At 67.4% G+C, this 56700-nt stretch carries 53 protein-coding genes and 1 tRNA gene (2 of these 54 cut by a window edge); 26 read left to right on the top strand and 28 right to left on the bottom strand.

The features are described 5' to 3' along the window. On the bottom strand, window positions 1–193 hold the start of the coding sequence (locus VMT65_RS02325; RefSeq protein WP_326306233.1) for an alpha/beta fold hydrolase. Its footprint begins 962 nt before the window's first position; 193 of the gene's 1155 nt are visible here — the first part of the coding sequence; its start codon is at window positions 191–193; its stop codon lies off the left edge, out of view. 166 nt (window positions 194–359) lie between these two features. Between VMT65_RS02325 and VMT65_RS02320 the strand changes: the two genes are divergently transcribed. Next, window positions 360–1127: an SDR family NAD(P)-dependent oxidoreductase gene (locus VMT65_RS02320; protein WP_326306232.1), complete on the top strand. Its 768-nt coding sequence runs from the start codon at window positions 360–362 to the stop codon at window positions 1125–1127. A gap of 25 nt (window positions 1128–1152) precedes the next feature. Here the strand turns inward: VMT65_RS02320 and VMT65_RS02315 are convergent, their stop codons facing one another. Both VMT65_RS02315 and VMT65_RS02310 read right to left on the bottom strand, forming a co-directional pair. After that, a complete protein-coding gene (locus VMT65_RS02315; RefSeq protein WP_326306231.1) occupies window positions 1153–2280 on the bottom strand; it encodes a transglycosylase family protein in 1128 nt (375 codons plus the stop codon). A gap of 253 nt (window positions 2281–2533) precedes the next feature. Beyond that, on the bottom strand, window positions 2534–3361 hold the full coding sequence (locus VMT65_RS02310) for a TatD family hydrolase (RefSeq protein WP_326306230.1): 828 nt from the start codon (window positions 3359–3361) through the stop codon (window positions 2534–2536). 66 nt (window positions 3362–3427) lie between these two features. On the opposite strand from VMT65_RS02310, the gene metG reads away from it, so the two are divergent. Beyond that, window positions 3428–4987 carry a methionine--tRNA ligase gene (gene metG / locus VMT65_RS02305; protein WP_326306229.1) on the top strand — a complete coding sequence of 520 codons (1560 nt, stop codon included), beginning with the start codon at window positions 3428–3430 and terminating at the stop codon, window positions 4985–4987. A gap of 322 nt (window positions 4988–5309) precedes the next feature. Here the strand turns inward: metG and VMT65_RS02300 are convergent, their stop codons facing one another. Beyond that, window positions 5310–6116, bottom strand: a complete 807-nt coding sequence (locus VMT65_RS02300) for an MmyB family transcriptional regulator (RefSeq protein ID WP_326306228.1) — start codon at window positions 6114–6116, stop codon at window positions 5310–5312. A 218-nt stretch (window positions 6117–6334) separates the two neighbouring features. On the opposite strand from VMT65_RS02300, the gene VMT65_RS02295 reads away from it, so the two are divergent. The 8 genes from VMT65_RS02295 to VMT65_RS02260 all read left to right on the top strand — a co-directional run bounded on the left by VMT65_RS02295 (window position 6335) and on the right by VMT65_RS02260 (window position 15954). Then, the gene (locus tag VMT65_RS02295; protein WP_326306227.1) at window positions 6335–7042 is read left to right on the top strand and encodes a TetR/AcrR family transcriptional regulator; all 708 of its coding nucleotides are present in this window, start codon (window positions 6335–6337) and stop codon (window positions 7040–7042) included. A gap of 394 nt (window positions 7043–7436) precedes the next feature. Next, entirely contained in the window at window positions 7437–8489 is a 1053-nt protein-coding gene (locus VMT65_RS02290) for a 3-oxoacyl-ACP synthase III family protein (RefSeq protein WP_326306226.1), read from the top strand. Window positions 8490–8499: 10 nt separating this feature from the next. After that, window positions 8500–9411, top strand: coding sequence for a hypothetical protein (locus VMT65_RS02285; RefSeq protein WP_326306225.1), 912 nt, complete (start codon window positions 8500–8502; stop codon window positions 9409–9411). Continuing rightward, window positions 9408–11228, top strand: a complete 1821-nt coding sequence (locus VMT65_RS02280) for a fatty acid CoA ligase family protein (RefSeq protein WP_326306224.1) — start codon at window positions 9408–9410, stop codon at window positions 11226–11228. Before VMT65_RS02285 ends, VMT65_RS02280 begins: the two co-directional genes overlap by 4 nt. After that, entirely contained in the window at window positions 11225–11494 is a 270-nt protein-coding gene (locus VMT65_RS02275) for a hypothetical protein (RefSeq protein ID WP_326306223.1), read from the top strand. The genes VMT65_RS02280 and VMT65_RS02275 overlap by 4 nt, the downstream gene beginning before the upstream one ends. Further along, window positions 11491–12531 (top strand): SDR family NAD(P)-dependent oxidoreductase, encoded by a 1041-nt coding sequence (locus VMT65_RS02270; protein ID WP_326306222.1) that lies wholly within the window; start codon window positions 11491–11493, stop codon window positions 12529–12531. The genes VMT65_RS02275 and VMT65_RS02270 overlap by 4 nt, the downstream gene beginning before the upstream one ends. Before the next feature lie 2 nt (window positions 12532–12533). After that, window positions 12534–13718 (top strand): peptide synthetase, encoded by a 1185-nt coding sequence (locus tag VMT65_RS02265; protein ID WP_326306221.1) that lies wholly within the window; start codon window positions 12534–12536, stop codon window positions 13716–13718. 97 nt (window positions 13719–13815) lie between these two features. Next, entirely contained in the window at window positions 13816–15954 is a 2139-nt protein-coding gene (locus VMT65_RS02260) for an MMPL family transporter (protein WP_326307414.1), read from the top strand. Here the strand turns inward: VMT65_RS02260 and VMT65_RS02255 are convergent. The 3 genes from VMT65_RS02255 to VMT65_RS02245 are packed head-to-tail and all read right to left on the bottom strand — an operon-like array spanning window position 15900 to window position 17464. After that, window positions 15900–16709: an alpha/beta fold hydrolase gene (locus tag VMT65_RS02255; RefSeq protein WP_326306220.1), complete on the bottom strand. Its 810-nt coding sequence runs from the start codon at window positions 16707–16709 to the stop codon at window positions 15900–15902. The two genes, VMT65_RS02260 and VMT65_RS02255, sit on opposite strands and share 55 nt — an antisense overlap. 36 nt (window positions 16710–16745) lie before the next feature. Continuing rightward, entirely contained in the window at window positions 16746–16883 is a 138-nt protein-coding gene (locus VMT65_RS02250) for a hypothetical protein (protein WP_326306219.1), read from the bottom strand. Continuing rightward, the gene (locus VMT65_RS02245; RefSeq protein ID WP_326306218.1) at window positions 16880–17464 is read right to left on the bottom strand and encodes a dihydrofolate reductase family protein; all 585 of its coding nucleotides are present in this window, start codon (window positions 17462–17464) and stop codon (window positions 16880–16882) included. The genes VMT65_RS02250 and VMT65_RS02245 overlap by 4 nt, the downstream gene beginning before the upstream one ends. Window positions 17465–17562: 98 nt before the next feature. Here VMT65_RS02245 and VMT65_RS02240 point away from each other — a divergent pair, with 98 nt between their 5' ends. Beyond that, window positions 17563–18717 (top strand): alpha/beta hydrolase fold domain-containing protein, encoded by a 1155-nt coding sequence (locus tag VMT65_RS02240; RefSeq protein ID WP_326306217.1) that lies wholly within the window; start codon window positions 17563–17565, stop codon window positions 18715–18717. A 1-nt stretch (window position 18718) separates the two neighbouring features. Here the strand turns inward: VMT65_RS02240 and VMT65_RS02235 are convergent, their stop codons facing one another. Continuing rightward, window positions 18719–19963: a cytochrome P450 family protein gene (locus VMT65_RS02235; RefSeq protein WP_326306216.1), complete on the bottom strand. Its 1245-nt coding sequence runs from the start codon at window positions 19961–19963 to the stop codon at window positions 18719–18721. A gap of 47 nt (window positions 19964–20010) precedes the next feature. Beyond that, window positions 20011–20868 (bottom strand): 16S rRNA (cytidine(1402)-2'-O)-methyltransferase, encoded by an 858-nt coding sequence (gene rsmI / locus VMT65_RS02230; RefSeq protein ID WP_326306215.1) that lies wholly within the window; start codon window positions 20866–20868, stop codon window positions 20011–20013. Between the two features lie 107 nt (window positions 20869–20975). On the opposite strand from rsmI, the gene VMT65_RS02225 reads away from it, so the two are divergent. Continuing rightward, on the top strand, window positions 20976–22583 hold the full coding sequence (locus VMT65_RS02225) for a dolichyl-phosphate-mannose--protein mannosyltransferase (protein WP_326306214.1): 1608 nt from the start codon (window positions 20976–20978) through the stop codon (window positions 22581–22583). Here VMT65_RS02225 and VMT65_RS02220 read toward each other — a convergent pair. Continuing rightward, window positions 22580–22948, bottom strand: a complete 369-nt coding sequence (locus VMT65_RS02220) for a GntR family transcriptional regulator (protein WP_326306213.1) — start codon at window positions 22946–22948, stop codon at window positions 22580–22582. The two genes, VMT65_RS02225 and VMT65_RS02220, sit on opposite strands and share 4 nt — an antisense overlap. A 7-nt stretch (window positions 22949–22955) precedes the next feature. Continuing rightward, complete coding sequence (gene arcA / locus VMT65_RS02215; RefSeq protein ID WP_326306212.1) at window positions 22956–24182, bottom strand: arginine deiminase; 1227 nt, start codon at window positions 24180–24182, stop codon at window positions 22956–22958. 75 nt (window positions 24183–24257) lie between these two features. On the opposite strand from arcA, the gene soxR reads away from it, so the two are divergent. After that, the gene (gene soxR / locus VMT65_RS02210; RefSeq protein WP_326306211.1) at window positions 24258–24770 is read left to right on the top strand and encodes a redox-sensitive transcriptional activator SoxR; all 513 of its coding nucleotides are present in this window, start codon (window positions 24258–24260) and stop codon (window positions 24768–24770) included. A gap of 41 nt (window positions 24771–24811) precedes the next feature. Here soxR and VMT65_RS02205 read toward each other — a convergent pair whose 3' ends face one another. The 7 genes from VMT65_RS02205 to VMT65_RS02175 form a co-directional block, all read right to left on the bottom strand. Continuing rightward, complete coding sequence (locus VMT65_RS02205) at window positions 24812–25690, bottom strand: SDR family oxidoreductase (protein WP_326306210.1); 879 nt, start codon at window positions 25688–25690, stop codon at window positions 24812–24814. 185 nt (window positions 25691–25875) lie between these two features. Then, on the bottom strand, window positions 25876–27699 hold the full coding sequence (locus tag VMT65_RS02200; RefSeq protein WP_326307413.1) for a putative bifunctional diguanylate cyclase/phosphodiesterase: 1824 nt from the start codon (window positions 27697–27699) through the stop codon (window positions 25876–25878). Window positions 27700–27763: 64 nt separating this feature from the next. Continuing rightward, the gene (locus tag VMT65_RS02195; RefSeq protein ID WP_326306209.1) at window positions 27764–29914 is read right to left on the bottom strand and encodes an Rv1355c family protein; all 2151 of its coding nucleotides are present in this window, start codon (window positions 29912–29914) and stop codon (window positions 27764–27766) included. Continuing rightward, on the bottom strand, window positions 29911–30657 hold the full coding sequence (locus VMT65_RS02190; RefSeq protein WP_326306208.1) for a hypothetical protein: 747 nt from the start codon (window positions 30655–30657) through the stop codon (window positions 29911–29913). Before VMT65_RS02190 ends, VMT65_RS02195 begins: the two co-directional genes overlap by 4 nt. A 252-nt stretch (window positions 30658–30909) precedes the next feature. Then, complete coding sequence (locus VMT65_RS02185) at window positions 30910–31344, bottom strand: effector binding domain-containing protein (RefSeq protein ID WP_326306207.1); 435 nt, start codon at window positions 31342–31344, stop codon at window positions 30910–30912. After that, window positions 31341–31784 (bottom strand): GyrI-like domain-containing protein, encoded by a 444-nt coding sequence (locus VMT65_RS02180; protein ID WP_326306206.1) that lies wholly within the window; start codon window positions 31782–31784, stop codon window positions 31341–31343. Before VMT65_RS02180 ends, VMT65_RS02185 begins: the two co-directional genes overlap by 4 nt. A 152-nt stretch (window positions 31785–31936) precedes the next feature. Further along, window positions 31937–32611: a trimeric intracellular cation channel family protein gene (locus VMT65_RS02175; RefSeq protein ID WP_326306205.1), complete on the bottom strand. Its 675-nt coding sequence runs from the start codon at window positions 32609–32611 to the stop codon at window positions 31937–31939. 120 nt (window positions 32612–32731) lie between these two features. On the opposite strand from VMT65_RS02175, the gene VMT65_RS02170 reads away from it, so the two are divergent. From VMT65_RS02170 to VMT65_RS02160, 3 genes are all read left to right on the top strand, one after another. Continuing rightward, window positions 32732–33469, top strand: a complete 738-nt coding sequence (locus VMT65_RS02170) for a uracil-DNA glycosylase (protein ID WP_326307412.1) — start codon at window positions 32732–32734, stop codon at window positions 33467–33469. Between the two features lie 61 nt (window positions 33470–33530). Beyond that, window positions 33531–34190, top strand: coding sequence for a TetR/AcrR family transcriptional regulator (locus VMT65_RS02165; RefSeq protein ID WP_442790158.1), 660 nt, complete (start codon window positions 33531–33533; stop codon window positions 34188–34190). An 84-nt stretch (window positions 34191–34274) separates the two neighbouring features. Beyond that, window positions 34275–34347: transfer RNA gene (locus VMT65_RS02160), tRNA-Ala, on the top strand. Window positions 34348–34409: 62 nt separating this feature from the next. Here VMT65_RS02160 and VMT65_RS02155 read toward each other — a convergent pair. After that, the gene (locus VMT65_RS02155; RefSeq protein WP_326306204.1) at window positions 34410–35051 is read right to left on the bottom strand and encodes a hypothetical protein; all 642 of its coding nucleotides are present in this window, start codon (window positions 35049–35051) and stop codon (window positions 34410–34412) included. 124 nt (window positions 35052–35175) lie between these two features. Here VMT65_RS02155 and VMT65_RS02150 point away from each other — a divergent pair, with 124 nt between their 5' ends. Further along, a complete protein-coding gene (locus tag VMT65_RS02150; RefSeq protein WP_326306203.1) occupies window positions 35176–36021 on the top strand; it encodes a 3-hydroxybutyryl-CoA dehydrogenase in 846 nt (281 codons plus the stop codon). A 117-nt stretch (window positions 36022–36138) separates the two neighbouring features. Here the strand turns inward: VMT65_RS02150 and VMT65_RS02145 are convergent, their stop codons facing one another. From VMT65_RS02145 to VMT65_RS02135, 3 genes are all read right to left on the bottom strand, one after another. Then, window positions 36139–36639 (bottom strand): nucleoside deaminase, encoded by a 501-nt coding sequence (locus VMT65_RS02145; RefSeq protein WP_326306202.1) that lies wholly within the window; start codon window positions 36637–36639, stop codon window positions 36139–36141. 250 nt (window positions 36640–36889) lie between these two features. Then, window positions 36890–38251: an aldehyde dehydrogenase family protein gene (locus VMT65_RS02140; RefSeq protein ID WP_326306201.1), complete on the bottom strand. Its 1362-nt coding sequence runs from the start codon at window positions 38249–38251 to the stop codon at window positions 36890–36892. Then, complete coding sequence (locus tag VMT65_RS02135; protein ID WP_326306200.1) at window positions 38251–39309, bottom strand: AMP-binding protein; 1059 nt, start codon at window positions 39307–39309, stop codon at window positions 38251–38253. Before VMT65_RS02135 ends, VMT65_RS02140 begins: the two co-directional genes overlap by 1 nt. Window positions 39310–39517: 208 nt before the next feature. Here VMT65_RS02135 and VMT65_RS02130 point away from each other — a divergent pair, with 208 nt between their 5' ends. Genes VMT65_RS02130 through VMT65_RS02110 form a run of 5 tightly spaced genes read left to right on the top strand, consistent with a single transcriptional unit; the run spans window position 39518 to window position 44475 of the window. Beyond that, window positions 39518–39982 (top strand): SRPBCC family protein, encoded by a 465-nt coding sequence (locus VMT65_RS02130; protein WP_326306199.1) that lies wholly within the window; start codon window positions 39518–39520, stop codon window positions 39980–39982. Between the two features lie 33 nt (window positions 39983–40015). Beyond that, window positions 40016–40984 carry a hypothetical protein gene (locus VMT65_RS02125; RefSeq protein ID WP_326306198.1) on the top strand — a complete coding sequence of 323 codons (969 nt, stop codon included), beginning with the start codon at window positions 40016–40018 and terminating at the stop codon, window positions 40982–40984. After that, window positions 40981–42081: an NAD(P)/FAD-dependent oxidoreductase gene (locus VMT65_RS02120; protein WP_326306197.1), complete on the top strand. Its 1101-nt coding sequence runs from the start codon at window positions 40981–40983 to the stop codon at window positions 42079–42081. Before VMT65_RS02125 ends, VMT65_RS02120 begins: the two co-directional genes overlap by 4 nt. Then, complete coding sequence (locus tag VMT65_RS02115) at window positions 42026–43825, top strand: carbamoyltransferase family protein (protein ID WP_326306196.1); 1800 nt, start codon at window positions 42026–42028, stop codon at window positions 43823–43825. The genes VMT65_RS02120 and VMT65_RS02115 overlap by 56 nt, the downstream gene beginning before the upstream one ends. After that, complete coding sequence (locus tag VMT65_RS02110; protein ID WP_326306195.1) at window positions 43822–44475, top strand: histidine phosphatase family protein; 654 nt, start codon at window positions 43822–43824, stop codon at window positions 44473–44475. The genes VMT65_RS02115 and VMT65_RS02110 overlap by 4 nt, the downstream gene beginning before the upstream one ends. A gap of 68 nt (window positions 44476–44543) precedes the next feature. On the opposite strand, the gene xdhC is transcribed toward VMT65_RS02110, so the two are convergent. Genes xdhC through VMT65_RS02095 form a run of 3 tightly spaced genes read right to left on the bottom strand, consistent with a single transcriptional unit; the run spans window position 44544 to window position 49379 of the window. Beyond that, window positions 44544–45398 (bottom strand): xanthine dehydrogenase accessory protein XdhC, encoded by an 855-nt coding sequence (gene xdhC / locus VMT65_RS02105; protein WP_326306194.1) that lies wholly within the window; start codon window positions 45396–45398, stop codon window positions 44544–44546. Window position 45399: 1 nt separating this feature from the next. After that, on the bottom strand, window positions 45400–47880 hold the full coding sequence (gene xdhB / locus VMT65_RS02100; protein WP_326306193.1) for a xanthine dehydrogenase molybdopterin binding subunit: 2481 nt from the start codon (window positions 47878–47880) through the stop codon (window positions 45400–45402). Beyond that, window positions 47877–49379, bottom strand: coding sequence for a xanthine dehydrogenase small subunit (locus tag VMT65_RS02095; RefSeq protein ID WP_326306192.1), 1503 nt, complete (start codon window positions 49377–49379; stop codon window positions 47877–47879). The genes xdhB and VMT65_RS02095 overlap by 4 nt, the downstream gene beginning before the upstream one ends. A 530-nt stretch (window positions 49380–49909) precedes the next feature. Here VMT65_RS02095 and VMT65_RS02090 point away from each other — a divergent pair. Beyond that, window positions 49910–50110, top strand: coding sequence for a hypothetical protein (locus tag VMT65_RS02090; RefSeq protein WP_326306191.1), 201 nt, complete (start codon window positions 49910–49912; stop codon window positions 50108–50110). 78 nt (window positions 50111–50188) lie between these two features. On the opposite strand, the gene VMT65_RS02085 is transcribed toward VMT65_RS02090, so the two are convergent. Then, window positions 50189–51007, bottom strand: a complete 819-nt coding sequence (locus VMT65_RS02085) for an SDR family oxidoreductase (RefSeq protein WP_326306190.1) — start codon at window positions 51005–51007, stop codon at window positions 50189–50191. 176 nt (window positions 51008–51183) lie between these two features. Here VMT65_RS02085 and VMT65_RS02080 point away from each other — a divergent pair, with 176 nt between their 5' ends. Both VMT65_RS02080 and VMT65_RS02075 read left to right on the top strand, forming a co-directional pair. Beyond that, complete coding sequence (locus tag VMT65_RS02080) at window positions 51184–52587, top strand: lipase family protein (RefSeq protein ID WP_326306189.1); 1404 nt, start codon at window positions 51184–51186, stop codon at window positions 52585–52587. 204 nt (window positions 52588–52791) lie between these two features. After that, on the top strand, window positions 52792–54447 hold the full coding sequence (locus tag VMT65_RS02075) for a cutinase family protein (RefSeq protein ID WP_326306188.1): 1656 nt from the start codon (window positions 52792–52794) through the stop codon (window positions 54445–54447). 72 nt (window positions 54448–54519) lie between these two features. Here the strand turns inward: VMT65_RS02075 and VMT65_RS02070 are convergent, their stop codons facing one another. Beyond that, complete coding sequence (locus tag VMT65_RS02070) at window positions 54520–55476, bottom strand: undecaprenyl-diphosphate phosphatase (protein ID WP_326307410.1); 957 nt, start codon at window positions 55474–55476, stop codon at window positions 54520–54522. A 275-nt stretch (window positions 55477–55751) separates the two neighbouring features. Here VMT65_RS02070 and VMT65_RS02065 point away from each other — a divergent pair, with 275 nt between their 5' ends. Then, entirely contained in the window at window positions 55752–56015 is a 264-nt protein-coding gene (locus VMT65_RS02065; protein WP_326306187.1) for a hypothetical protein, read from the top strand. 22 nt (window positions 56016–56037) lie between these two features. Here the strand turns inward: VMT65_RS02065 and VMT65_RS02060 are convergent, their stop codons facing one another. Beyond that, window positions 56038–56700, bottom strand: the 3' portion of a protein-coding gene (locus VMT65_RS02060) for a GbsR/MarR family transcriptional regulator (RefSeq protein WP_326306186.1). Its footprint extends 48 nt past the window's final position; the window shows 663 of its 711 coding nt (coding positions 49–711); the start codon falls outside the window, past its right edge — the gene reads right to left on this strand; its stop codon occupies window positions 56038–56040.

Below are 56700 nucleotides of genomic sequence, written 5' to 3'. Positions count from 1 at the left end.
CATTGGATCGCGTGGTCCAGTAGTCGATGATCGTGCCATTGTTCAGACCGCGGAACCCGTCGGGCAATGCGGTGGTCGCGATCGTGGTGCCCGCCGGATCGGCCTGTGCCGGGGTCCCCGGCAGAACCAGCAACGCACCCGTCGAAGCCACGGCCGCGGTGAAAATCCGCGTCCGCCAACCAACCAGCCGCATGAATCCTCCATCAGGTTCTTCCCGACCCGAAATCCGAGTCGCGCACGGTTTTGAAGCTTATCCATTCTGCCGACGGACAGGTATGAGAACACTCTGGCAATTAGCTGTCGCGAGCGAGGGCAATCGACCCGTTGACGTTCCCTGCAACTTGTTCTAATTTCTCGCCATGTCGAGCAGATTCGAAGGCCGCCGCGTCATTGTCACCGGAGCGGGATCGGGTATCGGGCAGGCGGTAGCCGTGCGCCTGCTGGAAGAGGGAGCGCGGCTGGTCGCCGCGGATGTCAGTGAAGCCGGGCTCGCCGCGACCGTGGACGCGGTGCCCGCCGAGCAGCGGGATCGACTGCGCACGCTGACCGTCGACATCTCCGATCAGGACACGGTGCGCGCGGCCACCGCCGCGGCCCATGAATTCCTCGGCGGCCTGGACGTTCTCGTGAACGCCGCGGGCATTCTGCGCGCCGCGCACACCCACGACATGCCGCTGGCGGACTGGAACCGGGTCATCGCGGTCAATCTGACCGGCACCTTCCTCATGATCCAGGCGAACCTGCCCGCGCTCGTCGAATCGGGTCACGGCGTGATCGTGAACTTCTCCTCCACCGCGGCCTTCGGCTCCAACCCGTACATGGCCGCGTACTCGGCGTCCAAGGCGGGCGTCAACGCGCTCACCCACTCGATCGCCCTCGAGTACGTGAAAAAGGGTCTGCGCGCGGTGAATATCGTGCCCGGCGGCATCAGCACCGGCATCACCTCGGGCCTGGCGCTGCCCGCCGATGCCGACTGGTCGCTCATGGCCCGGCTGCCCGGTTGGATCGAGGGCGGCGCGCTCGGCAAGCCCGAGGACATCGCGGGCGTGGTGGCCATGGTCGCTTCCGACGACGGCCGCTACATGACCGGCACCGAACTGCGCGTCGACGGCGGCGCGCTGATGTAGTTGCGCGACAGTCGGTTCCGCCGCGTCAGCTGATACCCAGGCGCGCGGTGCAGGCGGGCCACGCGCCCCAGCCCTGGCGGGCGCGGGTCACCTCGGCGATGGCGATCTGCTCCTCGCGGGTCGCCAGGTCCGCGCGCGGCGCGTACCGGGTGCCGCCCTGGCGTTCCCAGGTGCCCTGGTCGAATTGGATGCCGCCATAGAAGCCGTTGCCGGTGTTGATGGCCCAGTTGCCGCCGGACTCGCACTTGGCCAACGCATCCCAGGTCGCGCCGTTCTGCACCTCGGGGACCTCGGTGCCCGGCTTCGCGCCCTTGCGAATGGTCTTGGGCTGGGCGGGCACGATGACCGTCGACTTCAGCGGATCCTTGCCCGCCTCTTTGCCGTTCACGATGGAGACCGCGAAAGTCACGTCCTGCGTGCCGGGTACGCCCGGATTCTCGACGATCGTGCGGCTCATATTGAGCGTCTGATCCTCGATGATGTTCTCCGGCGGATCCAACGGCACCCGCTCGGTGCGGTTCTGGACGACCTTGCGGGTGACGGTGATCTTCATGCCGTCGCGCAGCGGGGTGTTCGCCGCCGGTTCCACGAAGTCCTGATTCACCAGCGGGCGTCCCTGCACCTCGAGCAGTTCGCCAATGGTCGGGGCGGCCAGGCGGACCAACGAGGCGGGCGCGCCGTTGTCGGAGAGTTCGACGGTGCGCGGGTTGGTGATCAACAGCTGCGCGCCCTCGAGGGGCAGCGGGGTGGGGCGCGCGGGCGAGGTGAAGACGTCGTTCGGCAGATTCAGCTTGGTGATCGCCTCGGCCACATTGAGCGCGGTGGTCCACGCCTTGGACGGGGTGCCGTCGATGATGAGCGAGACCTCGCGGGCCCGGTTCAGCGTGATGGTGCTGCCGTCGCTGATCTGCGCTCCGGCCGAAGGGGATACGTCGTCGCGACCGGTGATGGCGTAGCCCGCGTCCTTGAGCGCGCCGCGCACATCGCCGCGCATGGTGCTCTCGATGATCTTGCTGCCATCGATGACCAGGGTGACCTGCTTCTTGCTCATGATCGCCACGCCCGCGCCGACGATGAGCGTGACGAGCATCGCCGCGATGGCCCCGTACAGCATCGGGGAACGCGACGAGTTGATCTTCGCCAAAGCGTGCATCGGAAATCCCGGCATGGTCACAGTACGATAACGAGGGGGTCAGGGATTGACAACCACTACCGGCGGAACTGCGGGAACGAGATTACGACCCGATATCGAACCGCTGGTAAATCACGATCGCGCCACATCATAGTGAGCCAGGACACGCGAGGCCAGCCCGGCCGAGCCCACACAATTTTGCGAGAAACGTTCGGGATGCCAGGTTTTGGGGTTTCAGGGCGGAGCCCTGAGAGTCCCCGAGAGTTGGGGATTCTCAGATTCCGTAGACGCGCCTCGCGTTGGCGGTGGTGATCTTGGCCAGCTGCACCGGATCCTGTTCGCGCAGTTCGGCCAGCGCACGGACGGTGAACGGCAGCATGTACGACTCGTTGGGCGCGCCGCGGAACGGATGCGGCGTCAAGAAAGGCGCATCCGTTTCGACCAGAATCAGTTCGTCCGGAACGAGTTTCGCGGCCTCGCGCAATTCATGCGCATTCTTGAAACTGACCGTTCCGGAGAAACTCAGCACATAGCCCTCCTCGACGCAGGCCATCGCCATGTTCGCGTCGGAGGAGAAGCAGTGGAAGATCACGGTTTCCGGCGCGCCCTCGTCGAGCAGCACGGTGAGCAGGTCGTGATCGGCCTCACGATTGTGGATCATGAGCGGCTTGCCCAGGCGCTTGGCCAGATCGATGTGCCAGCGGAAGCCCTCGACCTGATCCTCGATCTCGGCGCAGCCGTCGAGCTTGCCGGGCCAGTAGTAATCCAGACCGGTCTCCCCCACCGCGACCACGCGCGGGTCGGCGGCCAGCTGTTCCAGTTCGGCCTTGGCGGCATCGTCGAGTGCGTTGGCCCGCGTCGGGTGCAGCGCGACGGCCGCGTACACCCGGTCGTCCCAGTTCGCCGCCTTCACCGCGAACCGCGCGGCCTCCAGATCGTCGGCGACGGTCACCAACTCCCGCACGCCCACGGCGCGGGCCCGCTCCACCAGCGCCGCAACCGATTCCGGGTCGGTCGCGCCGCAGGCGTCGATGTGGGTGTGCGCGTCGATGAGCGGCGAGAGCGGCTGCGGCGGCTCGGGCGCAGGTCGACGGCTACTCATGGGCGCTACCCGCCACGGGGATATTCACGCGAGCGACGAAGGACACGCAGATAGAGTAGACACACCATGAGCGCATCCGAACGCCCCGCCTTTTACCTCACCACGGCCATCGCGTACCCGAATGGCGCACCCCACATCGGGCACGCGTACGAGTACATCTCCTCCGATGCCCTGGCCCGCTTCAAACGGCTGGACGGCTTCGACGTGTTCTATATGACGGGCACCGACGAGCACGGTCAGAAGGTGCAGCAGGCCGCCAAGGCCGCCGGTCTGCCGGAGCAGGAGTACGCCTCGCGCAACTCCGATGTCTTCGAGGCCATGGACAAGGCGCTCGACATCTCCTTCGACCGCTTCATACGCACCACCGACGAGGATCATCTGGCCGCGTCGGTCGCCATCTGGAATCGGATGGTCGAGGCGGGCGACATCTACCTCGACACCTACGCGGGTTGGTACTCGGTGCGCGACGAGGCCTTCTACACCGAGGAGGAGACCACCGTCCTCTCCGACGGCACCCGCATCTCCACCGACACCAAGACACCCGTCGAGTGGACCGAGGAGTCGAACTACTTCTTCCGGCTGTCCAAGTACCAGGACAAGCTGCTGGAACTGTATGAAACGCATCCGGAATTCATCGCGCCCGCGACCCGGCGCAACGAGATCGTCTCGTACGTGAAGGCCGGGCTGAAGGATCTGTCCATCTCCCGCACCACCTTCGACTGGGGTGTGCCGGTGCCGGGGCATCCCGAGCACGTCATGTACGTGTGGGTGGACGCGCTCACCAACTACCTCACCGGCGCGGGCTTCCCGAACACGGATTCCGCGGCGTTCCAGAAGTATTGGCCCGCCGATCTGCACATCATCGGCAAAGACATCTCGCGGTTCCACACCGTGTACTGGCCCGCGTTCCTCATGAGCGCCGGAATCGAGCTGCCCAAGCGGGTTTTCGTGCACGGCTTCGTGAACTACAAGGGCGAGAAGATGTCCAAGTCGGTCGGCAATGTGGTCGATCCGATGGACCTCGTCGAGACCTTCGGCCTCGACGCCGTGCGCTTCTTCCTGCTGCGCGAGATCTCCTACGGCCAGGACGGCTCCTACAGCGAAGAGGCCATCATCGGCCGGATCAACTCCGATCTGGCCAACGAGTACGGCAACCTGGCGCAGCGCTGCCTGAAGATGGTCGGCCGCGACTTCGGCGGCGTGGTCCCGACGCCCGGTGAGTTCACCGCGGAGGACACCGCGCTGCTCGAGCGCGCGAACGGTCTGCTGACGGCGGTGCGCGCCGAATTCGACCAGCAGCAAATCCATCTCGGCCTGGAACAGCTCTGGCTCACCCTCGGCGAGACCAACCGCTACTTCTCCGCCCAGGCCCCCTGGACCCTGGCGAAGTCGGGCACCCCGGAGGACACCGCCCGCGAGGGCACCATCCTCTACGTCACCATGGAGGTCCTGCGCATCGTCTCGATCCTGGTCCAGCCGGTCATCCCCGCCTCGGCCGCCAAGATCCTCGACCTGCTCGGCGTCCCCGCCCGCACCTTCGCCGACCTGGCCACCCCCCTCGCCCCGGGCACAGCTCTCCCCGACCCGGAAGTGGTCTTCCCAAAGTACGCAGCCCCGAAAAACTGAACCCCGGTGCCGCCCGCCCCCCTTCGGCGGGCGGCCACCGACACCCCGCCCACCGCGGGTAGAGATTCCCCTCCGAACTCCACCACCGGAACGGGAACACAGCGAACACACAACTGCCCGATCCGCAGACCGGATCGGGCAGCAACTGATCTCGCCGAACCAGCATCCGATCGGGTTGCAACAGCGGTCAACCGGAAGAGGTGGCACGAATTGGGGCACCCGGCCCGACCAGCTGATCCGGTCGCCATTTCCCGAGAAGGGGGCTCAGCCGACCCTTCGACCACCGGTCTCGACCTCGCCGATCGCCACGTTGCAGGTTCTGTCAGCGGATCGCGAAGGGATCGACCGTGGGGGTGCCGGGCGAGCGGGGGGTGAGCATGAAGAGTTGGTAGGAGCAGTTCTCTGGGTGGAAGGCGTTGTAGGAGCGCATGGTGAGGCTCATGATCTCATCGGTTCCCGGGGTGCGGACCTGGACCAGGGAGTCGTTGAAGAGCTTCTCTTCCATGGGGGTGTTCCACATGCGCGCGAATTCGGGGTTGGCGCTGCAGGTTTCGATGATCTGAGCGAGGCGTTCGGGGGCGACGACACCGGGTGAGAGCACGCGCAGGCCGAAGACCAGGCGGTGGACGATGGTGTCCCAGTTGACCAGGAGTTCGCGGGCCTCGGGGATGGTCATGAACTGCTCGATGACATTGACGGGGCGTTCGGCGTCGGGGTCCGAGGGGGCCAGCCATGGGAACGCTCCGGTCGCGGCCGGATTGGCCGCGAGCACTTCGTATTCGGGGAAGCGGTGGAAGTAGGCCGGGTACGGGAGGGCGTTGAGGTGGTCGAGATCCTCCTGCCGCAGTTGGGGCGGCCAAGTGCCGCGGGCGAAGTTGGAGACCCGGGGCATGGCCAGCGAGACCATCTTCTCGAGCATCCACATCGGCGCGTCCATGGCCGCGCACCAATCCTCGATCCGCTCGGGCGCGACCGCGCGCTCGCCGTTCTCCAGCTTGCGGTAGAGCGAGAGGCTGATGAACATCCGCCGGGCGGTTTCCTCCTGCGTGACGCCCAGCATCTCGCGCCGGTAGCGCATGTACATCCCGAGCAGCGGCTGCTCGGGCATGAGATCGAGCGTTTCCGGCACCAATCCACCTACCTCTCCAGCAATCCTCCCGCTATTTCTATCGAAGTGCCGAGTGAGGATCCAATTTTCCAGCGTTGCAAGAGTACGGACAGCGGGAACCCCTGGCGACTCCGGACCCAACTGATGTCACCCGTATGCAATCCCGCCCCACCCGTATCGCGATGAGCCATTGATAATGGCTATCTGAAGTGCCAGCGGTTCAGTGAGAGAGGGAATGGATGCGCGACAAGCAGGTCCGATCGACGGCGTTGCAGCGCACCAATTTCGACGAACGGCACCGGGCGGCACGGGAGGCGGTGCTCACCTCGCAGCGTGGGCGACTGATCGAGGCGATGGTGGAATGCGTGGAGGCCAAGGGGTATCACTCCACGACGCTGACCGACATCGTGGCGCGGGCTCGGGTTTCGCGCAGCACGTTCTATGAGCATTTCAGCAATAAGGAGCACTGCTTCATCGAGGCGGTGCGGACCGGATCCGACATCATCGCGCAGCGCATCGCGGAGGAGCTCGCGCAGCTGCCGCTCGACGCGGGGGCCTTCGAGCGCATCGAGTCCATCGTGGTGACCTTCTGCGAAACCGTCGCCTCCGAACCGGATTTCGCGCGGCTGATGCTCGTCGAGGCGTTCAAGGTGGATCAGGAGTCGGTGGCGCTGCGCGATCTCGCGGTGGACCGGTTCGCGGATCTGTACCGGGCCTTCTACGCCCAGGCCCGCGCGACCGATCCGAGCCTGCCGGTGATCGCCGACGCGCTGTTCGCCCTGATTCCCGACGCCATCGGCGAGCGCACCCGCCGGGTGATCGTGGCCGACGGCGCGCACCGGGTGCCCGAATTGGCCCCGCTGTTCGTGGAATTCGTGGTCGCGGTGCTGGACCTGCCCGAACAGCCCTGCCTGCCCGAACAGCCCTGCCTGCCCGAACGGCCCTGAGCGACAAGCGAAAACACCTGTCGCCCAGACAGTTTGCGCGACGGGCCGATCGGGTGCCGGTACGTTCCAGTACAGGGGTGAAGTCACTCACAGCGAGCACCGCTGTTCGTCACCCCCGAGCCATATCAATGACACATAGCGTCAGATAGCCAGGCGTTGACCACCGCACCCGAGCATCGACGTACCTCCACGTCAGCTCGCCTGTCGGGTGACAGGCTGGGATGGAAATCTGTGCGGCACCCCGCGTAACACGAAGTGTCGCTGGACGATTCGTCTCAGACAGTTACACGGAACGCTCTAGTTCCCCAAGCTAGTTACTCTCGGGTAGCCTCGGTTCATCCGAGCTTGACGATGACGTTCTTCCAATGTTTCGGTTCCCCCTTCAGGAGTCCCCGTGCCGCAATCTCGTTTCGAGTCTATTGGCGCTTACCTACCCGAGAAGCGCGTTACCACAGCTGAATTGCTTTCCCAATTGCGGGAAGTCCCGGAGTTCGATCTCGAGCGGATCACGGGCGTGCGGGAACGCCGTTTCCGCGACACCCGCCCGGAGAGCCGCGAAGACTCCTTCGTGCTGGCCATGAAGGCCGTCGAGGACAGTCTGTCCAGGTCATCCTATGCCGCAGGCGATCTGGACGTCATCATCTCCACCTCCATCACGCGCAGCAAGCACGGCACCCGCATGTACATGGAGCCGTCCTTCGCCGGTGCCATCGGCCGCGCCATCGGGGCGCGCGAGGATGTCATCGCCTTCGATCTGTCGAATGCCTGCGCGGGCATGATGAGTGGCGTCTACATTCTCGACAGAATGATTCGCAGTGGCGCGGTGAAACGCGGAATCGTGGTCAGCGGCGAGGCCATCACGCCCATTGCGGAAACGGCCGTGAATGAGATTTCCAGTAAATACGATTTGCAATTCGCGTCCCTGACAGTCGGCGATTCCGGTGCCGCCGTCGTCCTCGACGAGGCCGTCGACGACGCGGACAAGATCCACTACATCGAGCTGACCACCGCGTCGGAGTTCTCGCACCTGTGCCTGGGCATGCCCAGCGACAAGACCAATGGCGTCGCGCTCTACACCGACAACCGGAAGATGCACAACGAGGCGCGGTTCCTGCTGTGGACCGACACCCAGCGCAACTTCATGGAGGAGCGCGGAATCACCTTCGGTGAGGAGGGTTTCGACTACATCATTCACCACCAGTTCGGCGCGGCGGCGATTCCGTTCATGAACGCCATCGCCGAGCGCGAGTTCGGCCACCCGATGCCGCCGGACCTGAATGTGATCGAGAAGTATGGAAACACCTCCAGCACTTCGCATTTCATCGTGCTGCACGATCAGCTGAGCCAGCAGGCCATTCCCGCCGGGTCCAAGCTGCTGATGATCCCGGCCGCCTCCGGCGTCGTCGGCGGCTTCCTGTCCACCACCATCTCGTCGCTGAAGGTCTGAGGTCTCGAACATGGGCGTGCGCATCAAATCCACCGGAATCAGCCGGGACACCGACACTTTCAGCATCGTCGAGCTCAGCGGCCGGGCCGCGAAGCGGGCCATGGCGAGCGCGGGCATCGAGCCCGGGCAGGTCGGCGTCATGATCAACGCGGGCATCTTCCGCGACAGCAATACCGTCGAGCCCGCCGTCTCGGCGCTCATCCAGAAGGCCGCGGGCATCGGCCTGGACTACGTGAAGGAGGACCCGCGGTCGTTCTCCTTCGATCTGATGAACGCGGGCACGGGCGTGCTCAACGCGGTGCAGGTGGCGCAGGCGGTGCTGACCACCGGGACCGCCGAGCACGTGCTGATCGTGTCGGGTGACACCCACCCGTCGCTGACGCGGTCGGCCGCGGACGACGAATTCCCCTATGCCACAGCGGGTGCCGCGCTGCTGCTGGAGCAGACGGACGAGCCCGACGGGTTCGGCCGGGTGGTCACCAGGGCCGCGGACGGCGCGCCGGGCCTGGAGTCGTACGTGGATATCGAGACCATGGGCAACCGCGGTCGCGGGCTCATGACCGTCGACCGCGACCCGGACTACCTGCAGCGCCTGCTGGCGGTGGCCGTCGACGCGGCACGCACCGCGCTGGCGGGCAGCGATATCGACGAGGCCACCACTGCCCTCATCGCCTCCACCCCCAGCGGCGATTTCCCGGCGCTGCTGGCCGCCGAGCTGGGCCTGGCCCCCGAGGCGGTGTTCACCCCGGACCTGTCCCAGGGCGACCCGCACACCGCCTCCCTGCCGTTGGCGTATCACGCCGCGGCCGAGGCGGATTCGCTCGCGGCCTACCGCGACGTGCTGTTCGTGGCGGCGGGCGCGGGCCCGTCGGCCGCCGCCGTGGTCTACCGGCTCCCGGCCCTCGCGGGAGCCGCGGCGTGACCACCGCGACCTATTGGCAGGCCATCGACCGCTTCCGCGCGGTCGTGGCCGCCGATCCGGACCGTGAGGCGGTGATCTACCCCGCCGGGCAGACCGCCTCCGGCCTGCCGGACTACCGCCAGCTCACCTACCGTGAGCTCGACGAGTGGTCCGACACCATCGGCCTGCACCTGGCCGCCGCCGGCGTGGGCCGCGGCACCCGCACCATCGTGCTGGTGCTGCCCAGCCCGGAGCTGTACGCGATCATGCTGGGGCTGTTGAAGATCGGTGCGATCCCGGTCGTCATCGATCCGGGCATGGGGCTGCGCAAGATGCTCAACTGCCTGCGCGCCGCCAATGCCGAGGCCTTCATCGGCATTCCGCAGGCGCACGCGGCACGGGTGTTGTTCGGCAAGTACTTCCGGGATGTGCGGGTGACTCTCACCGTCGGCCCGCGCTGGTTCTGGGGCGGTCCGAGGCTGCGGGATTGGGGCACGCCGGTGACATCGGGCCGTCTCGGCAACCGGCTCCGAACCGGCCTGGACGCGGCCGGTCCGGTCAGCGCCAAGGTGGCCGCGCGGCTCGACGAGCTGTTGGCGACCCTGGCGGATTCACGAAAGACCGAGCACCGCGCGCCTTTCGACGCGTTCACCCTCAAGGATCGGGTGCCCGCGCCCGCCGACGAGACGCTGCTGATCGCGTACACGACCGGCAGCACCGGGCCCGCCAAGGCCGTGGAGATGACCCACGGGAATCTCAGCGCGATGGTCGAGCAGGTGCACGCCGCACGCGGCCGGGTCGAGCCTGGTACCTCCCTGATCACCCTGCCGCTGGTCGGCATTCTCGACATGCTGCTCGGATCACGTTGCGTGCTACCGCCTTTGGTGCCGAGCAAGGTCGGCTCGACCGAACCGGCGCACGTGGTGGACGCCATCAACCGGTTCGGGGTGAAGACCATGTTCGCCTCCCCCGCCGTCCTGATCCCGCTGCTGCGGCATCTGGAAAAGCATCGGACCCCGATCCCGACCCTGCACAGCATCTACTCCGGCGGCGCGCCCGTCCCGGACTGGTGCATCGCCGGACTGCGGCAGGTGCTGGCCGAGGACGCCGAGGTGTACGCGGGCTACGGCTCCACCGAGGCGCTGCCCATGTCCACCATCGAATCGCGGGAACTGCTCGACGGTTTGGTGGAGCGCGCCCATCTCGGCGACGGCACCTGCGTGGGACGCCCCGCCGAGGGTGTGCGGGCACGGCTGGTCGCCATCACCGACGACCCGATTCCGACCTGGGCGCAGGCGCGGGCACGGGAGGGCGAGCTGGTGGGCACGCGCGGCATCGGTGAGCTCGTGGTGTCGGGGCCGAATGTGAGCACCCGCTACTACTGGCCGGAGTCGGCGAATCTGGCGGGCAAGATCCCCGAGGGCGAGGTCGTCTGGCATCGCACCGGGGATCTGGCCTGGATCGATGACGAGGGCCGAATCTGGTTCTGCGGGCGCAAGAGTCAGCGTGTGCAGACCTCCGACGGGCCCATGTTCTCGGTGCAGGTGGAGCAGGTCTTCAATACCGTGCCCGGCGTGGTGCGGACCGCGCTGGTCGGCGTGGGCACGCGCGGCACGCAGTTGCCGGTGCTGTGCGTGGAGGCCGAGTCCGGGGTCGACACGACCAAACTCGCGACGCAATTGCGGGAGCGTGCGACCGAATTCGAGGTCACCGCACCGGTTTCCACCTTCCTGTTCCATCCGAAGTTCCCGGTCGATATCCGACACAATGCCAAGATCGGCCGCGAACAGCTCGCGGTCTGGGCGGCGGAGCGGCTCGGAAAGGATGATCGACGATGAAGGTGACTGTGCTGCGGGCGATTCCGGTGTTGGGCTGGCTGTATCTGGCCGTGGGTCTGCTGCTGGCGGCCGGTGATCGCGCACCGGCCAATCGGCTGCTGCGCGCGGTGTTCTGGATCGACGCGTTCCTCAGCATCGTGGTGCACGCGGCGCAGATCCCGGCCGCCTTGAAGGCCACCGCGGGCACGGAACATTCGGTCGCGAAGACGGCCGCCATGACCCAGATTTTCGGAATCACCTGGTGGAAGACTCAGGAGGCGGCGTGAAGGCACTGGTCACGGGAGCGTCCGGATTCCTGGGCGGCGCGTTGGTGCGTCGCCTGGTCCGCGACGGCGACTACGAGGTGGCGATTCTGGCCCGCGCCACCAGCAATCTGCGCGATCTCGCCGAGGTGATCGACCAGGTCGAGATCATTACCGGCGATCTCACCGATCAGGTGTCGCTGGAGCGCGCCACCAAGGGCGTGGATGTGGTGTTCCACAGCGCGGCCCGGGTGGACGACCGCGGCACCCGGGCGCAGTTCGTGGCCGAGAACGTCACGGCCACCGAGAATCTGGTGCGCGCGGCCAAGCGCAATGGCACCGGACGTTTCGTGTTCATCTCCAGCCCCAGCGCACTCATGGATCGCGATGGCGGCGATCAGGTGAATGTCGACGAATCGGTGCCGTACCCGACCCGCTACCTGAACCTCTATTCGGAGACGAAGGCGGCGGCCGAACGGTTCGTCTTGTCCTCGAACACAGCGGATTTCAGCGCCTGCGCGCTACGCCCCCGGGCCATCTGGGGCGCGGGCGACCGCTCCGGGCCGATCGTGCGGCTGCTGAGCCGGGCGGCCGCCGGCACGCTGCCGGACCTGTCCTACGGTAAGCAGGTGCGGGCCTCGCTGTGCCATGTCGAGAACATTGTCGAGGCGTGCGTACTCGCCGCGAGGTCCGAGAATGTCGGCGGCAAAGCGTATTTCATCGCCGATGCCGAGCAGACCGACGTGTGGGGCTTCCTCGGCGAGGTCGCCACCGACCTCGGCTACGCGAAGCCCACCCGGCAGCCGAATCCGCGGGTGCTGGCCGCCGCGGTGGCCGCCATCGAAACCGTGTGGCGCATACCGTTCGTGGCCACCCGATGGTCGCCGCCGCTGTCGCGATACGTGGTCGCGCTCATGACCCGCACCGCCACCTACGACACCTCCGCCGCCACCAGGGATTTCGGGTACCGACCGATCGTCACTCGTGACGACGGCCTGACGGACTTCCTGGCCTGGCTCGAAACCCAGGGCGGCGTAGTGACTTTGACCGAAGGGCTGTAACCATGTTCCGCCGTCCCATCTCGCCCACCGAGCTCATCTACTTCCCCATGCGGGATCTGGCTCCGCCGTTCCTCATGCAGTTGGTGGTGGAGGGCACGGGCACCCTCGACGCGGAGGCGCTGCGGCGCGCGGTCAAGACCGCCGCCGAGGCGAATCCGGGTGCGCGGCTGGTCCGCGACGGCAAGGACTGGGTGGACAGCGGTGTCGCGCCGAGCGTGCGGGTGGTCGACCACGCGCTGCAGTACCCGGCATTGGAGGCCGATCCGGTGCTGACCAGCCCGATCGGCCCGACCCCGGACTCCACCGTGGAGGTGCTGCTGTTGACGGCGGCGCCGACCACGCTGGTGTTCCGGGTCTTCCACGGGGTCATGGACGGCATGGGCATGATCATGTGGGCCACCGACGTGCTGCGGGCGCTGCGCGGCGAGGAACCGGTGGGCGCGCCGGATCCGATCGCGGATGCCGAACTGGTGCGCAAGGTCGGCGCGCCCGGGCGGCCGACGCTCATGCTGCCGCGCTTCCGCGCGGCGACGGGGCACGGCCGCCAAATGCCCGGCGAGCATCGACATCTGTTGCGCACCCGCACCATTCACGCGACCGGACCCGGCGCGCTCATGCGGGTGGCGGCACTGTTGGCCGAGGAGGGCGGGCCGGTGTCGCGCATCATGATTCCGGTCGATATCCGGCGGCACGATCCGGAGCTGCGCTCCACCGCCAATCTCGCGCTGCCGCTGTTCCTGGACGTCAAGCCCGGGATGGACTGGCGGCAGCTCAATGAGATCAAGCGCGCGGGCCTGAAGGAGAACCGCGAGCTCAACCAGATGGACAATGGCGGCCTGAAATATCTGCCGCAGGCGGCCGGACGCGGACTGCTGCGCACCCTGAACGTGCTCGGCGCGCGCACCGGCCTGAATCTGGCCTCCGCCACCGTGTCCCACATGGGTCGCTACGACCTGGACGCGCTGGCGGTGCCCGGCTTCACCCCCACCGCGATCAAGGTGATGCCCCAGCACAGCGTCGCCATGCCGCTGCTGCTGGGCTTGACCGAATGCGGCGGCCGCACCGAACTCACCGTCTCCGCCCGCAGCGGACGCGGCATCCCGGAACGCCTGGACGCCCTCCTGTCCCGGATTGTCCGGACGCTGGAAGCCGAACTGACGCCGACGAATTCCGACGCGGCTCGCTGACCATCCACCGCGCAGCGCACACAACGATCGGAGCGCAACCGTGACCATCGTCGAGAATTCCGAAGAGACGACCCCCGCAGTGGAGCCGCGCGGGCCCATCGCGGCATGGGCCGGGATCGTCGTGGCTCGACCCAAGACGGTGCTCGTGGTGGCCGTGCTTTTCGCGCTGGGGTGCGGGCTGTTCGCGGCGGGGCTGCAGCAGCGGGTGAGTTCGGCGGGATTCGTTGTGCCCAAGGGTGAGTCGGCGTCGGTGGATGCCTGGGTCACCGAGCGGCTGGGCCCGCAGAATCCGGATGTGATCGCCATTTACACCGCGCCCGAAGGGCAGTCGCTGGCCGATATCGGGCCGCGGGTGACGGCGGCGATCGGGAAGATCGATTCGGCACTGTTGGATCGGCCGGTCGAAAGCTATTGGAACAGTCCGAGGGCGAACTACCTGCGGTCCTCGGACGGACGGCAGGCCGTGGCCGTCGTCTTCTCGGCGGGCAATGACAATCAGCGGGTCGCGGAGTATCCCAAAATCGCGGCCGCACTGCGTGTTCCGGGCCTGGACACGAAGCTGACCGGCTACAGCGCGCTCGCCGACACGATCAGCGATCAGTCGCGGCACGATCTCGTACTGGCCGAATCCATCTCGATCCCCCTGACCGCCATCGTCCTGGTGCTGGTGTTCGGTGGGGTGGTGGCCGCCTCGCTGCCGGTGCTCATCGGGACGCTGGCGGTGGTCGGCGCGCTCGGCGCGGTGGGGATCATCGCGCGAATCACCGAGGTCAGCGTGTTCGCCATGAACGTGGTGTCGCTGCTGGGGCTCGGATTGGCCATCGACTACGGGCTTTTCATCGTCGGCCGGTTCCGGGAGGAACTCGGGCAGGGCCGATCCGTCGAGGAGGCGGTGTCCCGAACCCTGCGGACCGCCGGGCGCACGGTGATGTTCTCGGCGCTGCTGCTCATGTGCGCGTTCGCGGGGACCTTCGTCTTCCCGCTGTCGGTGCTGCGTTCGCTGGGGTTCGGGGCCATCGCGGCCGTGGGCTTGGCCGCGGCCCTGTCCGTGACCGCGCTCCCGGCGATCCTCGCCCTGCTGGGCCATCGCATCGGCAAGTGGAGCTGGCGAGCGGATGCGTTCGAGCGCTCGGAGCTACGGGCGCAACGGTTCTGGGGCCGGGTGGTCACCGCGGTCATGCGGCGTCCCGGCACGGTCGCCATCGCGGTCGGCGCGATTCTGCTGGTGTTGGCGGCACCGCTGAGCGGCGTCCGGCTCGGGGACATCGATCACACGGCCCTGCCGGCCGGAAACGAAACCCGGGTCGCCGTCGAGGAATTGAGCGCGCACTTCCCCGCCGCGAACAGCGGTGCGACCATTCTCGTCCGCGAAACCGACGGCAGCGCACCGACTCCGGCCGCCATCAGCACCGCGCTGCGGGAAATCAGCGCTCGGCACGGCGTGCGCCAGGCCACCGCCCTGGACACCAGGGACAACACCACCATCGTTCACGCCGCCCTGGCCGCCCCGGATCGCTCGCCACGCGCCCAGGACATCGTGCGTGATCTGCGTGACCTGCGCCTGGACGGACTCGAATTGCGGGTCGGCGGCGAGAGCGCCTCGACCGTCGACAGCATCGCGGCCGTCCTGGACCGGCTCCCGCTCATGATCGCGGTCATGGTGGCGGTGACCCTGCTCATGCTGGCGGCGGCCTTCCGCTCGATCGTGTTGCCGCTCAAGGCCGTTCTCATGGCGTTCCTGAGCCTGGCGGCCACTTTCGGCGTGCTGACCTGGATCTTCGATCAGGGCCACCTGGCGAGCGCGCTGCACATCAGCGTCGGCCCGCTCTCGGCCGGAATGATGGTGCTCATCATCGCCGTCGTCTTCGGGCTCTCCACCGACTACGAGGTGTTCCTGCTCTCCCGCATGGTGGAGGCGCACAATGCCGGTGCCGACACCGAGGAATCCGTCCGCGTCGGCACGGTGCAGACCGCCCGGGTGATCACCGCCGCCGCAACGCTTCTCGTACTCATCACCGGCGCGTTCACCCTGTCCCCGCTGACACCCATGCGGTTCCTCGGCCTGGGCATGGTGATCGCCCTGGTCATCGACGCCACCCTGGTCCGCATGCTGCTGGTTCCGGCCCTGGTCAAGCTGATGGGGCCCGCCAACTGGTGGGCCCCGGGCAATCGGAACAAGAATCAGCCGAAGAACTCGATGAGCGCGGGCGCCAGGACCGGTGCCTTGACCAGGTGAGTCTGGCCGGGCAGGACCCTATGGGTGGCACCCGGAATCGCCTGGGCCAGTGCGGCATTGGCATTGCGCATCCACGCCGGGCTCTTGCTCCCGGCGATGACGGTGACCGGCGCACCGAGGTCGGTCCAGCGATCGGCGGGCAGTTTGCGGCCCCGCTGGAACTGTTCCACGTACTGGAGGTCGTAGACGATGGTCGGCGCGACCGTCTTCAGGTGACTCCAGCCCGGGAAGAGCGGGAAGGCGGCCACCAGCAGCGCGGGCAGCCGCACGCCGTACCGCATGAAGTACTTGACCACCTCGCCGTTCTTCCCCTGTGCCAGCAGGGAATGGATGTGCTCGACGTAGTCGTCCGGGGCCGGTGGCCGGGTGCCGTCGTCGACCACGAACGGCACCTCGTAGAGCGCGACCTTGCGGGCCGTGCGGCCACTGCGCAGGTAGTCCAGGATCAGCGCGCCGCCCGACGAAATGCCGTACAGCATCACGGGTTCACCGGCCAGATCGGCCACCGCGTCGAGATCCTCGAATTCGCGTTCCACGTCGACCGGCAACGTCTCGCCGCTGCCGCCCCGGCCGCGCCGGTCGTAGGTGTACACGGTGTAGCGGCTCGAAAGCGCCTCGGCCAGTGACTTGTTGGGTCCGAAGTCCTGGGCGGCGAGCCCACCGTCGACCAGCACGACCGCCGGGCCCGATCCGTAGCGGGTATAGGCGATGCGAGTGCCGTCCTTGGAGTCCACGAAGCCTTTATCGGGTTCCATCAGTTGTCCTTGGTGTAAGTCAGGGATTGGATGCCGCTACCGAAAGTGGTTGCGGCGGTGAGTCGTAGGGGCAGTCTCGGTCGGCTCGTCGTGATACGGAAAGTGCCAGTTCTCCGGCGCTTCCACCACGCCGTCGAGCGAGAGGTAGACGTTGGCGGTGCTGCGGCGGGTCATGCCTGCGCGGCCTGGCGGGTGTAGGTCAGGACCGCGACCCCGCAGTCGAGGGGGCGGCAGTCGGTGAGGGTGAAGGCGGCGGGCGACTGGTCGGGGGTGTAGAAGCGGGCGCCGGGGCCGCCCAGGATGAGGGGGAACACCAGCAGTTGCAGTTCGTCCAGGAGGTTTTCGGCGATCAGCCAGCGCACCAGGGTGCCGCTGCCGCCGATGCCGATCTGCTGATGACGGTCCTTGAGGGCGCTCATCTCCTTGACCAGGTTGTCGCGCAGCACCGTGGTGTTGGTCCAGTCCGAGGACTCCAGGGTGGTGGAGACGACGTACTTGGGCATGGCGTTGACGGCGTCGAAGTACGGGCCGGACTGGCTGGTGAAGAAGCCCTTCAGGTTCTCGTAGGTGGTGCGGCCCAGGAGCATGGCGTCATTTCCGGCCATGAGCTCGCCGACGGCCTGCTGGACCTGCGCGTCGTTGAAATACGGGGCGGTGATCGGGTCCATCGGCGAGATCGCCGGGCTCAGCCCGGTCCAGCCGCTCTCGGTCACGCCGTCCAATGAAAGGTACTGTCCTGCAATGATTTTTCCCATGTGAATACGGTCGCAGTTGTGGAAAGCCCGGGGAATTGCCGGGTTCGCAAGACAGCGATGCCGCTGCGGAATGAATGGCCGCGGCGCATACTCGGCGCATGGTCGACCCGCTACCTCAGACCCCCGAAGGGGTGGAGCTGCGACATCTGCGCGCCTTCGTCGCGGTCGCCGAGGAATTGAACTTCGGGCGGGCGGCACAGCGGCTGTACGTCACCCAGCCCGCTCTCAGCCGGACCATTCGAGCCTTCGAGAAGCTGGTCGGCTGCGACCTGTTCGAGCGCAATACCCGCAGCGTGAGCCTGACCGCGGCCGGGACAGCACTGCTGGACCGCACCCGCGACGTACTCACCGACCTCGATGCCGCGCTGACCGCGGCCCGGGCGGCGGGCGGGGAGCTCTCCGCGCGCATGGATCGGATCTGGAGTCCGGTCGAGGAGACCTTCAATGGCGAGCTGGCACCGATGCGGTCGGCATTCGAAGCCATGCACGCCCAGTTCCCCACGCCGGAGGGCGTGCTACTGGAGCCGGTCAACGCCGGTGGCGTGCCCGGAATCCAGCTGATCCCGGCCGAAGCGTCGGAGACCGTCGCGATCTACGCGCACGGCGGCGGTTTCATGATGGGTTCCGCCTACGGGTTCCGCGGCATGGCGGGCGCGATGGCCGAGGCCGGACGCAGCCGGGTGCTGGTGCCGGAATTTCGCCTCGCTCCCGAACACCCCTTCCCCGCGGCCCGCGACGACGTGTTCACCGCCTACCGCTGGCTACTGGATTGCGGTCAGCCTCCGGAACAGATTGTGCTGATCGGTGATTCGACCGGGGCCATGCTCATGCTCGCGGTATTGCTGCACGCGCGGGAATGCGGTCTGCCGATGCCGCGCGCGGCGATACTGCTCTGTCCCGCCATCGATTTCTTCGCACCGGCCGAGGCCGCGCCCGCGGAGGTGGAGCTGCATCTGCGCTTCCAATCGGCCTACCTGGGTGAGCGTCCGGCCACCGATCCGGAGGCCAATGCCATGACGGCCGATCTCACCGGCCTGCCGCCCACCCTGGTGCAGTCGGCTGCCTTCGACGGAATGGGCCGGGGCACCGACGATCTGGTGGAACGGCTGAGGTCCGCCGGGGTCGCGGTGCGACACGACAGCTTCGAGGTCGATAGCCACGCCTTCCAGCTGTACTGGTCCTTTCACCCGGAAGCGGCCGATGCGGTGAAGCAGATCGGTGAGTTTCTGCGGGAGCCGAGACCACTCGGGTGAATCAGGGGCGCAGCCGTACCGGTAGCCCGGTCAGGCCGCGCACGATCAGGGACTTGCGCCACGACAATTCGGCCCGCGCGGCCAATTCCAGATCCGGGTAGGTCGCGAGCAGCCGGGCCAGCGCGATGCCGCCCTCCATGCGGGCCAGGGGTGCGCCGACGCAGCGGTGGATGCCGTGGCCGAAGGCCAGATGGTTCTTGTCGGCGCGGTCCAGGTCGACGGTGTGCGGGTCGGGGAAGCGGGCCGGGTCGCGGTCGGCGGCAGCCATCGACACCAGAATGCGTTGCCCGGCCGGGATTTCGACGCCGCCCAGGGTGATCGGGGCGGTGGTGTAGCGGAAGGTGGCCTCGCTGGCGGGGGACTCGTAGCGCAGCACCTCCTCGATGAAATCCGGCACCCGATCCGGATCCGCGGCCAGCTTCTCGCGAACGCCCTTGTCGCTCAGCAGGATCGCGACCGCATTGGAGATGAGGTTGACCGTGGTCTCGAATCCGGCGACCAACAGCAGGAACACCATGCTGATGAGCTCGCGGTGGGAGAGCCGGTCGCCATCCTCGGAGACCGAAATGAGTTCGGACAGCAGGTCTTCCGACGGTGCGTCGGCCTTCGCCCGGATCAGCTGATCGATGTAGCCGACGAATTGCATGACCGCGGCGGATCGGGCCTCGGTGGTCTCGTCATTGGAAACCAGCGTGGTCGACCAGGCGCGGAAGTTGTCGCGCTCGGAGTTGGGGACGCCGAGCAGCTCGCAGATGACCAGCATCGGCAGCGGAAACGCGTAGCGGTCCAACAGGTCCAGCTCGTCGGTCGCGTCCGCGGACAGTTCGGCGAGCAGGGTGTCGGCCAGCTCGGTGATGCGCGGGGCCAGCTCGCGCACCGCGCGGCTGGAGAAGGCGCGATTGACCAGGGTGCGCAGCCGGGTGTGCTCCGGCGGGTCGTAGAAGACCATCATGTCGCCGAACATGGCGCTGGCCACCTGCGCGCCCGCGCCGTCACCCGCCAGCGCGGCCCGCGCGCCCGGCGATTTGAGCGCCTTGCTGATGGTCGGGTCCAGGAACGCGGCCTTGGCGGCCTCGTAATCGGTGATCAGCCAACCGGTTCCGCCGTGCGGGAAACGCACGAAATGCGCCGGGCCACGATCGCGCAGACGGTCATAGGCGGCGTGGGGGTGCTGGTAGAAGTCCTCGGTCAACTCGAACGGCGAGATCGCCGATTCGCTTGCCGTGACGGCGGTCTCAGGAACCATGGTCGGGACTCTAACAGCGCGCGGAGCCCAACGACCATGTGCGAGAACTAATCCCCGTCGCCCGAACGCGCCGCCAACACCGCGTCGTACAGCTCGCGCCGCGAGGCCCCGGTGGCCGCCGATACCTCGGCGCACGCGTCCTTGAGCCGCAGCCCGGAGGAGATCAGTGCCTCCACCTGCCCGACCAGGTCGGCGGGCTCCGCCGAAACCGGCTGCGCGCCTTCGAGAACCACGGTGATCTCCCCGCGCGCCCCCTCGACCGCCCACCCCGCCAACTCGGACAGGGTCCCGCGCACGACCTCCTCGTAGGTCTTGGTGAGCTCCCGGCACACCGCCGCCCGCCGATTCGGCCCCAGCACCTCGACCGCGTCGGCCAGACAGTCCGCCAGCCGATGCGGTGCCTCGAAGAACACCACCGCGCGCGGTTCGGCGGTCAGCGTCCGCAGCCACTCCTTGCGCTGCCCCGACTTCCGCGGCGGAAACCCGTCGAAACAGAACCGCTCCACCGGCAGCCCCGACAGCGCCAGCGCCGTGGTCACCGCGGACGGCCCGGGCAGGCACGTGATCGGCAACCCGGCCTCCACACACGCCGCCACCATCCGATACCCCGGATCACTCACCGACGGCATCCCGGCATCGGTGACCAGCAATACCGTCTTCCCGAGCTGAATCTCCTCGAGCAGCATCGGAATCCGCGCCGTCTCCACATGGTCGTAGAAACTCACGACCCGCCCCGCGATCTCGACATCGAGGGCCTTGGCCAAGGACCGCGTCCGCCGCGTATCCTCCGCGGCCACCACATCCGCCGACGCGAGCGCATCCCGCAACCGCTGCGAGGCGTCCCCGATATCCCCCATCGGCGTCGCCGCCAAGACCAGTCGGCCACCGGTCGGGTCCGCAGTCATTCCGCTCCTCTTCGTCGATGGTCCGCACGCGCGCCTTCGACTCTATCTACGCCCAGCCTGGTCACCGGGGCGGGACTCGGGGGCGGGGAGCGCTTACGATCGGGGGCGTGACCCAGGTGACCGACGTGCGACCGGCGGCGGCGGGGGCGGAGACGGCGGCGCTGTCCAGTCCCGCGCCGCTGTTGCCCTCACCCGATTTCGGGCCCACGGATTGGGCTCGGGGGTGGGTGGTCACGCTGTTCCTCACGGCGATCACCGCGATCACCCGGTTCGTCCTGCTGAACTATCCGACCGATCTGCACACGCCCGTCTTCGACGAGAAGCACTACGCGCCGCAGGGGTGGCAGGTGCTGACCGGCGGCGGGGTGGAGGACAACCCCGGGTACGGGCTGGTGGTGCACCCGCCGGTCGGTAAACAGATGATCGCCATCGGGGAGGCGATCTTCGGATACTCCCCGTGGGGCTGGCGGTTCACCGCGGCGGTCTCGGGAACGCTGCTGGTGCTGTTGGTGATTCGCATCGTGCGGCGCATGACCCGGTCCACGCTCATCGGGGCCTTCGCGGGGATCCTGCTGATCTGCGACGGACTCACCTTCGTGTCCTCGCGAATCGGGATGCTCGACATCTTCCAGGCGCTGTTCGTGACCGCGGCTTTCGGCTGCCTCGTGGTGGATCGCGACGATATCCGCGCGCGCATCGCCCTGGTCGCCGCGGAGGGCCGGATCGACGACACCGAATACGGGCCGCGCTTCGGGGTGCGCTGGTGGCGGTTCGGGGCGGGCGTGCTGCTCGGACTCGCCTGCGGCACCAAATGGTCCGGCGCGTACTGGATCATCGGATTCACGCTGCTGTCCCTGGCCTTCGACCTTTCGGCGCGGCGCGGCTACCGGGTGCGGCGGCCGTGGGCGGGCCTCGCGGTCCGGGACCTCGGTCCGACCGTCTACGCGCTCTGCGTCATTCCGGTCCTGGTGTACCTGGCCTCCTTCTGGGGCTGGTTCGCCAGCGAGACCAGCTACGACCGGTACGCGGTCGGGGTGAAGGTCGGGCGCGGCGGCGACTTCTCCTGGGTGCCGAGCGCGCTGCGCGGGCTCTGGTACTACGGCGGCGAGGTGCTCACCTTCCACAAGGAGCTCACCAATTCCGCGGGCAATCACCATCCGTGGGAATCCAAACCGTGGACCTGGTTCATGGGCTTGCGGCCCATGCTCTACTACTACGCCGACACCAATGTGACCGGCTGCGGCCAGGCCACCTGCGTGAAGGCCGTCATGGCCATCGGCACCCCGGCGCTGTGGTGGCTGTGCTTCCCCATGCTGGCCTGGGCCATCTGGCGCAGCGCGGTGCGCCGCGACTGGCGCTACGCCGCCGTCCTGGTCGGCTACGGCGCGGGCATCCTGCCCTGGTTCCTGGACCTGGACCGGCAGATGTACTTCTTCTACGCCGTCCCGCTCGCGCCGTTCCTGGCCATGGGCATGGCGCTGGTGCTCGGCGACATCCTCGGCCACGCGCCGCCCAGCGGGCGACGGCTGTCCGGGGCCCCGGGCTGGCAATACTTCGCACCGCCCAGCGAACGACAAGGCCTGGGGCTGTTACTGGTCTGCCTCTACCTGGCGCTGGTCATAGCCAATTTCATTTGGCTGTGGCCGATTCTCACCGCCATGCCCATCACCCCGGGCAGCTGGCACGACCACCTGTGGCTGCCCAGCTGGCGTTAGAGGCTGACTTCCCCGAGCGCCGCGTGGAGGTAGCGCACCGCGGCGTCGTCGTCCAGGCCGAGACGGCGGATCACCGCCACGTACTCCGTCGCCGCCCGGCCCGCCAGATCCCGGGTCGGGTCGCCGGAGGAGGCGATGAAAGAGCCGAGGCGACCGCGGGTTTCGAGGACGCCGTCCTGCTCCAGCTCACGGTAGGCGCGCGCCACCGTGTTCGGAGCCAGCTTCAGCGTCGCCGCCAGGGCCCGCACCGTGGGGATCTTGGTTCCCGCGGCGAGTTCGCCCGAGCGGACCCGGGCGATGATGCCCTGGCGCAGCTGCTCGTACGGCGGGACCGTCGAGTGGTGGTCGACCGGGATGTCCAGCATGGCTTCATCACACCTCGTCACGCGACAGCGGGCAGGACAGGCAGCGCGGACCGCCACGGCCGGAACCCAACTCGGAGCCGGGGATGCGCAGCACCTCGATTCCGGCGTCTTCGAGCCGCGCATTGGTGTTCTCATTGCGTTCGTACGCCACCACGACACCGGGCGCCAGGGCGAGGGTGTTGTTGCCGTCGTCCCATTGCTCCCGCTCTGCGGTGACGCCATCCAGACCCGTGTCGACCACGCGCAACTTGCCGATGCCCATGGCCTCCGCGGCCACCCGCAGGAAGGGATCGGGTCCGGAGATGCTCACGCCGCCCTCCTCCTTGCGAATGGTGAAGGCGCACAGCTCATCCTGAATGGCCGGGTACATGACCACCGCGTCGACGTCCACCATGGTGCACACGGTGTCCAGATGCATGGTCGCACGGGTCTGCTCGATCGGCACCACGAGCACGGTGTGAGCGAGATCGTCCTCGAAAAGACTGCGCGCCAAGGCTTCCGCGCCCGCGGCCGTGGTGCGCTCGCCCACCCCGACCGCGACCACACCCGGTGCGAGCAGCAGCACATCGCCGCCCTCGATGGGTGCCTGGTGCGATTCGTAGGCCCGCCGCACGCCCAGGAAGCGGGGGTGGAAGGCGTAAATCAGGTCGGTGAGCGAGGTTTCGCGGGCCCGGGCGGGCAGGGCCAGGGAGGTGATGGCCACGCGCGGGCCGATCCAGAACGAGGAATCGCGGGTGAACAGCAGATTCGGGAGCGGGTCGATGACGAAGTCGTGTCCGTGGTGCATGCGCCGCACCAGCGAGGTGGCGTCCGGATCGAAGGGCAGTTCGTCGAATGTCATGCCGGACATGAGGATCTGCGCCAGCTCCGGTGCGGGCACCCGTCTCAGGTGCGCGGCGAGTTCGTCGGCCAGCACGTGTCCTAGTCGACGCGCGTCCACCGCGCCCGAAATGCCCTGTATCCGTGCCGCCCCGCTGGCCTGGATGGTCTCGGTGAGCACATCGGCCAGCAGCAACACCTCCACCCCCCGACCGCGCAACACCTCGGCGAAGATGTCGTGCTCCTGCTGCGCGCGCTCGACCCAGGGAATGGCGTCGAAGAGCAGCTGGTCGTTGTTGCGCGGGGTGAGTCGGCGCAGCTCGTCACCAGGACGGTGCAACAGCACCGTGCGCAGCGCGCCGACCTCCGAGGTCACGGAAAACGGTCGCGCCGTGGGTGCGGCCTTTGTTCCCATGACACGACGGTAGTTCCCTTCGGCACGGATGGCATGCAATTCGCACCCGCGAAAAACCTGGAGTAATGTTCAGGTATGCAGACCGCGTCGTGGCAGGCGAAGGAGTTGACCCCCGGTCAGCTCGCGCAACGAGCCGGAGTTTCGGTGTCCGCCTTGCATTTCTACGAACGTGAGGGCTTGATCACAGCCCGTCGAACCAGCGGCAATCAACGCCGCTACCCCCGGGAAACCTTGCGACGGGTGGCCTTCATCCGCATCTCACAGCGTGTCGGCATTCCGCTCGCCGAAATCCGCCGCGCCCTCGACAATCTGCCCGACGGCCGCAACCCCACCCGCCGGGACTGGGAAACCCTGTCCACCACCTGGCGCGAGGACCTCGACGACCGCATCGAACAGCTGATCCGGCTGCGCGACAATCTGACCGGCTGCATCGGGTGCGGCTGTCTCTCGCTGGGGGTCTGCAAGATCTTCAATGCCCACGACCACCTGGGCGACGAAGGGCCGGGAGCGCGCGTCCTCGATACCCACGCGGCCGAGAATTGCGCCAAGCCCAATAGCTGTCCCCCCGCTGCCAGCGGTCCCGCCTAGCCCCCGAGTTCAGCCCTCCGGCATTCCGGCCGACCCCACCGTCATTCCGGCGTGCTGTTGGCCGGAATCGCCTTCTCCCTGGGCAGGAACGTGGTGAACAGGTCGTTGGCGCGCCGCATGACGAACTCGTAGGGCCAGGCGAACTTGCGCGCCCACCAGTAGCCGAAGCGAATGTCGAACTGGGTATGGATGAGGTAGGTGCCCTTCTCCACGCCCTTCAGAATGGTCTCGGCCACCTCGTCGGGCGACTTGGCGTGACGGCGGAAACGCTTGATCCAGGCCTGGATTCGCGGATCGTCGCGATCCACGCCGACAATGTCCACGGTCTGCACCAGCGGGGTGTCGACCGCGCCCGGAACCACCAGGTGGACGTCGATGTCGTGGCGCTTCAGATCGAAGCGCAGGACCTCCGAGACGCCCCGCAGGCCGAACTTGCTGGCGCTGTAGGCGGCATGCCACGGGAAGGCGAGCAGACCGGCCGCGGAGGAGACATTGACCAGCGCGCCACCGTTTTTCGCCTCGATCATGGGCGGGATGAAATTCTCGATGACGTGGATCGGGCCCATGAGGTTCACGTCCACCATGCGCTTCCAATGGCGGTGCTCGAGGTTCTCCACCGTGCCCCAGGTGGAGATGCCCGCGATGTTCATGACCACGTCGAGCGGGCCGATCTGGTCGTGCACCTTCTCCGCGAAGGCGGTGACGGCGTCGTAGTCGCTGATGTCGAGGGCCGCGGCCACCTCCACGATGCCGCCGCCGGAGCGAATGGATTCGACGGTGGCGTCCAGGCCGTCGGCGTTCACGTCGGTGAGCACCAGCCGCGCGCCCTTGCGGGCGGCGGCCAGCGCCGTGGCCCGGCCGATGCCGCTCGCCGCGCCGGTTATCAAGGTCTTCTTGCCGCTCAGGCCACGATTACGCACGCCGAACCATCCTCAAATTGACAGCCTTGTCAGACCGCACGCTACTACGCGAACAGTAGTGTTCGCATGTCGGGTGAGTACCCGTTACGCCCCCATTTTCCTGGGCAAGTGGGTCCCGGGCCGGTATTCCACGCCGGGTGCGGGAACGTTAGGGAGTCGTGCCCGGACGGTCGCCGGATCGCGGCTCAATTCGACCCGGGCAGGACCGACCGACTGGTCCCCGGCAGGTCCAGATCCAGCGCGATGCGACCCGCCGCCAGATGTTCCTCGACCTCCTCGGCGGGCATCGGGCGGGCGATCAGGAAGCCCTGCGCGCGATAGCAACCCAGCGCCACCAGCGTGCGCGCGGCCACGGTCGTCTCCACACCCTCGCCGACCACCCCGAGCCCGAACGAACCCGCCAGGCCCACAATGGATTTCACGATCGCCAGATCATCGGCGCTGGCGCCCAGCCGCTGCACGAAACCCCGGTCGATCTTCACCGCGTCCACCGGCAGCGCCTTCAGATGCGACAGCGAGGAGTACCCGGTCCCGAAATCGTCGATGGCGATCTGCACACCCATCCGCTTGAGCCCGCGCAAGGTCACCTGGGTGCGCGCGAGATCCTGCACCACAACGTGTTCGGTGATCTCCAGGCACACCGACGACCCATCGATCCCGTACCGCCGCAGAATCCCCTCCATGGTCTCCACGAAATCGAGACTCACCAACTGCACCGGCGACACATTGATGCGAATAACCACATTCGACGCCAGCCCCCGCCGCCGCCAACTCGCGAACTGCTCGGCCGCCGACCGAATCACCCAGCGCCCCAACTCACCCGCGAGATTCGTCGCCTCCGCCACCCCGACGAACGCCCCCGGCGGTAACAGCCCGCGCGTCGGATGTTGCCACCGCACAAGCGCTTCCAGCGCCACCACCCGCCCGGTCCGCAAATCCACCTCGGGCTGATAATGCAGCAGCAGCGACCCATCCGACACGGCCCCACGCAAATTCAGCTCGACATCATCCTGCAACTCGAACTGCGCCCGCATGGCATCGGTGAAAACCGCAACCCCATTCCCGCCACTACTCTTCGCACTCAACAGCGCATGATCCGCCCGCCGCAGCACATCCGCCACGGTCGTCTCCCCCGGAATCCCCAGCGCCACACCCACACTCGCCCCGCGACTGACCGTCTCCTCCCCCACGGTCACCCGCCGCGCAATGAGCTGCTGAATCCGACTCGCCTCCCGCTCCGCCGCAGCAGCATCCATCGGCTTGGCAGGCACGATCACAAACTCGTCGCCACCGAGACGAGCGATGACATCGGCAGGGTCCAGATTCTCCCGCAACCGCGTAGCGAGCGTACGGATGAAGTTGTCTCCGGCCGTATGCCCCAGGAAATCATTGAGCGCCTTGAGCCGATCGAGATCCAGGAAGAACGTCGCCACCGGTCCCGAACTCCCTGGTGTGAGTCGATCCTCCATATGCTCGAGCAGAGCCCGCCGGTTCGCCAACCCGGTCAGGTCATCGTGCATGGCGATGTACCGCAAACGCTCCTCGGCCTCGACCCGCGCCTGCAATTGCGCGAACAGCGCGGCAATCGCCTTGAGCACATTGAGTTCTCGCGTGCTCCACTCACGGTCGCCGGCCTTGATGAAACCAAGAACGCCGGTGGGCTCGCCCCTCGACACCAGCGGCACCGCAGCCACGGAGACCGATTCGATTCCGGTGGCCTGCTGAATGAGACTCTGATAGCTGGCGAATTCGGGAATTGGCCGGATGATAATCGGTTCGGTGGTGTGCGACAGCTGCGCGAGGGCCGACTCCGGGTCATCGATATGGGCAATGTGCAGCATGTCGTCCGCACCGTCGGCGACCCGCCGCGGCCACTCTGCGACCAGCACCGACACCCGGCGCACGGGATCGGTGAAGCGCAGAAAACTGAAATCGACGTCGAAGTGCTCCACCAGCCACGACAGCACCTGTTCACTGGCCGCCGTCATGGTGGTGGCATCGACCGCCATCAACTCCGAGGCGACCTGGGTCACCAATGAGTCGAGCGTTCGCCGAGGCACCTTGTCTCCGATCTCACTCGCCGCGGGCGTCCACGTCCGGTATGGGAAGCCGTTTACTTCGAACCGGTGGCTCGGCCGCGTACCCGAGACGCAGGATCGATGCCATCGTTTCATGCTCCGGCACTCCCAAGAGGTCCAGGAAGCGGGCGTGAAGTGACGTTAGTGTATCGGCGAACTCTGGGGAAACCGTATGCAGTTCCCCGGGGCGTCGGGCGAACAGGAAGACCGGCGAGACTGGTTGGACGGCAAGTCCGTGGCGTTCGGCCTCGATCCAGACCCGCTGCAGAGTCTCGCCCGCGCGGGCGTAGGCGGCCAGCTCGGACGGGTCGTCCGGCGACGGCATCGGAAGCGTCACCGCAGCGATCGCGGAACTGGATCGGATCTTCGCCTCGGTGCCTTCCACCAGCGCCTTGCCGCCTTTCCATGCGCGCAGCAGGGCCATCACGTCCGCGCGGCGGGCGATTTCGAGCTTGGCCACCTCGTCTGGTGCCAGATCCAGGGTGCGCAGATCCATTCCGGTGCGCAGATCGTCTCCGGGCCAGCGCAGTTCGGACATCATCTCGGTATGCATCGCGGGGGTGAGGTAGCGGGTCAGTTCGGACTCTGCGAGCAAAGCCGCGGCGGCGTCCAGATCCTCGCGTTCGGAGACCCAACGGAGTTCACCCCCCGCAAACCGGGCAATGTCCTCCAGCGCGGTCAGTACCGCTGACGGCACCGGGGCCCCGGTCCCATCACCGCGATTGGTGTGGCGTGTCAGTAGAGCTGGATAGTTCCGGCTCAGTTCAGACTCTGCGCCGGTCCCCAGCTCCAGTTCGGCGGTGAGCAGCCCGGGCCCATCGGCGCGGATGGTACTGACGCCGAGAATGCCCTGAGCAGAGGCGGCGGCGCGCGCGTTGTACAGCGCCGCCCCCACCGCCAATGCACTACCCCGATAGCCGATATCCATCATCGAAGAGCGTTCGGGCGCAAGCGAAATCGTCACGGCGCGGCTGTCCGCGCGCAGGGTCCACGGCTGAGCATTGCCACCCGATGGCGCGCGCTGCGCGCAGGCCAGCACCGCGGCAATTCCCGATTCGGGCAGCGGCCCGTCCGGGACCTCCTCCGACCAGACCAGATCCTCGGTCGGTATGGGTTCGGCGATCTCGTCCATCGACCGCTCGGTATCCACCCGGGTGCGGCCCGAGGGAAGCTTCATCCCCAGACCGATTCGCCGCACCGCGGACGCCACGATCGCACCACCCTGAAGCACCTCGGAACCGAGCTGCGGCCAGCTGTTCAGAGTCTCGCCGACCTCCACCATGCTGGCAGCGAGCTTGTCGGACAGATTGCGACCGTCCAGGATTCGAATGACGTGGGGGGCCTTGTCCCGGGTGGACAGTCCGCGCAGGTCGGCTGCCCGAGTACCGCCCAGCATGCCATGGAAGGGCAGCCGATCCGGGTCCAGGTCGAATCGCTCCACATCGAGCAAACCGCGGTCATTGGACTGCATGATCAGCGGGAGACGGTGCCGACGGGCAGCCTCGCGCACGGACAGCTTGATATCCAACGAGTCGCATTCTTCTACCACTATGGACAAGCCCGAGAGGAAGTCGTCCATATTGTCGTCACCGACACCCGCCTCGAAGACCTCCACGGGCAGGTACGGATCGAGCTCGGCGATCCGGCGGGCGGTGACCACGGCCTTGTTCCGGCCGATGTCGAAGATCGAGCCGGGGACGCGATTGAGGTTGGAGAGCTCGATGGTGTCGAAGTCGGCCAGTCGTAGTCGGCCACAGATGCCCTCGAGCGCCAGGGTATACGCGACGGCGTGGCCCACGCTCTGCCCGACGACCCCGATGCTCAACCGTCCTAATTTGTCCTGTTCGGGGCGGGTGAGGTGATTGCGATTCCGGTCCAAACGCACAGCGCGAAGCAATTGCGGTCCAGGCAGGGCAATGACCGCGCGACGCCATGGATAGTAAATCCAGCGATCAGATTCAGAACCTTCCGACAATTCCGGCCGATCAAGCAAGCCAAAGAATTCGGAACGCAGCAAATCGCGCAAATCCGTAAATTCGATCGTCACATCCGCGCGCAACTCGGAAAGTCGTACTGCGTCGTCGGGGTGGAACTCATCAAGCAGCAGCGGCCGGTATTCACCGCCCGCCGCAGAATCGCTGTTCATGCCTGCGCCAGTCTTTCGCCGCCTGTCCAGCCGACCGGGCCGCTGGCCCGCAACTCGGCCAGTTCGGACTCCACCAGCCGGACTTGCTCGGGCGTGCCGAGCGCCTGGTAGTTCTCCATGTCCCACCACACCGGATGGGTGATGTAACGCTCGTTCGGATACCCCGACGAAGGGATCCACCACACCACGGTCATTCCGGTCGTCCGATAGCGGTCGAGCACGTGCGAGGGTGCGATACCTGTGGAGTACCGGACACCCAGCAGCAGCGCGCTCTGCACGATCGCCCGGGCGACCCAATCCGCCAGCGCATGCCGATGTTCCGCGTCGCGAGCCACCCAGCCGGTCTTCGCTTCAACAACACCGTCTGGAATCTGATCGGCGACCAACCTGCGAAATGCGGCGTCACCGATACGACCTGACCAACTTCGTACTGCGTGCACCTGATCCACATGTCGGTGCGGTCCCTCCGCACGCACGCCGGCAACGACGCGGCCCTCCGAGTTCAAGGCCACACAGAACAGTGACGTGCAGGAACCGTCCAGCCAGGCGTCGTACTCGACGGCCTCCTCGGCGCCGTAGTACCGGTAAACCTCGAGCGCGCCGTCCAAATACTCGCGCCACAGGCGGGGATTCGCGTGCGGCGGACCCATGAGAATCGTGCATCCGGACTGCGCGTCAGTGCATCGGAGCATCCCGCTACCAGGGCTTTCCGTCGAGACAAGCGCGATCGGTTCGACTGCCATATTGTTCCGCTCCACTAATGCACTTACTTCGCGCATCCTCTTGTGTTCCCGCCCGATACGGTCCTGTATCAACCGTGCCCGGCTTGGGCACCTAGGGGAGTATCCGTCAGCCAACTGAAATTGTCCAGGCATCCGGCAAATCCCCCGAAACCCAGTCGCACCTCCAGAAACTCCCCCAGGTCAAACCATTGCTATCAGTCATGAAATTTTGCGACAAGACCAGTCGGTTCCCAGTTAGTTAACTGTCAGCAATCACACCAGGATGGAGATGAAAAGCTCCAGTTCGGCTGGGCCGGACCAGATCTCGATCTCTTCACGGTAGGCGCGGGTGATCTCGGCCGAAGCGGTCGCGTCGTCGACCTGGGCCCAGACGTCCTCGGCCGGATCGTGGTAGTCGCCGTTGGGGCGGAAGCGGGCGTAGACGCCCTTGGGGACGCGGATGAGGACGTCGCCGACGGGGACGTCGTCGGGGCCCGGGTATTCGTAGGAGACCAGGACGTTGTAGTTGCCCGCGGGGTCGGGGACGTAGACCGTGGCCAGCGGGCGTTCGACGCCTTCGCGATCGCGCAGGCGATCGCGCAGGAACTCGATGAGCTCGCTGTTGGAGACCTTGAAGCTGGGGCGCACCCGGGGAACCACGAGGCCGCCGTAGACGCCGCCGGGGCGGACGACGATCGAATAGGTCATGAGGGCTCGACCGCCAGGTAGAGGTCGATCTTGTAGGCGTGCGGGTAGGTCTCGAAGTCGCCGGTGTGGATGCGCCTGATCTGCTTGTGCTCTTCCGCGTACGCGATCTGCGTCCACAAATCGGTCATGACCTGCGGAAAGTTGCCGACCGAGGAGAAGCGGGCGTAGGTGCCGCGCGGGAGGCGGGCCACCACGTGGCCGCGGGTCACCTCGTCGAGTGAGGCGCACTGGTAGCCGACGATCTGGGTGTTGTAGGTGCCGATCTCGGCCGCGTAGTCGGTGTAGGCCGAGGCGAGCGGGCCACCGAGTTCCTGATGCAGGACGGCGGCCCAGGCCACTTCCAGATCGTGATCGCGCAGTTCACCGAGGGCACGTTTCGGGCTGCGTACCGGCAACCCGGCCACCCACGTCTCGTCCCGCTCGACGATCTCGAACTGCATTGGAAGGAACTCTTTCGGAGGTGTGGTTCACAGCCGGTCGGCCAAGCCTTCGCCATGCTATCAATCACCCCGGACCGTGCTCGGCGACACGACAGAGGCTAGCCTCTCCCATCCGCGTGGCCGCGTGGGTTCCGGTCAGCGGGATCGAGGGGCTAGGCGGAAGGGGCGTCGTCGCGGCGGCGGCGATGCGGGCGCGCCATGGGGGCGTGCCAGTGCCGGAACAGGGCTATCAGGCGCAGCGCCACCGCACCGGCACCGGCGAAACCGCCTGTCCAGTAGGTGTATTGGCCGTAGTGCAGCAGGGTCGCGGTGGCCGCCGAACCGAGCAACGCCGGGACGGCGTAGAGCTCGCCGTCGCTGAGGACGCTCGGGGTGACACCGGCCAGCACATCGCGGATGACACCGCCACCCACCGCCGTGACCAGGCCCAATGCCGCCGACGAGGTGGCCGACATGCCGTACTGGAAGGCGGTGACGGTGCCGGTCACACAGAAGACGCCCAGGCCGATGGCGTCGGCGATCATCAGCGGACTGCGGACCACCCGGACCGGGGGATGCCAGAAGAAGATGAGCACCGCCGAGAGCAGGGCGACCCCCGCATAGGAGACGTCGACGAAGGCCGCGGGCGGGGTGCGGCCGATGATCACATCGCGGATCACACCGCCGCCGGTGGCCGTGGCGACGGCCAGCACCGCGATGCCCACCACATCGAAGCGCCGCCGCACCGCGAGCAGTGCGCCCGACACCCCGAATGCGAACACGCCCAGCAGGTTTCCCGCGCTCTGCGCCGCGTCCACCGCGTTGCCGAGCTCGACGAGATCACTCATGCCTGGCCGGTTCCCTTCCTGATCGCTAACTCTCGGCTACCGGCGCTCAGTATGCCCCGCACCCGGTTCGGGTATGTCCGACACATGACACAGCCGCGTCGCCCCACGGATCTTGCCGTGATGCGTTTGAATCTGTCCGTGTGCCGCACAATTGCCCAGCTCGACGCGGAACTTACCGCGTGCCGCGCCTGCCCTCGGCTGGTGGCCTGGCGGGAGCGGGTCGCACACGAGAAACGGGCGGCGTTCAGTGACGAAAATTACTGGGGTAGGCCGGTTCCCAGCCTGGGTCCCGGGGACGCGCGGCTGCTGATCGTGGGCTTGGCCCCGGCGGCGCACGGGGGCAATCGCACCGGACGCATGTTCACCGGCGACCGCAGCGGGGACCTGCTCATCGCCTGCATGTACGCGGCCGGACTCGCCAACCAGCCGACCAGTGTGTCCGCCGACGACGGCCTGCGGCTGCTCGGCGCACGCATGACCGCGCCCGTGCACTGCGCGCCACCGGACAACAAGCCACTCCCCTCCGAGCGCGACAACTGCCGCCACTGGCTGATCACCGAGCTGAACCTGCTCGCCCCGACGGTCCGCTCGATCGTCGTCCTCGGCGGTTGGGGCTGGCAGGCCCTGCTCCCCGCGCTGGCCGAATCCGGCTGGGCGATACCGAAACCCAGGCCCAAGTTCGCGCACGGCGCACACGTCGAAATCTCCCCCGCCCGCCCCGACCGATCACCCCTGCACCTGTTCGGCACCTACCACCCCTCGCAGCAGAACACCTTCACCGGCCGCCTCACCCCCGCCATGCTCGAGCAAGTCCTCACCGCCGCCGCCCACGCCGCCGGACTTCCCCGGCCTCATTGAGGAGAGATATACCGCGACACGAGCGCCGGCCGGTGGTGCGTGGACCGGTTACGATGCGGGCGTGAGCAGGGGTGATGACGAATCCGGGCTATCGGGCGACGGTGCCGAGGTGAACGGCGTCAAGACGCGGCCGCGCCGGGCCGAGACACGGCAGCGGTTGCTCGACGCCGCCTTCGACGCGTTCGCCGAGGAGGGTTTCGGCCGCTGTTCGGTCGAACAGGTCTGTGAGCGAGCCGGATTCACCCGCGGGGCCTTCTACTCGAACTTCACCTCCCTCGAGGAGCTGTTCCTGGCCATGTGGGAACAGCGCTCGGCCGCCATGCTCGCCGATGCCGCCGCCGTCCTCGACACCCCCGACGGCGTCCCGGGCGACCCCCGCCGAGCCGTCGAGCAGGTGCTGGCCGCGGTCCCCATCGACGACAAGTGGTTCCGAATCACCTCCGAATTCACCGCCCACGCCCTGCGCAACCCGGCCCTGCGCCAGGTCATGGTCGCCCGCGAGGAAGCCATAGCCGCCGCCCTCACCCCCGTCGTGCTAACCCTCATGCGCCGCAACGGCCGCCGAGTCCCCAACCCCACCGCCCTGGGCCGAGCCCTCGTCGCCGTCCACGACGGCACCCTCACCCAATGCCTCCTCGAGCCCGACAACCCCTCCCTCCGCGACTACCGAGTAGACCTCTTCCTCCGCGTCCTCGACTCCTACAGCGAGCCCGCCCCCTGACCAAAACCCCTCCCAACCAGCCGATTCGTCCCCTCCCCCTTCCACCTGCTAAAGTTCTCCAGCGCGGGCCGGAAACGACCCCGCGGGGCTATAGCGCAGTTGGTAGCGCGTCTCGTTCGCATCGAGAAGGTCAGGGGTTCGATTCCCCTTAGCTCCACAATCGAGAGAGCCTCGGATCTGATTGATCCGGGGCTCTTTTCGTGTGCCAGGGCGGGGGTGTCAGAGGGTGCCGTTTTCTATGTCGCGTTTGAGGGCGGCTTGGTAGGCGCGGTGGGAGGAGGTGCCGTTGTCGGCGGTGAAGCCGATGAGGGCGGGGTCGGCGGTGAAGGTGATGTGTTCGTTCACCGTGGTGGTGTTGTTGCCGTTGTCGGTGAAGGTGATCTTCTGGTGGGTGATGACGTCGGGCTGGTCGTAGCTGTCGGTGAGGTAGTAGTGGTCGGCCGGGTAGAGGCGTTGCTCGGCTTGGGTTTTCGCGGGGTAGTCGACCGAGCCCATGGGGACGTTCTCCAAGGCGGTGAAGTCGATGGTCTCGACGACGCCGTCGTTGCAGGTGCGGTGGGTGATGATGTCCTGTAGGAACGGATGCCGGCCGATGTCGTTGCGCAGGTTGGAGTAGACCGTCCACACCTTCGCCAAGGGCGCGTTGATGGTGATCGGGAGATCGACCGTGCGCGTCGTGAAGCCGGACTGGCCGGACGACGGACTCTTCATCGCGGCCTGATATTCGGCCCAGCCGACCTGCCAGCCCGGGGTGTAGGAATTCGGGGTGTCGGTACAGGTCGGTGCGGAATCCGCGTGCGCTATCGGCGAACCCGTCGTCGCGAACGACAGGGCCAGTGCGCATCCCACAAGATATTTCACGGGCGGACTGTAACTCGTTCTCGTTTCCTTCGCTCGCCGTTTGCCGAACCGCTAGCCGCCGACTTCGCCGGGTGCGGCGTCGAGCAAGATAGGGGGCGAATAATCCCAGTACAAGGAGAAGCAAGTGCAACGCATCGGCGTGATCGGCGGCGGCACCATGGGTGCCGGTATCGCAGAGGTGGCGGCCCGCGCGGGCGGGTCGGTTCTGGTCCTCGAGCGCGATCAGGAGGCGGCCGACGCGGCCGTGGCGCGGATCGAGAAGTCGCTGGCCCGGGCGGTGAAGTCCGGTCGGCTCGAGCAGGCCGACGCCGACGCGGCCCGCGCCCGGATCACCCTCACCACCGCCATCGACGATTTCGCCGACCGCGAGCTCGTGATCGAGGCGGCCCCGGAGATCGAGGCGCTCAAGACCGAGTTCTTCGCCAAGCTGGACGCCATCGTCTCCCCCGAGACGATCCTGGCCACCAACACCTCCTCGATCCCGGTGATCCGGCTGGCCAACGCCACCGCCAATCCGGGCCGCGTGGTGGGCGTGCACTTCTTCAACCCGGTCCCGGTGCTGCCGCTGGTCGAGATCGTGGTGACGCTCAAGACCGAGCGCGAGGTCGTGGACAAGGTCACCGCCTACGCCCGCGAGGTGCTGGGCAAGCGCACCATCGAATCCAAGGATCAGGCCGGATTCATTGTCAACGCGCTGCTGATCCCGTACCTGTGCAATGCGATTCGCATGTTCGAGACCGGTTTCGCCAGCGCCGAGGACATCGACGAGGGCATGGTCAGCGGTTGCGCCCACCCGATGGGACCGCTGCGCCTGACCGACACCGTCGGCCTCGATGTCACCCTCGCGGTGGCCGAATCGCTGTACGCGGAGTTCGGTGAGCCGCAGTACGCGCCGCCGGTGCTGTTGCGCCGCATGGTCGATGCCGGATATCTGGGCCGCAAGACCGGCCGCGGCTTCTACACCTACTGACGCCAGGCACGAAAAACCGCTGGGCGGTGGACGACCCGATCGTCGTCCACCGCCCAGCGGTGCATTCACTTGTGGGAGTGAAACTTTCGCCTTACCGACTCAGCAGGCGGTGCCGACTCAGTAGTCGATGCGGTCGGCCTTGGCCAGCCACGCCTCGAACGGCTCGGTGCGGTTCGGCAGGTCGAGGTGCTCGATGGTGGTCGGCCAGTTGCCCTCCGGACGCACCTCGAACAGCTCGTAGAAGACGCGGTCGTCGAAGCCGGCGGTGGCGGCGTCGTGGCGGTCCGCTGAGTAGATGATGCGGTCCACGCGCGCCCACAGCGCCGAGGACAGGCACATCGGGCAGGGCTCGCACGAGGTGACGAGCACGCAGCCCTCGAGGGAGAAGACGCCGAGCTCCTTGCAGGCGTTGCGCATGGCGGTCACCTCACCGTGGGCGGTGGGGTCCAGGGTCGAGGTGACCTTGTTGTGGCCGACCGCGACAATGTCGTTGCCCTTGGCGATCAGGGCGCCGAACGGACCGCCGCCGTTCGCCACGCTGGTGGTGGCCAGGCGGATCGCCTCTTCCATCCAGGCGCGCTCCAGCGCCTGGACGTCGATCTCCTGCGTAGAGGTCATGGTCACTCCTTGTTCGACGGTGGGGACATCCCGGCTGCCGGATCTCGTACCGGCGCCGCCGCCCAGCTGGCGGTCGGGAGGACGTCCGCGACACCCAACCCTTGCGTTTGTGCAACTTGTGTGAAGCAGTACACATCCAAATGAGGGGAATCAGCTACGGAAGAAGACATGAACCCGTGTAGGGGGTGGGACCCCCTTTTCGTAGGGACTCACAAAGCGCCCGCAATTCCCGGTTGCTGACCATGGGCTATCAGCGCAGAACGGTCTTTGTACGCATGACGAATTCAGCGATATATCCGTCGTGTGGGAGGCCGGGGGCCATCCACGGCGTCGGATGGTCGCCGACGTAGACATTGGCGATGCTCGGTTCGGCAACCAGCTCGTCGACCAGGGCGGAATCGCTCGTCACGGCCGTGAGGACCAGGCTGTCGCGCAGGGGCGCGATCCCGGCCGAGGGCTCCCACGGGGCGATCCAGGCGCACGGGAAGCCCAATTCCCGGCCGAGCTGGTCGGCGAACGGGCTGTCGAGCTGATGGATTGCCGGGCGCAGGACGGCGCTGCCGTCCCCGAGGTCGTCGACGATGCCGTCACCGCCGAGCCACGCCTTGGTGCCCGCGGCCAGTTTCCGCAGGTGCTCGTCCCAGCGCCGGGCGGGCTCGAGCGGCATGACGGGCAGCACGGCACGCTCGTCGGTCGGGGGCAGGCTGGGCAGTGCGCCCAGGCGTTCGGCCAGCGCCGCCGCGACGGGCGCGGGATCGCCCTCGACCAGAATGCCGGTGGCATTGACACAGCCGACTCCCGCGCCGCCGCCGATCGATTCCACGAGCGTGTCGAGGACCGGTTCCCAGTCGGCGTCCGCGGTGAGCAGGATCTTGGAGCGCCCGGGTCCCTGCGGCAGGATGCGCGGATCGCCCGCGTACTTGCGCACGACATCGGCACCGCCGTAGACCATGCCGAGGTCGGCGTGCCGGAGGATGTCGTCGGCCGCGCGATGATCGGTGGGCAGCAGCATGATTCGATCCGCGCCGAACCCGGCCGCGCGCAGGGCGGTGACCAGGCGATGCGGCGTGAAGGGTTCGCGGCGGGAGGGACGCACCGCGACCCGGTAGCCGAGCGCGAGCGCCTCGAGCCAACCCTGGTGCACCGCGGGATGATTGCCCGCGGCGTGCACGGCGAACACCGCACCGCGCCGGGTCCACACCGCCCGGCCGGAGCGAGTGAGCGGATCGCGCCAGGAGGTGACAGCCCCGGCGGGACGGGCGTTTTCCACGCTGCGCCGAATGTGTTCGGCGGCCCGCGCGATATCGGCGGTGGCCGTGCGCACCAGAGAGATTGGGAGTCCCGTGGTGGTGCTGACGGTGTGCTGATATTCCTCCGGCGTCAGTCCCGCCACCGTCTCGGTCGCGAAGGCGCGACCCGCTTCGGCGAGGGCCTCGATCCGGGGCTCGAAGGGCAGGTCCGCCGCCGCGCGCAGCGCCTTCATCGCACGGGTCACATAGAGCGACGGCGCGAGACTCAGTGTCGCGACCGGATTTCCGGTCACGTCGCGGATGGTCTCCACTCGACGGGACCGATAGGTGCCGCCGGGGCCGAGCGTATCGAGGGCGAGCATCAGTACACGCCCTCGATCACCGTCGCGCCGCTGAAGGATTCGACGGGCGCGATGTCGGCGACGGAATCACCGAGACCGCCCTCGGGCGGCGCGATGCGGGTGGCGTAGTCGCGCTCGATATTGTTGACCAGCAGGGCCGTTCGGCTCAGATGATCGACGACGACTTGGCCGCGCTCACCGTAGGGGACGACCGTGCCGGTCTCGGGGTCGATCACCCGGAAGGTGGTGTACGGCGCGAACGAGTCGAAGACGCACGGCTCGTCGGGACCGAGGCCGGGGCGTTCCACGGAGGTGCCCAGCATCATGGTGCTGCCGTAGCCGCCGACCAGCTTGACGCCCGGGAACACCTCGTCGCGCAATAGATCTCGGGTGTCGGGGTCCAAACTCGTTCCGCCCCAGATGATCGTGCCGATCTTGCGGTTCACCAGCTCGACGAGGTCGTCGCGTTCCGCGAGGCGTTCCAGCATGGGCGGGGTCGCGAAGAGCAGGCCCACGTCCTGAGTGGCCAGGATGAATCCGATCTGCTCGATCAGATGGTCGGTGTACGCGGCGACCATGTCCATTCGCCCCTCGGCGATGAGCTTCTTGACCCAGCGCGGGTCCAGATCGATGGCGTAGTTCAGGCCACCGCGCAGCGCGGCGGTGTCGACCGCCATGGCTCCGACATTGTGCGGCCCGGTGGGAACGGCGCTGAGCCAGTCGATGTTTCGGGGCACGCCGTGCGCGTCCAGCCGTTCGCTGAACCACTCGACACCCCGGCGCTGCCACTCGGCGGTGAACATCACCCGCTTGGGTGCCCCTGTGGTGCCGCCGCTTTCGTAGATGCTGGCGCGGTGCTCGTCGCCGAAGCCGCGCGGAATCAGGTCGCGGACGGCGACATCGCGCAGCTCGTCCACCAGATTCGGGAACCTCGAGAGATCGTCGAAATCCCGGATGTCGGTGAGCGGATCGAAGTCGAATGCCTTGGCTCGCTCCAGCCAGAACGGCGATCCGGTCTCGGGGCCGAAATGCCAGCGCATCATCTCCCGAACGAATTCGCCATTGCTTTGCCGTGTCATGGAAAGTCCCTCCGATGCGCGATTTATCGCGTTGCAGCACAACATCTTTCGCAACGGACATGCGTTCGTATAAGTCTACGAAATCCCGCCTGTGACCCCGCGCACAGTTCGTGGCTTCCTGGCCTGGCCGCCGCGACTCGCCCGCCTGTGTACTTCATTACGAAGTTTGCAATCTTTAGGCAATTACCTTGCCGGACAAGGATTTTTCGTGGCTGTTCAGCGCAAACACACCATGTATCACTCGAGTGTCATCGATGCCGATCCGGCAGCCGTCTGGGCCGTGGTCCGCGACGCCTTGCAGCTGGTGTCGATCGTCTCGGGCCCCGCGGCCAAGGATGTGCACTGGGTGGGAGACGCCGGGCCGGAACGGGTTCCGGCACTCTACAACTTCACGCTGGTGTTCAGCGACGGCCTGGTGCAGCAGGAGATCGCGGGTCGTGACGAGCTGCAGCGCTCGCAGACCTACCGCTCCATCGAGCCGACCATGGGTGTGGAGCGCTATGTCGCCACCATTCGCGTCCGGGAGATCACCAATGATCCCACTCGCTGCTTCTTCGACTGGGAGCGCGAGCTGACGATCGAGCCCGACGCCGATCTCGAGGTCGTCGAAACGATCATCGACATGATGGCCAAGCAGGTCGACGCCGTGCGCGACCACTTCGCCCAGCGCTGACGCCCGCCGACCTCGCATCCAAGGAGAATCACCGTGTCAGAGTCGTTGTCGGGCCGACATATCGAAATCGACTGGCCTGAACTGGGAATCACCGTCACCGCGGAACTCGACGGCCGCAATGCGGAGCTGGCCGACGCGCTCTGGGAGGCGTTGCCCTACCGCAGCCTGCAGGGCCACGCGCTGGTGGCGGGTGAGCATCTGTACCACGTCGCGCCGATCCCCGCGCTGCTGCACACACCCGCCGAGACCAAGATTCCGGACCGGCGCGATGCGCCCGACGGCACCGTATTCCTGTCCGCGCTGCAGCATTTGGGCATCAAGTACGGCACGCTGACCGAGCCCATGCCCGCCGCGCCGGTGGGCCGGATCCGGCCCGAGGATTTGCCCGCGCTGCTGGAAGCCGGTCGGGCGGTGTGGGATTCGGTCTACACGACCAAGCGGCCGATCCTGGTCGAGGTCCGCAAGGCCGGAGCCGAAGGCGGCCACCGTATTCCGCATCTGACGGCCGCCGACGCCGACGCGAACCGGCTGATCCACGATGTGCACGCCGAGACCGAGCGCATCTGGCTCACCGAACCGGTCGAGCTGGCCGAGCTGCACCGGGGCGTGATCACCTCGGGGGCCGGCAGTTTCGACACCGTGCTGCCCACCCTGCTGTTCGTCAATGGCGAGACCCGCCCGCTCGGGTACGCCTCCTACGGCGGCCTGGTGCGCGGCGCGGTGCAGGGCATGCCGATGGAGTCCCTGCGCCACATGACCCGTCTGCTGGTCGGCGTCCCGGCCGAGTTCCTGGGCTACTGCGGTCTGGAGCCGCTGTGGGCGTTCACCCAACGCTTCCTGGCCTGCCTCGACCACCTCGACCGCGACGACTTCCTGGCCGTGGTGAGCCAAATCGCGCTCTACGTCAACACTCTGGGCGCGTGGAACCTACACCTGTACCCGTGGGACACCGGCGATCACCTGCGCCAGCAGCGTCCGGCCGAGGTGGGTCAGGGCTCGTGAGCGAACACACGGACGTCCTCGTCATCGGCGGCGGAGTCATCGGGACGTCTGCCGCGTGCGCGTTGGCCGAGGCCGGTGCGGGGACCATCCTGCTCGACCGCGGGGGCCTGGGCTCCGGATCGTCGGGGACCACCGCGGGCGTGGTGCGCACCTTCTTCCCGGGCAATCCGCTCATCGGCGAGCTCGCCGTGCGCAGTCTGGCGACCTACCGCACCTTCGCCGAGCGAACCGGACACGATCTGGGCCTGCGGCAGGTGGGTTTCCTCGTGCTGTTCACCGAGGCGAGCCAGGTCGCCGAGTTCCAGCGCGAGCTCCCCGACCACCTGGCCGCCGGGGTCGAGGTCGAACTGATCACCGCCGCCGAAGCGGCGCAACGCAATCCGCTGCTCGACCCGAGCACCATCGTGGCGGCGGCCTGGTCGCCCCAGGCCTACGCCTGCGATCCGGCCGCGATCGTGCAGGGCTACGCCGCGGCCGCCCGCCGCGCCGGAGCCGCCCTGCGCACGGACACCCCGGTAACCGGCATCGATCCGGACGGACTCGTTCACACGCCCGCGGGCGATATTCGCGCGGAAACCATTGTGTGCGCGGCGGGTCCGTGGGCTCGACCGGTGGCGGCCATGGCCGGTGTCGACGTCCCGGTCACCACCTACCCGGTCGACATGCTGCTCACCGACGCGCCCGCCCCCGCACCGAGCGCCCTCCCGATGACCCTGCACCCCTCCAGCCTGCGCATTCGCAGCTGGGGCGAGCGCATTCTCATCGGCATGGGCCGCCCCGCCCCGGACGAATCCCGGGACGCCTGGGTGCGGCGGGTGGCGGTCCACCTCGGCACCACCTTCCCGGCGCTGGCCGGGCAGCGCATCGAGCACGGGTGGAGCGGCGACCTCGATGTCAGCCCGGACGGCATGGCCTTCATCGGCCGCGACCCCGCCCGACCCTTCGTCTACGCGGCGGGATTCTCCGGCCAGGGCCTGTGTCAGGCGGCCGCGGCCGGAGAACTCGTCCGCGACCTCGTTCTCGGCACGGAAGGAAACACTCATGATCGTCTTGGCGTGCAACGGATTCAGCCGGGTCTCGGAGTTCTTCGCGGCTAACTTCGGCGCGGTCGGCAAGGACAAGCACTACCTGTTGGGCCACGACGCGGGCGCGGCGCTGCTGATCGACGGCGAGGTGGTCGCCGCCGTCGAGGAGGAGCGGCTCAATCGGGACAAGAAGACCACCGACTTCCCGATCCAGTCGATCCGCTGGTGCCTCGAACAGGCGGCGCTGACCTTCGACGACGTGGATCTGCTTGCCATCCCGTGGAATTGGTCCACCGAGGTGGTCAACGAGGTGATCGCCGACATCGCCGCCGCACCCATGGATCCGGCGGCGCAACGCCAGCTGATGGACGGGATTCGCCGACTGGCCATCGAAATCGTCAGCCCGGAGGCCATTCTGGCCGACTTCGCCACCCGCACCGGATACGCCCCGGATCCGGCGAAGGTGGTGTTCGTGCCGCACCACTACGCGCACGCCATGACCGGCTACTACCTCGCCGGTCTGAAGGACAGCGCCTTCCTCGTCAGTGATGGTCGGGCGGAACGGTTTTCGTCGGTTCTCGGCGAGATTCGCGACGGCCGGATCCGCGTCTTCGACGAGTCGACCATCGGCGCGGAGTTCTCGATCGGCATCCTGTTCAGCGCCATCACCCGCTTCCTGGGCTTCGTGCCCAACAACGACGAGTACAAGGTGATGGGATTGTCGGGCTATGCCGAACCCCCGTCGCCGAATCCCTTCGTGGAGGACCTCCTTCAGCTGCACGAGGACGGGCGATACAGCTTCCGCAGGCCGCTCGAGACCGATAATCCACGCGGCCTCGATCCGCTGTTCGAGCAGTATTTCGGGCCGTTCGAGGACTCCCTCGAATACCAGGCCCGGGTCGCCGCCGCGGCACAGGAGATGCTGGGCGTGGTCACCAATCACCAATTGCGTGCGCTGGAAGCCAAATCGGACCTGAACCACCTGCTGTTCGAGGGCGGTGTGGCACTCAACTGCCTCAACAACACTCCGCTGTTCGAGGGTTCGCGCTTCGCGGACATGGAGGTGAGCTTCGGGGCCAGCGACACCGGCATCGTGATCGGCGCGGCCGCGCACGCCTGGCTCAACCACCCGGACAACGCGGGTAGGCCCAAGCCCACTCCGCACGTAACCCCTTATCTCGGACCGGAATACGACGACACGGCCATCGAACAGGCGCTGCGCGAGTTCGGTGATCGCGTGGGCTGGACCCGGCTCGACGACGACGAGATCGTCGACCAGGTGTCGAAACTGCTGACCGAGAAGGTCGTCATCGGCTGGTTCGAGGGGCGGATCGAGCACGGTCCCCGGGCGCTGGGCCACCGCAGCATCCTGGCCAACCCGAAGTTCCCGGACATCAAGGACGTCATCAACACCCGGGTCAAGCACCGCGAACCGTTCCGGCCGTTCGCACCGCTGGTCCTGGAGGCGGACGCGCCGCAGGTCTTCGAGCTGGGCCGCAAAACCCGTTCGCCGTACATGACTTTCGTGTTCCCGGTGCGGCCGGAGTTCCGGGACGTCATCCCCGGCGCGACCCATGTCGACGGCACCTCGCGGGTGCAGACGATCACCGATCGCGAGAACCCGCGATTGGCCGCGCTGCTGCGCCGCTTCACCGCGCTCACCGACGTGCCCTGCCTGATCAACACCTCGTTCAATGTGGCGGGCGAACCGATCGTGTGCACCCCGGCCGACGCGCTGCGCTGCTTCCTCGGCACCGAGATCGACTACGTGGTGCTCGGCAACTACCTCGTCACGAAAGCCGCGGCGGTGCGATGAGTTTCGCGGCGGGCAAGCCCACGCGGCTGCTGCTGGTGCGCCACGGTGCGACGGCGCTGACGCCGGAGCAGCGATTCTCCGGCAGCGGCGGCGACGATCCGGCCCTGTCCACGGACGGGCGGTGGCAGGCCGCGTCGACCGCCCTTCGGCTCGCCGAACTCGGCCCGGTGCACGCGGTGGTTTCCTCGCCGCTGCGCCGGTGCCGGGAGACCGCCGAGGCCGCGGCCCAGCAGCTGGAATTGCGGGTAAGCCTCGAAGTGGAACTGCGCGAGGCGGATTTCGGCGCGTGGGACGGGCTGACGTTCGCCGAAGTGCGCGAACGGTATCCGGACGAGTTGGCGGCCTGGTTGGCCGCGCCGGCGGCGGTGCCGGGCGGTACGGGCGAGTCCCTGGATGCGGTCACGCGCCGCGTCGAGCAGGCCCGGGACAAGCTGCTGGCCCGGTATCCGGGGCAGACGGTAGCGGTGGTCTCCCATGTCGCGCCGCTGCGGACGCTGGTCCGGCTGGCGCTCGGCGCGCCACCGGAATCGCTGTTCCGCATGGAGATATCGGCCGCCTCGGTCTCGGAGGTGGCGTACTTCGACGATGGGAGCGCGACGGTCCGGCTGCTCAACGACACCTCGCACCTGTTCGAAGACCCCCGCATCTGAGGTAGCAGCCCCCGCACACGAACAAGGCCCCGGTTCTCACCGAGAACCGGGGCCTTGCCGTTGTCGCGCTACGCGCTGGTCGCGATCGAATGCACCGGCGCCACATCGTTCTTGGCGTGCCGCTCGGCCTCGAACGTCTTGATCAGGTCCGCCGCCACGCTCACCGCGATGACGATCGGCTCCTTGCCGGTGATCTCCGGCAACCCGATGGGCGTCTTGATCCGCGCGATGGTGGCCGCGTCGAAACCGCCCTCGGTGGCCAGCTTCTTCTGGAATCGCGCCCACTTGGCGGCCGATCCGATCAGCCCGATCGACCCGAGTTCCGGTGTGCGCAAAGCGGTGTCGCACAGCGCCGCGTCCTCGGCGTGATCGTGGGTCATGATCAGCACGTGGGTGCCCGGCGGCAACTCGGCGATCACTTCCTCCGGCAGCATGAGCGGCCGATGCACGTGCACCTGCGCCACCGCGTCGTCGAGAACGGTGAGCCGTTCCGGCGCGAGCTGCTCCGGGCGGGTATCGATCAGGTGCAGGTCGAGCTCCTGGCGGGCCAGGATGCGGGCCAGCTCGTAGCCCACATGCCCGACCCCGAAGATCGCCACTGCGGGCACCACCGGCAGCGGTTCCAGCAGCACGCTCACCGCACCGCCGCAGCACTGCACGCCGTGGCGGTTGGTGACCTTGTCATTGAGGGCGAAGTCCATGATCTCCGTCTCCGGATCGGGCTGGGCGAGCAGTTCGCGCGCCCGGTCGATGGCGACGGCCTCGATATTGCCGCCGCCGATCGAACCCCAGGACTCCGATTGTCCCACAACCAGTTTCGCGCCCGCCTTGCGAGGCGCGTGGCCGCGCACGGTCGCGACGGTCACCAGCACGCCGGGTTCCCGACGGGCTCGCAACCGCTCGACCGCGGCGATCCAGGTCATGTCAGACTCCGCTCAACGCGGTCGCACCGGTGACGGCGTGACCGTTGCTGCCATTGCTGCCATTGCCGTTGACACCATTGCCGTTGTGGCCGTTGCCGTTCACGGCGTGACCGTTCGCGGCGTGGCCGTTGGTCGCGTACGCGGCCACCGACGGGGCGCCCTGGCGCGCGGCCTGGATCGCCCAGTACACCGACTCCGGCGTGGCGGGCGAGGCCAGATCCACGCTGGTGCCCTCGCCACCGAACGCCGCGGCGGCCTGCCGCAATGCCTCGCGCACCGAGAAGGCCAGCATGAGCGGCGGCTCGCCGACTGCTTTGGAGCCGTAGACCGCGCCCTCCTCGGTGGCGTCCTCGAGTAGCGTCACATTGAACTCCTCGGGCATCTCCGAGAAGGACGGCAGCTTGTAGGTGCTGGCCGCCTGGGTCAGGAACCGACCGCGGTTGGGGCCGTCGCTGGTGTCCCAGCGCAAGTCCTCGAGCGTCAGCCAGCCCGCGCCCTGCACGAAGCCGCCCTCGACCTGACCGATGTCGATCAGCGGCGAAAGGCTGTCGCCAACATCGTGCACGATGTCCACGCGGCGGATCTTGTAGGCGCCGGTGAAGCCGTCCACCTCGACCTCGGTCGCGGCGGCGCCGTAGGCGAAGTACTTGAACGGCGAGCCCTGGAAGATCTTCGCGTCCCAGTGCAGGCCCTCGGTGCGGTAGTAGCCCGACGCCGACAGCTGCACGCGCTGGAAGTACGCGGTGTGCACCAGCGTGTCCCAGTCGAGGGTCTTGTCGCTGCCCAGCAGCGTCGCGACACCGTCGATGATGCGGATATCGGAAGCGTTGCCGCCCAACTGGGTCGCCGCGACCTGGACCAGGCGCGCCCGCAACTGCTCACAGGCGTTCTTGATCGCGCCGCCATTGAGGTCCGCGCCCGAGGAGGCCGCGGTGGCGGAGGTGTTGGGCACCTTGTCGGTTCGCGTCGGAGCCAGCCGCACCTTGTGCAGCGGGATGCCCAGCGTGGTCGCGGCGACCTGCATCATCTTGGTGTGCAGGCCCTGGCCCATCTCGGTGCCGCCGTGGTTGATCAGGACCGAACCGTCCTTGTAGATCAGCACCAGCGAACCGCCCTGGTTGAAGGCGGTCAGGTTGAACGAGATACCGAACTTGATGTTGGTGATCGCCAAGGCGCGCTTGGTGTTCGGGTGCGCGGCATTGAAGGCCGCGATCTCGCGCTGCCGCTGCGCCCAGTCCGCGTTCTCCTGGGTCTGATGCCAGATCTTGCCGATGCGATCGGTCTGCCCGACCGGCTGACCGTACGGGGTGGTCTGGTTGGGCGCGTAGAAGTTGCGCTCGCGCAGCTCCGCCGGATCCAGGCCGAGGAGCGGGGCGCAGCGGCCCATGATGTCCTCGATCACGATCATGCCCTGCGGACCGCCGAAACCGCGGAAGGCGGTGTTGGAGACCGTGTTGGTCTTGGCGATCCGACCCGCGACGTGCGCGTTCGGGATCCAGTAGGTGTTGTCGATGTGGCACAGCGCGCGGGCCAGCACCGGCTCCGAGAGGTCCAGGCTCCAGCCGCCGTCGGCGGTCAGCGTCGCGTCCAGGGCCTGAATGCGGCCCTCGGCGTCGAAGCCGATCTTCCACGAGGCGTGGAAGCCGTGCCGCTTACCGGACATGGTGAGGTCCTGGGTCCGGTTGAGCCGCAGGCGAACCGGGCGACCGGTGAGCTTGGCGCCGAGCGCGGCGATGGCCGCGAACCCGTGCGGCTGCATCTCCTTGCCGCCGAAGCCGCCGCCCATGCGCAGGCACTGCACGGTCACCTCGTGGCTGTGCAGACCGAGCACGTGCGCCACGATTTCCTGGGTCTCGGACGGGTGCTGGGTGCTGGACTGGATGAAAACCTGTCCGGCCTCGTCGATCTGGGCCAGCGCGCAGTGAGTCTCGAGGTAGAAGTGCTCCTGGCCCTTGAACTCGAACTCACCCTCGAACACATGCACCGAGTTGGCGAAACCCTCATCGATATCGCCGCGGATCATGGTCGGGCGCGCGCCGTGGAAGCTCTCGACCTCGATCGCCTCGCGCACGGTGACGAGCGACGGCAGCTCCTCGAGGTCCACCTCGACGGCCGCCGCACCCAGCCGCGCCGCCTCGAGGGTGTCGCCCAGCACCCACGCGACCGCGTGGCCGTTGAACATGACCTCTTCGGGGAACAGCGGCTCGTCGTGCTTCATGCCCGCGTCGTTGACGCCGGGCACGTCGGCGATGGTGAGCACGCGCACCACACCGGGCACCGCGTAGGCGGCCTCGGTGTTCAGCGCGCGAATCCTGCCGTGCGCCTTGAAGACCTGCACCGGGTAGGCGTGCAGGCAGTCCTTGGTGCGGTACACCAGATCGTCGGTGTAGAGCGCGGTGCCGGTGACGTGCAGCGACGCGCTCTCGTGCGGCATCGGTACGCCGACTACCGGCTTCTCGGGACGCTCGGAAAGATGACTCATGACAGCACCGCCTCGGTGGTCTGCGCGTACAGCTTCTTCAGGCTCTGCCCGAGCATCGCGGCGCGGTACTCGGAGCTGGCGCGGTGATCGTTCATCGGCGTGCCCTCGCCCTGCAGGATGGCGGCGGCGGCCTCGACGGTCTCGGTGTTCCAGGGCCGACCGATCAGCGCGGCCTCGGTGTCGCGGGCGCGGATCGGGGTGGCGGCCACACCGCCCAGGCCGATGCGGGCCCGGGTCACGACGCCGTCCTCGATGTCGAGCGCGAAAGCGACGGCGACACTGGAGATGTCGTCGAAGCGCCGCTTGGCGATCTTGTGGAACGCGGTCACCTCGGCCAGCGGCAGCGGGATGCGCACGGCGCGGATGAGCTCGTCGGCGCGACGCACGCTCTGCCGGTAGCCGGTGAAGTAGTCGGCCAGCTCGACCTCGCGCTCACCGTCGGCGGAGGCGAGCACCACCGACGCACCCAGCGCGAGCAGCGCCGGCGGCGAGTCACCGATCGGGGAACCGGTACCCAGGTTGCCGCCGAAGGTGGCGTTGTTGCGAATGAGCCGGGAGGCGAACTGCGGGAACAGCTGCGCCAGCAGCGGCACGCTGCCGTCCAGGCGACGCTCGATCTCGGTGAGCGGCACGGCCGCGCCGATCTCGATGTGATCGGAAGCGATGGTCAGGCCACGCAGTTCGGGCAGGCGATCGATCGCGATGGCGTAGTCCGCACGGCGCGAACGAATGTTGACCTCGACGCCCCAGTCGGTGGAACCGGCGACCAGCACCGCGTCCGGGCGCTCGCGCAGCAACTGCACGGCCTCGGCGAGGGTCTCGGGACGACGGAAGGTGCGGCCGTCCTGGCTGTACTCGGTGGCGACCGGCGCGGGCGCGTCCTGATCGCGGCGCTGCGCGAACGGGTCGTCGGCCTCGGGCGCGCCGAGCGCGAAGGCGGCGTCGCGAATCGGGCGGTAACCGGTGCAGCGGCACAGGTTTCCGCTCAGCGAGTGCAGATCGAAGCCATTGGGGCCGTGCTCGTGATCGCCCTCGTGGGCGTGCTCGGCACCGTTGGTCGCCGCACCGTTGGTCTCAGCGGCGGCGGCACCGCCGCAGCGGCCGGGACGGTAGTACTCCGAGGCCATGCTGCAGATGAATCCCGGTGTGCAGTAACCACACTGGGAACCGCCGCGCACCGCCATCTCCTGCTGCACGGGGTGCAGTTCGGTGGGGGTGCCGGAGCCGTCGAGGGTCGCGAGGCCCTCGGCGGTGACGATCTCCTGACCGTCGAGGGAGGCGACCGGAACCAGGCAGGCGTTGACGGCGACCCAGTCGGTCTTCGCCTCCACACCCGGGCGGGCGACCATGATCGAACAGGCGCCGCATTCGCCCTCGGCACAGCCTTCCTTGCTCCCGGTGAAACCGCGATCACGCAGGAAATCCAGGACGGTCGTGTGCGGGGCCGCCGGGGAAATCGGGGTGACTTTCCCGTTGACCGTGATCCGCGCTTCTACCATGGCACATCCTCATTTCGGTGCGCGGTCGATCTGATAATCCTAGTCGCCATTTCAGGAGCTTTCTATTTCGGTGACGCAGCCCGAGAACCCGGAGCGCGAATCAGCACGCAGGAGACATGCCGCAGGCGGTGACAGAGAGCGATGACGCCGGGGCCGCTAGCGGGCGCGCCGGGAATTGGCTGCTCAGAAGCCGTGCGCTACACGACCCGGGACCCAGGCGGTCCGGTGAGCCAGGTGACGCAGGTCGGGGGTGGCGGCCATGACCGTGATCGACATTCCGACTCGCCTCCTTCCAAGCAGCTCACATGTGTCGGTACGCCCGAAAGTACGTGGCGTGCGGCACATCGGTCAAGCTGATCCGGGGTGCTCCGCAAGAGTTTGCAGGAACCTATGATCGGTGCTTCGGCGACCTTCGAACGAATCGGTTTATCGCACAAATAAACATGCTTTTGTCAGAAGCTACGAAGAATCGATCCGGAAACGCTCGCGCGTTTGTGTGTTCCGCCTACGGATGCGGGTATCCGACCATCATGTTCGCCATCATCGCCGCGATCCTCTTCGCGATCGCGCTCCTGCTCGAGCTCGCCGACCGGACCACCGGTGTGGGAGTGAGTGTTTTCGTCATCGCCGGACTGCTGGGCTTGGCCCTGCACATGGCCGGGTTCAGCGCGCGGGTCTCGACGCCGCGTCAATGGGGCTCACGCAGCCGCTGGGGCCGCCGTCGGGTCTGATTGCCCAGCCGCGGGTTTCGAATACGACGATGCCCTCGACCGCATCCGGTCGAGGGCATCGGGCCGTGCCGCTACCGCTCAGTTGCCCTGGGCGGCAGCGGAAATCGGCTGCCATTTGCGCCAGGTCTCCAGGCGCGACTCGTAGTCGGCGGTGGCGATGGCCAGGGGGGCCTCGCCGAGGAAGATGCGCAGCGGGGGCTCGTCGGCGTCGACGACGGCGAAGATGGCCGGGGCGGTGGCCGTCGGGTCACCGCGCTTGACGCTGTTGCGCTGGGCGGCGCGGGCCGCCCGGGCGGCGTCGTAGGCCGGATTCGGGGTGGCGTGGAAGGCCGAGGGGCCCGCCCAGTCGGTATCGAAGCCGCCGGGCTCGACGAGGGTGACGTGGATGCCGAAGGGGGCGACCTCCTGGGCGAGGGACTGGGAGAAGCCCTCGAGGGCCCACTTCGAGGCGTGGTAGGCGCCGAGGTTCAGGAAGGCGGAGATGCCGCCGATGCTGGAGACCTGGATGATGTGGCCGCTGCCCTGACCGCGCAGGATGGGCAGGGCGGCCTGGGTGACCCACAGCGCGCCGAAGACATTGGTCTCCAACTGGTTTCGGAATTCCTGCTCGGTCAGTTCCTCGATCATGCCGAACTGGCCGTAGCCCGCGTTGTTGACGACGACGTCGAGGCGGCCGAAGTGCTCGGCGGCCTGCGCGACGGCGGCGAAGTCGGCCTCGCGGTCGGTGACGTCGAGGCGGATCGGGAGGAAGGTGTCCGGGTACTTGGCGACGATTTCGTCCAGGGTGCTCAGATCGCGCGCGGTGCCCGCCACGCGGTCGCCGCGCTCGAGTGCGGCGAGCGTCCATTCCCGCCCGAAACCCCGTGAAACGCCGGTAATGAACCACACTTTGCTCATGTTCTCCAACCCTAGCGAGTTGGAGTGCGCTCCAAGCAAGAGCGCGATCCACCCTCATCGGATGGACATTTTCCGCCACGACTGGATATTGCGAGCCAGGTCACACGCGTGACATAGTGTTACAGCAAATATTGAGACTGGTTAGTCTCACAAATTCAGGGCGAGGAAGTAGGTCGATGAGGACCAGGCGCTTGACCGGCCGGATCGTGCGGCTCGGACTCCTATCCATCAGCACCGTGACGATCGCGGCACTCACCGCGAGCCCCGCGCAGGCCGATCCGGCGGATCCGGTGCTGCCGCCGATCCAGCCCGCGCGGATCCTGCCGCTGCCGCCGGAACTCGATCCGGGCTTCTACAACCCGCCCGCGGAAGTGGTGGCGGCCGCCGCGCCCGGCGAGATCATCGCGGCCCGGCAGGTGAATATCGCCAACTTCGGGCTGATTCCGCTGAACGTGGACGCCTGGCAGGTCTCCTACCGCTCGAACAACAGTCGCGACGAGGCGATCGCGGCGGTGGCCACACTGCTCAAACCGCGCGGCGTCGCCCCCACCCCGCGCAAACTGCTGTCGGTGCAGATCGCCGAGGATTCCACCGCGGGTTATTGCAGTCCTTCCTATGCGCTGCAACAGTTCTCGGTCGCGCCGTTCGTCGGCCAGATCGTCGCGCCCGCCGAATTCCTCTTCGCGCAGGCCGCCCTGCAGAAGGGCGACGCGGTGGTGATTCCCGATCACCAGGGCCCGAATTCGGCGTACGCGGCGGGCCCGCTGGCCGGGCGGATCACCCTCGACGGCATTCGCGCCGCCACCTCCTTCGCCCCGCTCGGCGTCGGCGCGGGCGCACCGGTGGCCATGTACGGCTATTCGGGCGGGTCCATGCCCACCATGCATGCCGCCGAATTGCGCAAAACCTATGCGCCGGAACTGAATATCGTGGGCGCGGCCTCCGGCGGCACCGGCGCGGATCTGGGCGCGGCGCTGCTCATGGCCAATAATCAGGCCACCTCCGGGCTGGTGCTCGGCGCGGTGCTCGGCCTCGCGCGCGAGTATCCGGACTTCAACGCGCTGCTGGATCGAAAGCTCGACCCGGTGGGCCAGCTGCTGCGCGCCGTGAAGGCCCCGTTCTGCGTGCAGTACCAGTCGGCGCTGCTGCCGTTCCTCAATATCACCGGCATGATCAATTCCCCTGACCCGCTGCGGGAACCGGCGGTGCAGGCCATGTTGGACGACACTCGCCTCGGCAAGAGCCTGCCGGACATGCCGGTGTTCATGTGGCATTCCAAGTGGGACGAGATCCTGCCGCTCGCTTCCGCCGATCAGCTCGTCGACACCTATTGCCAGGACCCGAAGGCCCAGGTGACCTACACCCGGGACTGGGCCAGCGAGCACATCGTCGCCGAGGTGGTCGGCGGTCCCGCCGCCCTGCTGTGGCTCTTCGACCGCCTCGATGGTGTTCCCGCGCAAGCGGGTTGCTCGACCACCGATTCGCCGTCGATGCTCGGCACCCCGGGCGAACTGCAGACCCTGGGCGACACCCTCGGGGAGACCCTGGCCTCGTTCTTCGGCAAGCCCATCGGGGCTTGACGACCGCGCTCCCGGGTACTCATAGCCATGCCGCGCCGTTGTGACCCAGCCCACTTCGGCGCGGCGCACTCGAGTCATGCTGGGATGACGACTCATTCGCGAAAGTAACGCTCGGATCGCCCGCGACGACGTCTCCGGTGGTAGATGGCCCGACCGTGAAGGGGGCCTGACAATTCACTGTCGGGGTGAAATGGGGATTCGGGCATGGATATTCGCGACTTCATGAAGCGACATCGCATTGCTTCAGCGGTGGCGGCACCCGCGGTGCTGGGTGTGGCCGCGGCGGTGGCGGCGACGTTCGCGCTGACGTCGTCACCGGACTCGAAACAGGCCGATCCGGCCCTGAAGGCGTCGGTCACGGAATGCCATGACATGGTGACCATCTCGGTCGCCGGGCGCAATGACTCGCCGCAGCCGGGCACCACGAAGATGCTGGTCGACGCGAATGGCAACGAGCTGCCCGCCGCGCTGTCGGACGACTACCAGAGCCATTGGGTGGATCCGGTGGTGAACGCGCCCGGCGGTTCGGTCGACTCCAATTCGTACTGGGCCGTGTACGTCTCCTACCCGGCGAACCTGAACAGCTACGAGGACTCGGTCAACCAGGGCGTCGCCAATACCGAGCAGGTCATGCGCGATATCTCCGCGGCCTGCCCGAACACCAAGTTCGCGATTGTCGGCTACAGCGAGGGCTCGGACGTCACGCGCCGGGTCGCCATGGCGATCGGCCATCAGACCGCGGGCGCGGACGGCAAATACGGGATCGTGGATCCGGGCAATGTGGCCGGTGTGGTGATTCTCGCCGACTCGGGCCGCTCGGCCGGGGACGGTCCGTTCATCGGGGCCAAGGATCCCAACCACCCCGACAACTTCGATCAGAGCTACCAGACCGGCAAGGATGTCGCCGGTGGTCAGGGCGCGCTGGTGGATCACCAGGGGGACTTCGGCGCGCTGAACGGCCGGATCGCGTCCTTCTGCTCCGACGGCGATCTCACCTGCGCCGCACCGAAGAACATCTCGCTGCTGCAGCTGGCCATCAATGTCGGCCGTCAGATCAATGTCGACCAGATCCAGAACGACAACACCCTCACCCCGACCACCGGCATCCAGGTGGCCGAGGTGCTGGGCAAGATCGCGGGCGACGCCTTCGCCGATATCGCGCACAACCCGGGCTGGTGGACCAGCAAGGAGACCTTCCTCGACGTGCTGCTCAAGGTCTCGGCGCCGGATTACAAGCCGAATCAGGACAACCCGACCCCGGTCGCGGCGGATTCGATTCAGGCCGAGAACATGTCGCCGCTGGCCTACCTGCCGCAGAAGGTGTTCAACGAGGTCATCGGGCTGATCACCAGCAATCAGAACACGATTCCGGTGCTGCTGAACGACCCGTACAACCTGACCCTCGGACCCAATGGCACCGGCCACCACTTCGACTACTGGCACGACCAGAATCCCGACAATGGCAAGCCGGTGAGCTCCGCCGACTACGCGGCCGCGTGGCTGACCGAACTGGCCAAGGAGGCGCAGGCCGGGAAGCTGGACCCGCACACGCTGACCTCCACGCCCAAGCCGACCACCACCACACCCAACGTGCTGGCCGCCGCGCGGGCGAGCGCATCCGGAACCACCACTCCCCCAACCACTTCCACCACCACGGTGACCGGAACCACGACCACGACCACGACGCCGCCGACCACCACCACGGTGCCGCCGACGACGACCACGGTCACCCCGGATCCGACGACGACCACCGCGCCCGTCACCACCACCACTCCCCCGGTGACCACGACGACGGTGCCGCCCACGACCACCACGCCGCCGACCACCACCACGCCGGTGACCACCACCGCGGGTCACTGACAGCACGAGAAATGCGCTGGCGCGTCACCCTTTTTCAGGGTGCGCGCCAGCGCATTTCTCGTTGGGGGAAGCTCAGCGAATCGTGAACCAGACCAGGCTGCCCAGCCCGGCGACCAGGCAGTAGATGGCGAACGGGGTCAGAGTCTTGGTCTCGAAGTAGGCGGTGAGGAACTTGACCGAGATGTAGGACAGGATGCCCGCCACCACGCTGCCCGCGAAGGCCGGGCCGAGGATGGCGTGATTCTCGTGCTTGAACAGCTCGGGCATCTTGAGCACACCCGCCGCGAGAATGACGGGCGTGGCCAGCAGGAAGGCGAAGCGGGCGGCATCCTCGTGGCGCATGCCCTTGAACAGGCCGGCCACGATGGTGCTGCCCGAACGGCTGATGCCGGGGAAGAGCGCGGCGATCTGGGCCGCGCCGATCAGGGTGGCGTCGCGAATGCTCAGGCGGGACAGGCGCACATCCGAGGCGCGGTCCGGATCGGTCATGGGCAGCACGATGGTGTCCTCCATGGAGAGGTCGCCGGTGCGGCCGGTCGGGCTGGTGAGGCTGTACTCCGGTTCGTGCTCGCGCTTGCGCATGATCTCCGCCGACAGCAGCACGAAACCATTGATGGCCAGGAAGATCGAGGTCGGGACGGGCGTGCCGAGATAGTTGCGGACGGCCTTCTCCAGGAGTAATCCGGCCAGGCCCACCGGGATGGTGGCGATCACCAGCAGCACGCCGAGGCGGGCCTCCGGCGTGCGGATCTGCCTGGTCAGCACGACATCCCACAGACCGCGCAGAATGCGCACCCAATCCCGCCAGAAGAAGATGACCAGGGCCAGCGCCGTGGCGACGTGCATGGCCACCAGCAGCGCCAGGTACGGGGAGTCCTTGGCGGACATGCTCAGATCGTCGGCCCATTTGCCGCCCACCCAGGCGGGCAGCAGGATGCTGTGGCCCAGGCTGGAGACCGGGAAGAGCTCACTCACCCCTTGGAGTGCGCCGACGACGATCGATTCCAGGTAACTGATGGCCATTCGAATTCCTGTCGAGGGGGCGGTGCGGGGGATCCGAACACCCGGCCGGGCCGGGGCTGCTCGCTTCGCGAGGCTACTCGATCGCCCGGGGGTCCGCTCACACCCGGTCGCTCCGGCCGGGCGGCCGGTTGACCAATCCGGTCGGTCGCTATCGCGAAAACTCGACCGTGCGGCGGTGTGGCTTTCAATGCGGCGCACGCATTCGGGCGTCCGGCGAATTCCAGCTGGACGCAATCGATTTGCGCGGTGCGGAGCCGGGCTGCGTGGAATACTTCCGCGTTATGCAGTACAGGGGATTCGACGATCCCGACACCGGCGAGGATCCCGAGTTAGCACAGGCTCGCATCTTCCTGGATGAATTGGAAAGGCATGTAGTCAAACTGACCCGACGATTGCAGACCGCGCCCACCGCGGACGCCCGGCAGAGCATCAATGCCGAACTCTCCACGGTGCGCCGGTATGTGGATCGCATTCACCGCAGATTCCCCGGAATTGCCGTCGCGAATCCATTCCGCGGCGCGCAGCCCGGGGCACCCGCGCTCTAGTTTCCCGCGCGCGAGCGGGTTTTCAGGGGGCGAGCCGGTCGCGCCAGCGCTCGGCGGAGCGCAGCATATCCAGGCCCACTCGCTCGAGATAGTCGCTCATGCCCAGCAGCCGCACCCCGGCGGGCGTGGCCGAACCCAGCGCGTCCGCGCCGTCGCGAGCCATGGCGGCGAGCCGCTCGTTGGCGCGCGCGTTCTCGAGAGTTGCTCTGTACCATGCTGATTCGTCGAGGACATAGCGGTCGCGGCGGGTGCCCGGATCGCGATCCCGGCGGATCAGGGCCCGCTCTTCGAGATGGCCGACCGCCGCCGACACGGTCGCGGGGCTCACCCGCAACCGGGCCACCAATTCCGCGGCCGTCAGGCTGCCCGAATCCGCGGCGTAGAGCCGGGCGAGCACGGCCGCGGCCATTCTGGGCATGCCGGTCAGCGCGAACAATTCCGCGATCCGGGTGCTGAAATCCGACAGCAGTTCCGGGCTGCGACCGTATTCGTCTGCGGCGGAAGGGCTCTCGACCCGTTTGGGCCGTGGCGCGCGCCGCCGCGAGCGCACGGCGGTGGCGGCCTGCGCGACCTCGGCGCGGTAGCGGCCGGGCCCGCCATTGCGGGTCACCTCCCGGCTCACGGTCGAGGTGGGCCGGTTGAGCTGTCGCGCGATATCGGCGTAGCCGAGCCCGTGGGACAGACC

The organism is Nocardia sp. CDC153 (genome assembly GCF_035818515.1).
GTDB lineage: Bacteria > Actinomycetota > Actinomycetes > Mycobacteriales > Mycobacteriaceae > Nocardia.
The sequence above is the reverse complement of the archived record's forward strand: the minus strand, read 5'-3'. Positions and strand labels throughout refer to the sequence as shown.

Coding starts and splice junctions, on each gene's coding strand:
- VMT65_RS02320 (WP_326306232.1), top strand. CDS start 360: ATGTCGAGCAGATTCGAAGGCCGCCGCGTCATTGTCACCGGAGCGGGA.
- VMT65_RS02315 (WP_326306231.1), bottom strand. CDS start 2,280: ATGCACGCTTTGGCGAAGATCAACTCGTCGCGTTCCCCGATGCTGTAC.
- VMT65_RS02310 (WP_326306230.1), bottom strand. CDS start 3,361: ATGAGTAGCCGTCGACCTGCGCCCGAGCCGCCGCAGCCGCTCTCGCCG.
- metG (WP_326306229.1), top strand. CDS start 3,428: ATGAGCGCATCCGAACGCCCCGCCTTTTACCTCACCACGGCCATCGCG.
- VMT65_RS02295 (WP_326306227.1), top strand. CDS start 6,335: ATGCGCGACAAGCAGGTCCGATCGACGGCGTTGCAGCGCACCAATTTC.
- VMT65_RS02285 (WP_326306225.1), top strand. CDS start 8,500: ATGGGCGTGCGCATCAAATCCACCGGAATCAGCCGGGACACCGACACT.
- VMT65_RS02275 (WP_326306223.1), top strand. CDS start 11,225: ATGAAGGTGACTGTGCTGCGGGCGATTCCGGTGTTGGGCTGGCTGTAT.
- VMT65_RS02265 (WP_326306221.1), top strand. CDS start 12,534: ATGTTCCGCCGTCCCATCTCGCCCACCGAGCTCATCTACTTCCCCATG.
- VMT65_RS02255 (WP_326306220.1), bottom strand. CDS start 16,709: ATGGAACCCGATAAAGGCTTCGTGGACTCCAAGGACGGCACTCGCATC.
- VMT65_RS02250 (WP_326306219.1), bottom strand. CDS start 16,883: ATGACCCGCCGCAGCACCGCCAACGTCTACCTCTCGCTCGACGGCGTG.
- VMT65_RS02245 (WP_326306218.1), bottom strand. CDS start 17,464: ATGGGAAAAATCATTGCAGGACAGTACCTTTCATTGGACGGCGTGACC.
- VMT65_RS02240 (WP_326306217.1), top strand. CDS start 17,563: ATGGTCGACCCGCTACCTCAGACCCCCGAAGGGGTGGAGCTGCGACAT.
- VMT65_RS02235 (WP_326306216.1), bottom strand. CDS start 19,963: ATGGTTCCTGAGACCGCCGTCACGGCAAGCGAATCGGCGATCTCGCCG.
- rsmI (WP_326306215.1), bottom strand. CDS start 20,868: ATGACTGCGGACCCGACCGGTGGCCGACTGGTCTTGGCGGCGACGCCG.
- VMT65_RS02220 (WP_326306213.1), bottom strand. CDS start 22,948: ATGCTGGACATCCCGGTCGACCACCACTCGACGGTCCCGCCGTACGAG.
- arcA (WP_326306212.1), bottom strand. CDS start 24,182: ATGGGAACAAAGGCCGCACCCACGGCGCGACCGTTTTCCGTGACCTCG.
- soxR (WP_326306211.1), top strand. CDS start 24,258: ATGCAGACCGCGTCGTGGCAGGCGAAGGAGTTGACCCCCGGTCAGCTC.
- VMT65_RS02200 (WP_326307413.1), bottom strand. CDS start 27,699: ATGGCGGTCGATGCCACCACCATGACGGCGGCCAGTGAACAGGTGCTG.
- VMT65_RS02195 (WP_326306209.1), bottom strand. CDS start 29,914: ATGAACAGCGATTCTGCGGCGGGCGGTGAATACCGGCCGCTGCTGCTT.
- VMT65_RS02190 (WP_326306208.1), bottom strand. CDS start 30,657: ATGGCAGTCGAACCGATCGCGCTTGTCTCGACGGAAAGCCCTGGTAGC.
- VMT65_RS02185 (WP_326306207.1), bottom strand. CDS start 31,344: ATGACCTATTCGATCGTCGTCCGCCCCGGCGGCGTCTACGGCGGCCTC.
- VMT65_RS02180 (WP_326306206.1), bottom strand. CDS start 31,784: ATGCAGTTCGAGATCGTCGAGCGGGACGAGACGTGGGTGGCCGGGTTG.
- VMT65_RS02175 (WP_326306205.1), bottom strand. CDS start 32,611: ATGAGTGATCTCGTCGAGCTCGGCAACGCGGTGGACGCGGCGCAGAGC.
- VMT65_RS02170 (WP_326307412.1), top strand. CDS start 32,732: ATGCGTTTGAATCTGTCCGTGTGCCGCACAATTGCCCAGCTCGACGCG.
- VMT65_RS02145 (WP_326306202.1), bottom strand. CDS start 36,639: ATGACCTCTACGCAGGAGATCGACGTCCAGGCGCTGGAGCGCGCCTGG.
- VMT65_RS02140 (WP_326306201.1), bottom strand. CDS start 38,251: ATGCTCGCCCTCGATACGCTCGGCCCCGGCGGCACCTATCGGTCCCGT.
- VMT65_RS02135 (WP_326306200.1), bottom strand. CDS start 39,309: ATGACACGGCAAAGCAATGGCGAATTCGTTCGGGAGATGATGCGCTGG.
- VMT65_RS02115 (WP_326306196.1), top strand. CDS start 42,026: ATGATCGTCTTGGCGTGCAACGGATTCAGCCGGGTCTCGGAGTTCTTC.
- VMT65_RS02110 (WP_326306195.1), top strand. CDS start 43,822: ATGAGTTTCGCGGCGGGCAAGCCCACGCGGCTGCTGCTGGTGCGCCAC.
- xdhC (WP_326306194.1), bottom strand. CDS start 45,398: ATGACCTGGATCGCCGCGGTCGAGCGGTTGCGAGCCCGTCGGGAACCC.
- xdhB (WP_326306193.1), bottom strand. CDS start 47,880: ATGAGTCATCTTTCCGAGCGTCCCGAGAAGCCGGTAGTCGGCGTACCG.
- VMT65_RS02095 (WP_326306192.1), bottom strand. CDS start 49,379: ATGGTAGAAGCGCGGATCACGGTCAACGGGAAAGTCACCCCGATTTCC.
- VMT65_RS02090 (WP_326306191.1), top strand. CDS start 49,910: ATGTTCGCCATCATCGCCGCGATCCTCTTCGCGATCGCGCTCCTGCTC.
- VMT65_RS02085 (WP_326306190.1), bottom strand. CDS start 51,007: ATGAGCAAAGTGTGGTTCATTACCGGCGTTTCACGGGGTTTCGGGCGG.
- VMT65_RS02080 (WP_326306189.1), top strand. CDS start 51,184: ATGAGGACCAGGCGCTTGACCGGCCGGATCGTGCGGCTCGGACTCCTA.
- VMT65_RS02075 (WP_326306188.1), top strand. CDS start 52,792: ATGGATATTCGCGACTTCATGAAGCGACATCGCATTGCTTCAGCGGTG.
- VMT65_RS02065 (WP_326306187.1), top strand. CDS start 55,752: ATGCAGTACAGGGGATTCGACGATCCCGACACCGGCGAGGATCCCGAG.